The organism is Anaerohalosphaeraceae bacterium, from assembly GCA_035378985.1.
Taxonomy (GTDB): Bacteria; Planctomycetota; Phycisphaerae; order Sedimentisphaerales; family Anaerohalosphaeraceae; genus JAHDQI01.
Map to the genome: position 1 here is coordinate 1 of DAOSUR010000013.1, position 57,671 is coordinate 57,671.

Here is a 57,671-nt window from a genome sequence, read left to right on the forward strand (position 1 = left end):
CGGCTTATGTTATTCCTGAGCCGGCATCGATGCTGCTTTTGGGACTGGGCGGCCTATTCCTTCGCCGCAAATAAGGAAGGTTCCCGAGAACCGGAAGACGTGAACGAACTCACGCGTGTCTGATAAAAAGCCCTCCCCGCACAGGAGGGCTTTTTTATTGATTTAGAAATAATAAAATGATATTATTTTATTAATGACCTTAAACCTGCCTGATAGTGCGAGGGAACGTATGAATGTTTTGATTTTTTTGTGTATAGCGTTTTTTTCCATTCTTGCCGGCTGCCAGAAAGGGCATCAGAAGCAGCAGCCTATTTCGTTTGACCCCAATGCCACCCAGGTTGTTTTGATAGATGCAGACCGTTTTCCTGAGAGTATGAAAGGTATTTGGCAGAATGAGGAATTAGGGTGGATATTCAAAATTGATGAAAGAGGGTACCTGACTCGGCTGCAGCACCATATTGGAAGAGCAAAGTTAGTAGCCGGCAAAACCACAACAATTCCTCTAATTAATAATGGACAGGCGATTCTGGAACCGGGTCCTTGGCTTGTTCAATATGACGGAAAGACTCAAACTGTAAGCATTGAAATTACATTAAAAAATTTCCTCTATGATGTAGGCGGCGATCAAGTCAAAGGTTCGAGTCGAGATGTTTTTATCGGGAAAGTGCCCCAAGAAGGTCAGACAACATGGACAGCACAATGGATCACCTTTCCTAAATACGTAGCATCGACGGCAGATAAATCCTACGTAAACTATGAACTGCCTTTCGAAGAGGGTTCAGAAGATCAAGGCGATATAGTTTTTGAAAAGGTTGACATTGAAAAGTTAAAGGGGATGTATTGAAGAAATTCGACAAGCCCATTATTCAGACTAATAATCAAAATATTGCTGCCCCTGACTATCTTTGCCGGTATAATTGATTTTAATTGTTTTTGTTGACGGCTGATAAACCCACCCATGAGGCAATGTAATCGCCATGCCATCTGTTATGGTTCCATTGTTGACGATATAAAAAGAAGAATATCCGTTAAAAGGATTCTTTGGAATTCGCCGGAGATATTTGTTAACGATTGTAAGCTGGCTAAAAACAAAGAGGGAACTTGGTGTTTTTGTAGGGTCATTGCCGGGATATCCTGGTGGTACGCCGTTGTGGTCGAGGGCATAGCGTTCGATGGCGTCGCGGAGGATACGCAGGTTTTCTTTGGCGGCGGCTTCCTTGGCCCGCTGAGAATAGCCCTGGACCTCCGGAAGGATTAGGGCCGCTAAAATGCCTAAGATTGCCACGACAATCATCAGCTCCACCAGCGTAAAGGCCGAATGCTTTTGAACCGCAGATTTCATTTTGAACCACAGATTACACTTGCCGCGGCGGGCTTGCCCGACGGGCGGATTACTCAGATTATAAGAAACCATTTAACCACGGATTTCATTTATTATCCACAGATTACACTTGCCGCGGCGGGCTTGCCCGACGGGCGGATTACTCAGATTATAAAAAACCAATTAACCACGGATTTTCAAGGAGCCAAATCATTGTCTCTAAACAGAGCATCATTGATGGATTTTATCGGCCAAAAAAAGGGGGGAATTAACCGCAGATTACACGGATTACAAAAGAGAACCAATTAACCACAGATTACGCAGATTTCACAGATTTGAAAAAAAATGAAGGCAGAGGGCAAACGAAATTGCAGGATAACAGTTCTCTGATAACTGATGACTGATAACTGATGACTGATAACTGATGACTGGCGTCTGGCCACTGAAGGATTTCGTTTAACCACAGATTACACTTGCCGCGGCGGGCTTGCCCGACGGGCAGATTTCACAGATTCTGTATTTATTTATAATCCCGAAAGAATTAAATCCGTGTAAATCCGAGAAAATCCGTGGTTAATGATTATTTTCTTTTTGATTTCTGTGTAATCCGTGAAATCTGTGGTTAATTATGGGAAATGCAGCTCGATGATTTCTTTATCGGACAAAACGTGGTCCCGCGGGACGTTCTGGCCGTCGTGGATGCCGGGGGCGCCCCAGGCGCGGGCGAATTTGAGCTGCTCGGCCAGGTCGCGGTGGATTTTATAGGCCAGGTCGATAACGGTGGAGCCCCGCGGCAGCGTAAATGGGTCCTTAAAGTCCGGCTCGTGCCCGGGCTTTTTGGCGTAAATCCTCACTACATCGAGCATTTCAAAGATTCGCCGCATCAGCAGGTCCAGATTCTGTCCTGTTTTTGTCGAGATTTCGATAAACTCAAACGGCCGCTCGGTTAATTCTTTCAGGGTCTGCAATGTGCCGGCGGGGGCGATGTCGGCTTTGGTTGCGATGACGAAGGTTTTGCGGCCGAGCGGGCTGCCGGATTCGGTAAAAGCCGGAGTATTCTCGTCCAGAATCAGCCGGTGCGAGTCGAGATACCGAGTGCAGATGTCCATTTGTTCGAGGACGTCGCCGGACAGGTCGATTACGATAGCTATCAGGTCGGCCCCGCGATAGACATTGACCTGCCCCGGGGCGGCGTAGTCGGCGGTAATCGGGGGGGTATCGACCAGCTGGATTTGGATGTCCTCAAACGGGGCCATCCCGGGAACGGGCTTGTCAGTGGAGAAGGGGTAGTCGGCGACAATGACCGGGGCATTGGTGAGGGCGGCTAAAATGGAGCTTTTGCCGCTGTTGGGGGTGCCGATGAGGGCGACCTGGCCGGCGCCGGATTTTGGGATATGGAACAGGTCGGTATGTTTGCCGCCGCCTTTTTTGGCACGGCTTTCGAGCGTTTCGCGCAGTTTGCTGATGCGGCGCTTGATGTCGGCCTGCATGTGTTCGGTGCCCTTGTGCTTGGGGATGGTGCGGAGCATCTCCTCGAGGGCCAGCAGGCGTTCTTCATCGGTGGTTGCGGCCCGGTATTGCTCGTCGGCTTTTTTGTATTCGGGTGTCAGGTTGGCCGGCATTGTGCTTCCCTCATCGTATGGATTCGGAACCGACAGGATAAAGAAAAACGCCGGGGTTGTAAAGATGCCCCGGCGTTTTGCAAAGCGGTTTTTCGGCAAAATCCGTCAGCGGACAGGGATTTTGTAAAGCGTGATGCTGATGGGCTTTAGGGTCAGACTGCCCGTCCAGTCCGCCGCGGGGAGGGTCTGGATGTCGATGACCGGGGGTTGCCCGGGGTCGTTGTAGGCCAGCGGGTCTTCGTGAGCAATCATCCAGCCCTGGGCTTTGCCGGCGGGCTTGAGGGCCTGAAGTTCGACCTTGACCTGATAAGTATCGAAGGTTGCATTGACAAAGCCAATCGTCAGGAAGCGGGTATCCTCCGTCAGGGCGGCGGCGACGTCGAGTTTTTCATTCCAGCCGGACACCTGCACGGGAATGGTGCCGAATTCCTGCCGGTAGAGCATCAGAGGATAGGCGGTCGCATCGAAACCGGCTGCCGTCTTGGTGGTTTTGATGCAGCCGATGACGTTGACGGTCTGGGCGTAATTGGCCATAAAGCAGATATCGGTGTTGCGGAAGTATTCGTGCAGGCCGGCGGCGATGCCCAGCGCGTCTTTCATAAAATATCGGGTGCCCAGCTCGCCGAAGACGTGCGGGCCGTACCAGTAGTTCCATTCATCCATTGCAATCCGGATATCCTTGCCCTGCAGGGAAGGCAATTCCCGGCGATAGCGGCGATGGGCATCGCATTTGTTTCGAATGGCATCGGGGATTTGCCGGACGTGGGCGGTCAGGTCCGGCCGATTCTGGCAGTAAAAATGCTCGCTGATAAGATTCATATGGTCTGCACAGTGCCGGAGCATCTGTTCGGACCAGTCTCCGGCCTCGCCGACGCCGATGGTTTTGATAGTCGGGTCAACCTGACGCATCTTTTCTTCAACCCAGTTGTGCTTAAGCACATAGTGATTGATGGACATATAGCCCAGCTGCCAGCGACCGAACATTTCGTTGCCGACACACCACCACTTGACGCCGAAGGGTTCAGGATGGCCGTTTTCCGCCCGCCATTTGCCGTTGGGAGTATTGACCGAACCGTTGCAGTATTCGACTTCGGCGGCGGCGGAGTAGGCATCTCCGAATCCTGTGTTGACGGCAATCATCGGTTCGGCGTTAATGAGCCGGCACAATTCAACAAATTCGTGGATGCCGACGTCGTTGGTTTCAATACCGGTCCAGGCGGGGTTGGTTCGGGTGGGCCGGCGGTCCCGGTCGCCCAAACCGTCGCGCCAATCGTATCCGCTGACAAAATTGCCGCCGGGCCAGCGATAAACGGGGCTGTTCAGTTTCTTAAGCAGTTCGAGGGTGTCTTTGCGGAAGCCCTTGACGTTGTCGGCGGGCATCAGCGAAACGGCTCCGATGTCAAAGGTGCCTTTGCCGGTGCCTACAATTTCAAGCCGTGCGTTTTCACTGTCCGCCCCCGCCTCGAAGGCAAACGGATAGGGCTGGAAGGAGTCGGTAATCGAGGAAATTGTGACAGTTTGGCCCTCCCCAGAATTGCTGCCCCAGACCAAGCGGACCTGGATTGGAGCGGCAGAGGGACTTCCCCGGAGAACAACCCGTCCGGTATATTCTTTGCCTTTCAGAACTGCCAGTTCCTCCTGGAAAATACCGGCTTGTCCATTGGCCAAAGAGATACGCGGACAGTGTTTGCCGGACAGCGGTGCTTCGCTGGTCATTGAAACGGCATTCGATGGGCCGATGACCTTCCAGGGGGAGTCAGCCAGGACGCGGGCCTGCTCGCGGGTAGTCCGCCAGACTGGACCGGACGCCGGTACGGCAAAGTAAAACTTTCGGTCTTCGAGCATTTCCGCCCAGATACCGCCGTAGATGCAGCGTCCGAGATGTTCAATAAACTGGCCGTAGATGTATTTCGAGATGGGTTCAGACGGCTTGGACGGGTCAATTTGAATGGACATTGTAATGGTTTCTGAAGAGGGTTTTTTCTCCTGGAGCAATTCGAGAGAGATGTCGTCAAACCAGGCCCTTCCGGCGGCTTGTCCCCATCCTCCGAAAAGGCAGTTAATCATAATTTGATTGATGCCGGCAATGTCAAATTCACACTGAAGGCGTGTCCAATCGTTGGTTCCCGTCAGGGCTCGGGTTTGCGCGCCGTCCATTCCGTGGACATTCAGCAGGACTCCCTGTCCGCCTTTGGGGACAATGTTTTCGGTTTTGACCCAGCCGCTGAGCCGATACCGTCCCCACTTCTGAATGGACACGGTTTGCGACCAGGCGGCATCGGCCCCTTCGGAGGTGATTTTGGCACAGCGGGAATTGCGGCGGCCTTCCTGAACAATGACTGCATCAGCCTGTCCGGCCCAGGCGGAACGAATCCAAGAGTCAGGATTTTCCAGAGAACCGTTTTCGAATGAGGGATTTTGAAGCAGATTTTGCGTCGGGGCTCCGGCCCGGACGGTTGTACAAATCAAGCCGATCCAAGCGGCGGCAAGGAAAAAGGAAAGATGTTTGCCCATATTAAACTCCTTTCTTGAATGGATTGAATGACAGAGGGCATTTCCCGCAGGAGTGCCCTCTGTCGTTTTTTCTATTCAGCCACTTTTTCGGCTACAAGGTCGCCGACCTGAGATGTCGAATAGCCCATTTTGCCTGCCGCCAGAGATTTGAGTTTGTTGGCGGTAACATATTTGACAGCGTCTTCCACCTTTTGAGCGGCTTTTTCTTCGCCGAGCGTCTGGAGCATCATCTGCATGGCACAGATGGCGGCCAGCGGATTGATGACACCCTGTCCGGTGTATTTCGGGGCCGAGCCGCCGATGGGCTCGAACATGGAAACGCCTTCCGGATTGATGTTGCCGCCGGCGGCGATGCCCATTCCGCCCTGCGTGATGGCGCCCAGGTCCGTGATGATGTCGCCGAACATATTGCCGGTTACCAGCACGTCAAACCATTCCGGATTTTTCACCATCCACATGCAGCAGGCATCCACGTGGTAATAGTCCCGGCGGATATCGGGATAATCCTTTTTGCCGATTTCGTGGAAGGCGCGTTCCCAGAGGTCGTAAATGTAGGTGAGCACGTTGGTTTTTCCGACCAGACCAACGGTGTTTTCCGGTCCGACGCCGCGTGCTTTTTTGCCGTACTTGCGGGCGTATTCAAACGCATAGCGCAGGCAGCGTTCCACCTGAAAGCGCGTGTATACGGCGGTTTGAACAGCGACCTCGTGGGGGGTTCCTTTCATCGTGATGCCGCCGGTGCCGGTATAGGCATCGCCGGTATTTTCCCGAACCACCACGTAGTCGATTTCCTTCGGACCTTTGCCTTTGATGGGGGTTTCGACGCCCGGGAAGAGCCGGACGGGCCGCAGGTTGATGTACTGGTCGAGGGCGAAGCGGAGCTTGAGCAGAATGCCCTTTTCGAGAATGCCCGGAGCGACATCCGGATGCCCGATGGCCCCCAGCAAAATAGCGTCAAACTTTTTGAGCTCTTCAACGGCACTGTCCGGCAGGGTTTCGCCGGTGCGTTTGTATCGCTCGCCGCCGAAATCAAAATAGGTTTTGTCCGTTTTAAAGCCGAACTTGGCGGCGGCCGCATCCATAACCTTGACTGCTTCCGCAATGACTTCCGGGCCGGTGCCGTCTCCGCCGATGACGGCAATCTTGTACGTCTTCATCCAACCGCATCCTTTCCATTTCTTCAGATTTTTTGTTGCTTTTTTATGTGGGTCTTGCGTTTCGTTCCCAAAAGACGCCGTCTGCGTAGCCCTGTATGGTTTTATCCGTATCCGCCAGCAGGAGACGTTTTTCCGCCAGACAGGCAAACAAAGGGTCAATTTCGATGCCAATATAGCGTCGGTTCAGTTTTTTTGCAACCACGGAAGTAGTGCCGGAGCCGAGGAAGGGGTCCAGGATGACATCGCCGGGGTTGGAGGAAGCCAGGATGATTTTGGCCAGCAGTTTCTCCGGTTTCTGGGTAGGATGATCCGTGTTTTCGGGCATCGACCAAAAGGGGACCGTCAGGTCGGTCCAGAGGTTGGAGGGGGCGGTCAGGCGAAAAGGGCCCTCTTTTTCCGGCTGCCAGTCTTTGGGGCGTCCGTCCGGATGGGTATAGGGGGCCAGGACACGGCGTTTGAGTTTGACGGCGTCCACGTTGAAGGTGTACCGGTCGGAAACAGTGCAGAACCAGATATCCTCCGAGCAGTTTTTCCAGTTGGTTTTGGCCCCGCGGCCTTTTTCCCGCTCCCAGGTGATGCGGTTGCGGATGATGAAATACTTTTCTGCGACGGTCTGGACGGCGGAAGAGCCGCGCCAGTCCGAACAGATATAAATTGAAGCGGTCGGCTTCAGCAGCCGCAGGAGCGGTGCCAGCCAAGCGTCCAGCCGGGCGGCATACTGCTCCGAAGAGGTTTTTTTGAAGGTTCGTCCATTGAAGGCCTTGTTCAGGTTGTACGGCGGGTCCAGAAAGAGCAGGTCTGCAATGCCGTCCGGCAGGAACCGACAGGCCTCCTGCATATCCTGACAGATGGTGGTATCCAGAATCTCCTTACCCCGGACCGGGCGATCCAGCCGGATAAGCCGTTTGGCATACGCCTGCCTTTCCGTTTCCGTCAGGCCGATCGTCCGATTTCGTTCAGCCCGCTGCTTCATAAGTAAAAAGGCAAAAGAGAAAAGGAAAAAGGACAAGGCAAAGGGAAAAACTATCGTTTCCCTTTACACGTTCATACACTGGAGGCAAGAATTTTTGAAATAGAACCGCTTTTCGGGTTCCTTGACAAATGTTTCTTTTTCAGCGGACATTTTCCGTTTTCCCCTTTTCCTTTTTCTTTATGTGTTCCAGGAGACCGCCGTCGCGGATGATGGCCAGGGCGAAGTCCGGCAGGGGAGTAAACCGGATGGTTGTGTTCTGCGTCTTGTTGCGGATGGTGCCGGCTTCGTAATCGATTTGGAGTTCATCGCCGTCGCGGATTTTTTCGAGGGCTTCGGGCAGTTCGATGGGGTAAAAGCCGCCGTTGATGCAGTTGCGGTAGAAGATGCGGGCGAAGGAATGGGCGATGACGGCGCCGACTTTGGCCCCCTGAATGGCCCAGACGGCGTGCTCCCGCGACGAGCCGCAGCCGAAATCATCGCCGGCGACAATCACATCGCCGGGGGCGCATTTCTTTACAAAGCCCGGGTCCAGGTCTTCCAGACAGTGTTTGGCCAGTTCGGCGACATTGTCGGTATTCAGATACCGGGCCGGAATGATTTCATCGGTATTGATGTGGTCGCGTTTGTACACATGAGCTTTGGGCATATATAACTCCAAACACTAAAGGTAATTTCTAAATCCTAAACACTAAATCCTAAACACTAAATCCTAAACACTAAATCCTGAACAGTTTGAAAATTGACAGACGAAACTGCTCAGAAGATTATTTGCTTTTTGTAACAATAGCACCGAAGATATGTGTCAGTTCGATTGCTTCATTCTCCAAATACCGCCTTTCTGTCTCGAGGTCTTTATTTTGTCCGATGTCGATTAGTCCAAGCCAGTAACGGCTTTCTTTAGATTCTTTTCGGCATATTTTTACTCTCATTATGAAGTCTTTTTTGCTCAATGCTTCGTTTGCTTCTCTGTAATTAGCTCCTACTGAACCCGATGCTTTAACCAGCTGCCGAGAATCTTCGATGTTGGATATCGTTTTCGGGAGCTTCTTGATAAAATCTCTGACCCTTCTGGCAAATTGATAGGTTCGCTCTTCCAAATCATAATGTTTAGAACTTTCTTTCTGATTCATTTCGTTCTTGCAGTTTCGAGTTTAGGATTTAGGGTTTAGGATTTAGGATTTTCCCAAGTATTTCCTCGGATCGGTCAGTTTTCCTTCCACGGCGCTGGCGGCGGCGGCGGCGGGGCCGGCCAGATAGACCTCGCTCTTGGGATGTCCCATCCGCCCGACGAAGTTTCGGTTGGTGGTGCTGATGCACCGTTCGCCTTCGGCCAGAATGCCCATAAATCCGCCCAGGCACGCGCCGCAGGTCGGGGCGCTGATGACGCAGCCGGCATCGTAGAAAATCTGCGCCAGCCCTTCGTCAATCATCTGTTTCCAGATGTGGGGCGTGGCGGGCACAACGACGGTGCGGATTTTGACCGTGCGGCCTTTCATTACCGCGGCGGCCTGCCGCATGTCTTCGATGCGTCCGTTCGTGCAGCTGCCGATATAGGCCTGGTCCATCGGCAGCCCGGCACACTCCGAAATGGGCCGACCGTTGCTGGGCAGATGCGGAAAGGCAACCATCGGCTCCAGTTTCGAGCAGTCGATTGTCTCTGTGGAGATATACTGGGCGTCCGGGTCGGATTCAAAGACGGTGTAGTCGGTTTTGCCTTTCAGACGGCCTTCCAGGTAGGCCCGCGTGGTTTCGTCAAAGCCGATGATGCCGCTTTTGCCGCCCGCTTCGATGGCCATATTGGTGATGGTCATTCGGGCCTCCATGCTCATCTGTTTGAGGGCCGGGCCGACGAACTCCATCGCCCGATACAGAGCGCCGTCGGTGCCGATGCGGCGGATGACCTCTAAAATGACGTCTTTGCTGCAGACGCCGGGGCCGAGGGTGCCGTTCAGAACGAACTTCATCGAGGCGGGCACTTTGAACCAGAGCATTCCTGTGGCGATGGCGGCGGCCAGGTCCGTCGAGCCGATGCCGGTCGAAAAAGCCGCAAAGGCGCCGTAGGTGCAGGTGTGCGAGTCGCCGCCGACAATCACCTCGCCCGGACGGATATGGCCCTGTTCCGGCAGCAGGGCATGACAGACGCCGGCCCGCCCGAGCAGGTAGTAATAGCGGATGTTCTTTTCACGGGCCCAACGGTCCAGCCGCTTGTGCAGTTCCGCACTGGGGATGTCTTTGGCGGGTTGGAAGTGGTCGGGCGTGACGACGATTTTCTCCGGGTCAAAGACGCGGTCGATGCCGTGCTTCTTAAGCATCGAAATAGCCGGCGGCGTCGTTACGTCGTGGCACATAATCAGATTGATTTTGGCGTTAATCAAATCGCCGGCCTTGACCGACGCTTTGCCGGCGGCCCGGGCAAGAATCTTTTCCGTAATCGTCATTCCCATACTTTGCTCCGCAAAGAAATTCTAAGGGTTAAATCCTAAATCCTAAGTTCTAAACCCTAAATTCTAAAGTTGAAATTCATAAAGGCGAAAGCTTTTTTACAGGACCGCTTTGGGCTGGTCTGTGGAGCCGTTGTGTTCGGCGGCCACCATCCGGTTTATGGCGTCCACGTAGGCCTTGGCGCTGGCTTCAATAATGTCGGTGGACACACCGCGCCCGATAAACCGCCGGCCGTTTTCATTCTGAATCCGCACGGTGGTTTCGCCGAGGGCTTCTTTGCCTTCCGTGATGGCCCGAATGGAGTAGGAATCCAGTTTTGGGGCCTTTCCGGTGGCCTGGCGGATGGCCTCATAGGCGGCATCGACTGGGCCGTCGCCGCAGGCAGCGGCCTGAAGGGTTTCCTGACCGGCGCGAATCCGCACACTGGCGGTCGGAATCGTTCCGGTTCCGCAGGCAACCAGCAGATACTCCAGCTGGTATGTCTGTTCCACGGCACGGACTTCGTCGCTGATAATGGCGGCGATGTCTTCGTCAAAGATTTCTTTTTTTCGGTCGGCCAGTTCGAGGAATTTCTGATAGGCGATTTCGACCTCGTTTTCTGAGAGATTGTAGCCCAGCTGCCGGCAGCGGTCCACAAAGGCGTGCCGTCCGGAATGGCGGCCGAGCACAACACGCGAGCCCTCCAGTCCAATCATCTGCGGCGTCATGATTTCATAGGTTTCGCGTTTCTTGAGGATGCCGTCCACATGAATGCCGGATTCGTGGGCAAAGGCGTTCTTGCCGACGATGGCCTTGTTGGGCTGAATGACAAAGCCGGTCAGCTGAGAAACCAGCTGGCTGGTGCGGTAAATCTGGCGGGTGTCGATGCCGGTGGTCAGATTGGCGAAGAAATCCTGACGCGTATGGATGGCCATCACGATTTCCTCCATCGCCGCATTGCCGGCCCGCTCGCCGATGCCGTTGATGGTGCACTCGACCTGTCGGGCGCCGTTGCGCACCCCCGCCAGCGAGTTGGCGGTGGCCATCCCGAGGTCGTTATGGCAATGCGTACTGATGACCGCCCGTTCAATGCCTTTGACGTTCTGTTTGAGTTTGGCGATGATTTGGCCGTATTCGTACGGAAGGACGTATCCGACTGTATCGGGAATATTCAGTGTGGTTGCACCGGCCTCAATAACGGCAGAGAGAATTTCATAGAGAAACTCCAGTTCGCTCCGGCAGGCATCCTCCGGAGAAAACTCGACATCGTCCGTAAATTGACGGGCCATTTTCACCGCCTCGACGGCCATCTTGAGTACCTGGTCGGGTTTTTTGCGGAGTTTGTACTCCATATGAATGGGGCTGGTGGCGATGAACGTATGAATTCGCCGTCTGGAGGCGGCCTGGAGGGCCTTGCCGGCGGCGGAAATATCTTTTTCATTCGCCCGGGCCAGGGCGCAGATGACCGGCCCCTGAACCTGTTCCGCGCAAAGACGGGTGGCCTCAAACTGCGCCGGCGAGGATATCGGAAAGCCCGCTTCAATGATATCCACACCCAGTTTGGCCAGCTGATGAGCAATCTCCAGTTTTTCACTGATGGAAAGGGCGGCCCCCGGGGATTGTTCCCCATCACGGAGTGTGGTATCAAAAATCAAGACTTTTTCTATCGGTTCTTTTTTCATCTTTCTATCTCCGGAACGAGACAAATTTAAGGGATTCATTATGCCAAGAAGGACATAAAAAATCCATCTCGAAAGTGGAAAACGGAAAATCAGGATTATGTGTGTGGAGTTTCTTGCGCCGCTACGGGCGCAGCAGGAGCAGGCCCAGAAGGACCGGGTGGTTGACCAAATTGGTTTTGCTTTTGTGCATCACTGCATCCATTTGAACAATCTATCGAATAAAAAGCAAGGAAGTTTGAAGAAATTTTCCGATTTTTGAAGTCTAATTGGCCGGAGTCAGGAAAAGCCGCGCTCTGCCGGATTCGATAGTAAGTTTGGTAATTCGAGCGGATTTATCGAAAATACGCAAAACAGGGTCAAACGGCTGGTTCGAAATCATCGCATAATTGACGGATTCGATGGGGTCTTGCGGGTCAAAATGTTCACGGACATATTTTTCGGCAACCCTCCGGGCCAAAGGTGTAATAGGAAGCAGCCCCAGATAGACGGATTGAATATTCAGATTCATTTTTCCATCTGAATCAAGATAGGGTTTAGCGTATATAGATAAAATGGACGACAAGCCTCTGTAATCGACCTTTGCCATCAAAACCGTAGTTTCCGGAGAGAAGGTGAGCATAGGGGTGTAAATGGTAAACCCTTCGAGTTGAATTGGCCAGGGATAACGAGAAAGTATATCGTTAATCCCTTCTTGTTCCACAAGCAGTTCAAAGGGTTGGTCCATCTGGACCTTGTCGTAAAAATCAGGCCCAAGTTTATGGGTCAGATAGGGGCTGACCTCTCTTGGGTTTTCGGGCCGGACGGGTTTGTATGAGTCCGGATTGACGGTAAGCAGCAGAATGGCTCCGAGGACCGCCGCAGCCAAAAGGCCGACAGAGGCAATCCAGTGTCTGTGTTTAATAAAAACCTTTTTTGTCTTTTGGGAGGCAGTCATAGGGGTTTCACAAAAACATTCTTGCGAATCGATTGGGGAGGGATTATAGTAAACCCTCTTTATGAATGGAAGATGTTTTTTACGGGAACAGAACGTTCGGTAAGGAGTATTTTGTGGCCAGTCATTTTGGTGATCGTCTTTGCGAGGCAGTACAGAAGAAAAGCACGCCCCTGATTGTGGGGCTGGACCCGGTGTACAGCCGGCTTCCGGAGGCCATCCGGAAGCATAAGGATATGAATGATGCGCAGGATTTGGGTGCTTCGGTGGATGCGTTGTTTGAGTTCTGCAGCCGCGTGATGCGCATTGTTGCCCCGATTGTCCCGGCGGTAAAGATTAATTCGGCCTATTTTGAAAAGTACCTTTGGGAAGGGATGGAGACGTATTACGCGCTGGTCAGCGAGGCCGATGCCCTGGGGCTGGAGGTGATTGGGGATGTCAAGCGGGGCGACATCGGTCATACCGCCCAAATGTATGCGGAAGGACATCTGAAGAATCCGGATTTTGAAGGAATGGAGGATGTGATTGTGCCGGATGCCGTCACGATCAGCGGTTTTGCCGGTGCGGAAGGGATTGTGCCGTTCGCGGATATGGCCGAAGAGCAGGGCAAGGGCGTTTTTATCTGGGTGCGTTCGAGCAATCCGACGGCCGGAGCGCTTCAGGATTTTGAAAATGCCGCCGGGCAGAAATGGTATGAGAAGCTGGCGGAAATCGTCGGGGAGATTGCCAACCAGAACAGGCGAATCGGTGCATCCGGCTACAGCAATGTAGGGATGGTCATCGGCGGGACAAGCCCGCAGGCTGCCGCGGTTCTTCGCCAGCGGTATCCGAAGTGCTGGTTTTTGGTGCCCGGATACGGCTCGCAGGGGGCCGGTGCCGCCGAATGCATGCGGTTCTGCAATAAAGACCGGCTGGGGGCTCTGATTAATGCTTCTCGTTCCATTATCTATGCTTATGAAGACCCCAGATATCAATCGCAGTTCGGCGACAACTGGGAAAAATGTGTGGAGCAGGCCGCACTGGATGCCAAGATGGAACTGGCTAAAGTGCAGATTTGAAGGACTTTCAGAAGAAGTTTGGAAGGACGGAAGGCCGGTGCAGATGTGCGGGGAGGGCTGTTTTTTACTTTGACAGAGGGGGTGGGTGCTTTATAATAAAGCCCCAATAAAACCGAAGGGGGCAATGATTTATAAGTGGTTGTTTAGAAAGAGGTTGATTTTGGGAAACACGGCCTCTCGTTTTTTATAGACGACGGGTTTTCAGGATGGCAGAGCGAAATTCGCCAAGGGAATCGGCAGGCAGTGGGTTTTGGATGTCAGTAGGAGACCATCAATGCGGTTGAGCAAGTGGATGATGCGGGTGTGGGTTTGGGGAATGCTGGCGGTTTGGGCGGGGGCCCAGGACCCCAACACGCCGCAGGAAGCACCATCAGCCAAGGCCGTCGAAAGCAACTGGAATGATTTTCTTCATTATACCCTCATCGGACGGTTTGACTTGGCGCAAGGATATGGACAGCGTCTTTTAGAGGCCAAGCCGGACCCCCTTCTGCTGCTGGAGCTGAGCGAGCAGAATCCCCGCGGTTATGAACTGCTGCTGAAGATGCAGGCCGACAGCGAGCAGCTGCGTGAGATTGCCTCCGGGGTTCTGAAGATTATTGAGGAAGGCCGTTATCAGCGTCGAACAGACCCGAAGATTATTCTGGCGGAAATCGCTCGTCTGAATACGACGATTCGGGGCCGCATTGCTGCACAGGAACGGCTGAAAAACGCCGGAGAATATGCCGTGCCGTTTTTGCTGAATGTGCTGGAAGACACCAGCCGTCGGGAAGAGTTTGCCAACGTAGTGCAGACGCTTCCGATGCTCGGTCGGGCGGCGATTCGTCCGCTGACGGCGGCCCTGCAGATGCCGAATACGGCGGTGAAGGCCGAGATTATCGATGCCCTCGGGAAAATCGGTTATTTTGAACCGCTGCCGTATCTGAAATATATTGCGGAAAAGGATGAATCCGCTCAGCTGAAACAGGCGGCGCTGACAGCCATTGACCGGATTGACTCCTCCGCCCGGCAGATTCCGGCGGCGGAGCTGTTCTTCCAGCTGGCGGAGAAGTACTACAATCGGGATGATTCGGTTGCGGCGTCTTCGGAGTTTTCGTTTGCGAATCTGTGGTTTTGGGATGCCGAGCGGCAGATGCTCAGCCGGCTGGAGGTTTCACACGAGTATTTCAATGAGCTGATGGCGATGCGCTGCTGTGAGTGGGCCCTGAAGGCCGATGCCGGACTGGGCAAGGCGATTGGATTGTGGCTGGCGGCGTTCTTCCGGGCGGAGTCGCATGGAATCCCAATGCCGTCGTATTTCGGCCAAGGGCATGCCCCGGCGATGACCTATGCGGTGACGGCCGGACCGGAATATCTGATGCAGGCACTCTCGCGGGCCCTGAAGGACAAGGACAACTATGTGGCGCTGCAGGTGGTCGAGGCGCTGGCGGTCAACGCCGGTTCCCAGGCTCTCCTAACACGGATTGGGCTGCAGATGCCGCTGGCGGATGCTCTGCAATATGAAGACCGCAAAATCCGCTACAGTGCGGCGATTGCTTTGGGGCAGGCCGGTCCCGTGTCCGGCTTTGCAGGCAATGAACTGATTGTGCCGCTTCTGGCGGAGGCCCTGCTGAAGAAGGGCGCGGAGGAGATGGATGCCCAGGCCGCCGAGGCCTATTCGGTTCGGGCGATGGAGACCCTCGAGCAGCTGGCGGTCAGCGGGAATACGGCGGTGGATTTATCCGCGGCGATGGAAGCGCTGATAGAAATGAACCGCTCGGGGACGGACACAATGCGGGTATCGGCGGGACGAGTGTTGGTCTACCTGTCCAGCCCGGAGGCCCAGCGGGCCGTTGCCCAAACGGCAATGGATGAAAACAGCCCCAAAGAGGTTCGGATTGCGGCGTTTGCCTCGCTGGCCCGCTCGGCCAAGCGGAACGGCAATCTGCTGCTCAGCGAGCAGATTGAGGCGCTCTATCAGCTGGTTCAGTCTCGACAGGCGGACCCTGCGCTGCGGGAGGCGGCCGCCGGTGCCTTCGGGGCGCTGAATCTGCCCAGTCAGCGTGTGAAAGATTTGATTTTGGAGCAGGCCCGCTCCTGAAAAAAGAGGTTTGGTGTCTTGCTCCGTGGGTTCGGCAAAGCGGAACAATACAGGACATCTGCATGTCTGAAAAGAAAAAACGGTTTGCCGCCGACAGCCGGTTTTATCGCGGAGCAATGCGATGGATGGGTGTCGGATTCGAGTTTTTGATTGTTGTAGGTCTGTGTGTATGGGGGGGCTGGTGGCTGGATGAGTGGGAGGGGACTCGGCCGGGATGGATGATTCTCGGTTTTTTTGTCGGGTTTGGAATTATGCTGTACATTATGATTCAGCGAGCCCGCAAAGAACAGGCGCAGGAGGACGCCGAGAAAAAATCCGAATGGGAAGCGGAACTGAAAGACAAAGGACCGTCAGCGTGAGTCAGAAAGGTCCCGTATCGGATTTCTTTTATTTTCACCCTCCGTGGGGACTTTTAACGGGGGTGGTTTTTTTTCTGCTGTTTGGGCTCTGCTTTCTGCAGCGTTGCAGTGAATTGGGCGGTCCGGAAGTAATTCGGGCCTGTCGGGCAGGCCGTTGGGCGGCAGCGGCAGCGGCGGCAGCAGGGCTGCTGCCGATGCTCAAGGGCTGGAGCCGGGACGGCTTTCGTTTCTTGAGGGGCTTTTTTGTCGGAGCGGCAATCCGCCTCGTATTGGCGTTCGGCGGGATTTGCCTGCTGCTGTGGAGAACATCAATCCAGCCGTTGTGGCTGGTTGTTTTTTTTGGATTTTCGTATGGACTGTTTATGGCGGCGGAAACCGCTGTTGTTCTATGGCTTCTAAAAGCGGTTGTGTGGACTGAGGAAGATGCCGATTGATTCGTTTTTGGGATTGGTGAATGCTTCCGGCCAGCCGATGGAAGAGGTGGCCAGCAAGACCCTGTTTGTTCTGAAGGCAGGGTCGTATGAGATTCCATTCACCAATCATATGTTTATGATTATGCTTTCGGCGCTGGTGCTGATGATTCTGCTGCCGCTGGGGGCCAGACGTCCGGGGCTGGTGCCGCATGGATTTCGAAACGTGATTGAGACCATCTGTGTCTTTCTTCGGGAGGATGTGGCTCGGCCGTTTTTGAAAGAACGGACAGACCGGTATATCCCCTTTTTGTGGACGATTTTTTTCTTCATCCTGACGCTGAATCTGCTGGGAATTGTTCCGCTGGACCGAATTTTCTGGCTGATTACGGGCAGGCCGAACTGGGGTGGAGCGGCGACGGCCAATCTGTATGTGACCGGAACGCTGGCGGTTTTTTCCTTTCTGCTGTTTCATATTGCCGGGATTCTGGAAAAGGGGCTTTGGAAATATCTGGCAACGCTGGCGCCGAAGGTCCCCTGGCCGATTCTTCCGTTTATGTTTGTGATGGAGCTGCTCAGCTCCTTTGTGCGGATGTTTTCGCTGGCCATACGACTGTTTGCCAATATACTGGCAGGCCATATTTTGCTGGCGGTTTTGCTCGGGTTTATTTTAATCTATAAAAACTTTATGGTGGCGTCGGCCTCCATTATCGTGACGACGCTGATGAGTCTGCTGGAATTGTTTGTGGCTTTCCTGCAGGCGTATATCTTTACCTTTTTAACGACGATATTTATCGGTTTTTCGATTAGTGAGGAACACTGAATGGTCGGTCCGCTTGCCGGACAAGACAGCCGACTCGAATAGAAATACGGAAATCCGGATGTATGATGGAGGTACTTTCGAATGACGGAAATGATGTCGATGATTCCGCTGATGCTTAGCGAGATAACGCTGGACGACAAGGCATTCGGCCTTCTGGGCGGTCTGCTGGGGGCCGGTTTGATTGTGATCGGTGCCGGACGAGGCATCGGTCAGCTGGCCGGCAGCGCTGTGGAGGCGATTGCCCGTCAGCCCGAAGCCGGCAACCGCATTTTTACAACGATGATTATTGCCGCGGCTCTGATTGAAGGTATTTCGCTGTTTGCTTTGATTATCTGTCTGCTGGCAGTGATGCGGTAACCGTCCGTTTCAGGCGTGAGGAAGCTTATGAAGATTCACCCGGCCAAGGTGATGCTGCGGCTGCTTGTGGTGTGGAGCGGCTGGGCGCCGGTGTTGGCAAACACGGCCCAGACTGCAGCCGAAGAAGCAGAAAAAGAAGGGGTGTTCACAGGCTACTGGGGCGAGTCGTTCTGGACGCTCATCTGGTTTACGGTCCTGCTGATTGTGCTCTGGAAGTTTGCCTGGAAGCCGATTTTGGCGGGGCTGCGGAGCCGGGAAGAGCATATTGAGCGTCAGATTGCCGAAGCGGAGAAGCGCCGCCAGGAAGCCGAGCAGGTGCTTCAGGATTACCGGGCGCAGCTGATGGATGCCGAGCGGCAGGGACACGAAATCATCACCCGCCGAATTCAGGAAGCGGAGGAGAAGGCCCGCGAGATTCAGACGCAGACCCAGAAAGAGATGGAACGGATTCGTCTGCGGATGGAGGCGGACCTGGAGCGGGAACGCGCGGAGGCGGAACGGCAGCTGTGGGAGCAGGCGGCGGTGATTGTCCGGAAACTGGGCCGGGAGGTTTTTGGAAAAGTCCTTGATGAGGGCGACAATCAGAAACTGATACAGGAAGCGATTGAACGGCTCCGGGAAGTGGAGCAGGGACAGTCGTAAGACCGTCGGCAGCGGCGGGCCGGAGAGCCCAACATGGCGGAAACAGCCCGACATATTGTCCATGAAATCTACAGCGATGTGATTTTTGAACTGGCCGAGGAGACCGGCCGGCTGGATGAGGTGCTCTCCGACCTGCAGGCAGTCGGCAAGGTTCTGCGGGCTGAGCCGGAGTTTTTTTCCCTGCTGGTGTCGGCCAATCTGAGCGAGACCGAAAAGGTCGCCATGATTCGCCGGGTTTTTGCAGGCCGGGTGTGCCCGCTGGTGCTGGATTTTCTATGTGTGCTGGTGCGGCGAAACCGGCTGACGTTTTTGAACGGCATTGCTGGGCGGTACGAAGACCGCTATGACAGCGTGCGAAACCGAAAGCGCGTGGTGGTCACGCTGGCCAAAGAGCCCAGCGAGGCGGAAGTGGAGAAGCTGAAAGAGGAAATCCGCCGGGCCGTCCAGGCCGAGGTGAAACTGACGGTGAAGGTGGACCCGGAGATTCTCGGCGGGATTATCATTCAGAAAGGCGACCAGCGGATTGATCATTCGGTCAGGAATATTCTGGACCGTACGGTGAATGCGATTCTGGAGTACGGAAAGAATCGGCCGAGACCGTCGGCTCCGGAATCGCCAAAATGAGTTGGAGATTGTGAGCAGCCAATATGAAGTTTGATATGACGGAAATCAGCGGACTGATTAAGGAAGAAATCCGCCGCTATCAGTCCAAGATTGAGGTCTCTCAGGTCGGGACCGTGCTGGAAGTCGGCGACGGAATCGCTCGGATTTACGGGCTGGATTCCGTGATGGCCAATGAGATGCTCGAGTTCGAAGGCGGCGTCATCGGCGAGGCGTTTAACCTGGAAGAGGATACGGTCGGGGCGGTGATTTACGGCGACCCGACGAAGGTGCAGGAGGGTTCGACCGTCCGTTCTACCGGGCGGGTGCTCTCGGTGCCGGTCGGGGAGGCCCTGCTGGGCCGTGTGGTGAACGCCCTTTGCGAGCCGGTGGATGGACTGGGGCCGATCGAGGCCGCCGGCAGGCGGTTTCTGGAGTTTCCGGCGCCGGGCATCGCTCAGCGGCAGCCGGTTAAGGAGCCGCTGGCCACGGGTCTGAAAAGCGTAGATTCGATGATTCCCATCGGGCGGGGCCAGCGCGAACTGATTATCGGCGACCGGAAAACCGGCAAAACCGCCATTGCCCTCGACACGATTATCAATCAGAAGGGCAAGGGAGTCATCTGTGTGTATGTGGCCATCGGCCAGAAGGAATCGACCGTAGCGGAGGTGGTGGCCACGCTCAAGGAGCACGGCGCGATGGCCTACACGGTCGTCGTGACAGCCTCAGCGTCTGAGAGTGCGGCGATGCAGTATGCCGCCCCCTATACCGGCACGGCGATTGCCGAATATTTTATGTATGAGAAAAAAGGCCATACCCTGTGTGTGTATGATGACCTCAGCAAGCATGCGGTGGCCTATCGGGAATTGAGTCTGCTCCTGCGGCGGCCGCCCGGACGCGAGGCGTATCCGGGGGATATTTTTTATCTGCACAGCCGGCTTCTGGAACGCAGCGCCAAGCTCTCGGCGGAGCTGGGCGGCGGCTCGCTGACGGCCCTGCCGATTGTGGAGACCCAGGAAGGGCAGGTGTCCGCCTATATTCCCACGAATATCATTTCGATTACGGACGGGCAGATTTACCTTCAGCGGGACCTGTTTTTGGCGGGGATTCGTCCGGCGATTGATGTGGGCATCAGCGTCAGCCGCGTCGGCGGTGATGCTCAGCCGCAGGCGATGAAAAAGGTCGCTCCGAAACTGCGTCTGGATCTGGCGGCGTTTCGCGAACTGCAGGATTTCGCCCGGCTGGGAACGGAGCTGGATGAAGCGGCCCAGCGGCAGCTGGACCGCGGATACCGGATGGTGGAGATTCTCAAGCAGAAGCAGTTTGCCCCGCTGACGGTCGGTCAGGAGGTGGTGAGCATTCTGGCCGGAACCAGCGGAGCCGTGGATGAGATTGAAGTCTCCCGCGTGGGCCATTTCATTGAAGAACTGCTGACGTGGATGAAGCTGGAGGCGCCGGAGTATATTGACAACATCGACCGCACCGGGCAGCTGACCGATGCACAGGTCGAGGAGCTCAAAGAAGCCATTCAGACGTTTAAGATGATTTATAAATTTTCATACGGCGGATAAAGACGACGGAAACGCAGTCGGCCTATGGCACATGCCCGTCAAATTTTAGCGCGGCGGAGAGCCGCCCAGAATATTTCGAAGGTGACCGGCACGATGGAAACCATCAGTGCGGTGCGCTATCGGCAGTACTATCACCAGTGGGCGGAGGGACTGGCGTTTTATGATGCCCTGGCTCAGATGGCGTATCTGATGTTCACGGCGGAAAAGCCGATGGACCATCCGCTGATGAGGCCGCCGACATCCAAAACGCAGGCGCTGCTGGTTATCGGTTCCGACCGGGGTCTGTGCGGGGCCTACAACAATGATTTGTTTCGCTTGCTGGACACGCATCTGAAAATGGCCAAAAAATTCGGGCGAACCCTGCAGATTTACGTCAAAGGCCGCAAGGTGCTCGGCTTTCTGGACCATTTGAAAATCAGGCCCGCAAAAGTGTATACCGAATTTGCCGAGGTGCCCACTGCCGCTCAGGCCAATGAAATCGGTGATTTCTTTTTGAAAGAGTATCTGGAGGGGCGTATCGGACGGCTGGGGATTGTTTATAACCGGTTTTATTCCCCCGCCAGCCAGAAGGCCCAGACGCTTACGGTGCTGCCGGTGGCGGATTTGATTGACGACCTGACTACACGCTCTACGATTATCTGGCCGTGGGAGCAGAACTTTGAGGATTTTCTGCTGAGCCCCTCCGGCGAGGAGATTTTTCAGACACTTTCCGAAATGATTGTTCGCACCTCGATTCTGGGCTGTTTCATCGAGGCGGCCGCCAGTGAGCATCTGTCGCGGGTGGTCACGATGCGCAATGCCAGCGACAACGCCGATGAAATGATTGCCGAATTGACGAAAGAATACAACCGGGCCCGACAGGGCCAGATTACAACGGAACTGCTGGATATTGTCAGCGGAATGAATGCAATGAAGTCCTAAAGCAGAGACAAAACCGATGGAAAATATTGGACGAATCATCCAAATCATCGGAAGCACGTTTGAAGCGGAGTTTCCGGTGGAGCGGATTCCGGGGATATATTCGGCCCTGGAGGTTCGCGGGACATTTGAAGGCAGGCCGCTTCGTCTGGTGGGCGAGGTGCAGCAGCATCTGGGCGGGGGCCGTGTGCGGGCGGTGGCACTGGGCTCGACGATGGGGCTACGACGCGGGATGGAAGTGCTGGATACCGGCGGGCCGCTTCAGGTGCCGGTCGGCAAGGAAACCCTGGGCCGGGTGTTTAATCTGCTCGGGGAGCCCATTGACGGCAAGGGACCGATTGAGGTTAAACAGAAGCGTCCGATTCACCGCAAGCCCCCCAAATTCACGGAACTGTCCGCCAAGTCGGAGATGTTCGAAACGGGCATCAAGGTGATTGATTTGCTCTGTCCGTTTGTTCGCGGCGGCAAGACAGGTCTGTTCGGCGGGGCGGGAGTCGGCAAGACCGTGATTATTCAGGAACTGATTGCCCGCATTGCGACTCAGCACGGCGGCTTTTCGGTGTTCGCCGGGGTCGGCGAGCGGACTCGTGAAGGCAATGACCTGTGGCTGGAGATGCAGCGGACCCGCATCGGCAGTACGGACTCGACGGTGCTGGACAACACCTGTCTGGTTTTCGGCCAGATGAATGAGCCGCCGGGGGCGCGTCTGCGGGTGGCTTTGACGGGCCTGACGATGGCGGAGGCCCTCTGCGAGATGGGCGGCGAGACGCTGCTGTTTATTGACAACATTTTCCGGTTTTCGCAGGCCGGCTCGGAGGTGTCGGCGCTGCTGGGGCGAATTCCGAGTGCGGTGGGCTATCAGCCGACGCTGGCCAGCGAGATGGGCCAGCTGCAGGAGCGGATTGCTTCGACGGCTTACGGGGCGATTACCTCCGTGCAGGCGGTGTATGTGCCGGCCGATGACCTGACCGACCCGGCGCCGGCGACGACATTTACCCATTTGGACTCCTCGGTAGTTTTGTCCCGTCGCATTACGGAAAAGGGCATCTATCCGGCGATTGATCCGCTGGAAAGCACCAGCCGAATCCTCGACCCGAACATCGTCGGGCAGGAACATTACGATACGGCCCAGCGGGTGCTCGAATACCTCCAGCGCTATCACAGTCTGCAGGATATTATTGCGATTCTGGGGATTGATGAACTCAGCCGTGAAGACCGTCAGATTGTCAGCCGGGCGCGGCGTCTGGAGCGGTTCTTCTCTCAGCCGTTTATCGTGACCCGTCAGTTTACCGGCCTGGAGGGCAAGTATGTGAGCACCGCCGATACCGTCCGCAGCTGCCGGGAAATCTGTGAAGGCCGCTGGGACCACCTGCCCGAGCAGGCCTTTTTGTACATCGGAGCGGTGGAAGAGGCCCAGGAAAAGGCCGCGAAAGCGTAAAATGAAGGCCGCAGTATGGTGGAACTGACGCACGGATTATTTCGGGTGATTCTGCTGACGCCCAGGGCCAAACTGCTGGACTGCCGCGCCGGCTCGCTGGTTGTGCCGGCTCATGACGGCCAGCGCGGGATTCTGCGCAATCACTGCCCGATGCTGGCCAAACTGACGCTGGGGATTCTGGAGGTTCGACAGATATTGGATCGGCCCGATGCCTTTTATATTATCGAGGGCGGGTTTGTCCGCGTGACGGAAAACCATGTGACCGTGCTGGCGTATGATGCGATGACCTTTGAGGGGATGGAGCCCTCCCAGGTTCAGCAGCTCATTTCCGATGCCCAATCCGTACTGGTAGGAAAGGAGTATATCCGCACCCAGCGGGGGCAGGTTGATGTTCGCCGTTCCCGGCTGATTGTGCGGATGGCTCAATTAGCCGGCATCGAAACAACCCTGGCCGAATCTCCCTCGTAAACACGGGGGTTTTCGATTGCTTTTCGGGGGGGCAAACGGTACGATGTTTCTCTCGGAAAACCGGGAGTGCCTATGTCGGGAAAGCAGCGGAAAAAACCGGACAAAGCGAGCTCTTTATCGGTGGAAGAGTTCGTCCGGCATTTGAGCCAGGAGCACCGGATGCTGGTGATTCTGAAAGCCCAGTTGTACGGTGGCGATTGGGAGCCGATGCTGGAGGATTTGCAGAACCGGCTGGAGGGAAAACCCTATATTTTCAAGCTGGTTAACCGGATTCAGGATGACATCGAACGAATCCGGCAGCTGCGCCAGTTTGAGCAGGAGCACGGCATTGACCTGGCGGATTATGTGCAGTTGGATGAAACGCGAGAGGAGTAATCGATGACTATTTTCGGAGTATGGAAGTCCCGTCGACTTTTGCTGACAGGGACCTTTGTATTGTTTTGGATGACGGCGGCCGGGGTGCGGGCGGAGTCGGCGGAACCGCTGATTTCACCGCGTCTGCTCTCGGAGACCGGGCTGAAATCGAGCTGGCAGATTCAGCTGCCGGTAAAAACCGGGGTGTCCGAAAAAGTGGAGCGGGTATTTGTTTTGGATTCGTATCTGATTGTTCTGACCAATCGCAATTATCTGTTCTGTCGAAATCGTCAGGACGGTACGGAGTGTTTTCAGATGCAGGTGGCGGAGGAGCGCCTGCCGATGGTGGAGCCGCTGTTTCTGGATAACCGTCTGTATTTTCTGTTCGGCAGCCGGCTGGTGGTGCTGGACCCTGCCGGCGGGACGGTTGTTCGAAAACAGGACCTCGGAGAGGCGGCGGCCGGCCGGGGCGTCTGTTTGGCCAAGAATGACCGGTTTATGTATGTGGCCGGCGTGGATCGGCGCGTTCATGCCTACCAGCTGCAGAAAGACGGCGATTATGTCAAACTGTTCAGTGCAACGGCGGAGGATGATTCGATTATTACATCTGTTCTGGCAACAAACGAGCAGGTGTTTTTTGCAGCGGCCGGCGGGGCGGTCACGGCGATGAAGACGGATGAGCCGGTTAAGCTGTGGCAGTATAATTGTTCCGGAGCGATTACTGCCGCCCTTGTGCTGGATTCAGGGGCGATTTATGCAGGCGGGGAGGATACCAAGCTGTATAAAATCAATGCGGCAACGGGCCGTCTGATGTGGTCAATGCCGTTTTTTGCGGGCGAAAAGATTCGACAGCCCCCCATCGTCGGGCAGCGTCTGGTGTATCTGAATGCCGGGCGGAATGGACTGTACGGTGTGTCGAAGGACAGCGGGCGGGAAGTTTGGAACGTGCCGAACGGTCAGCTGCTGCTTTGCGAATCGCAGGAGCGGGCATACGTCTTTGCTCAGCCGGGCCTGATTGTGGTGATGAACAACACAACGGGCCGGCCGCTGTTTTCTCTCAATGCCGCGGCGGTTCGGCTGGGGGCGGTCAATCTGAAAGACAATCAAATCTATCTGGCGGATGAAGAGGGGCGCGTGGTCTGTTTGTCTGCGCCGTAATTTTTTGAGGAAATGATTTCGATGAATGTACGGATTCGGCGTGCTCTGCTCAGTGTTTCGGATAAAAGCGGCCTGACGGATTTTGCGCGTGCGCTGGCGGCAATGGGGGTTGAGATTATCAGCACCGGCGGAACGGCGCGGACGCTTCAGGATGCGGGGATTCGGGTGATTCCGATTGATGCCGTCACGGGCTTTCCGGAGATGATGGACGGGCGCGTCAAGACGCTGCATCCGAAGATTCACGGGGCACTGCTGGGGCTTCGGGACAAAGCCGATCATGCGGCGGCGATGAAGCAGCACGGCATTGAGCCGATTGATTTGGTCTGCGTGAATCTGTATCCGTTCGAAAAGACAACCGCCCGTCCGGACTGCACGCTCGAGGAGGCGATTGAGAATATTGACATCGGCGGGCCGAGTATGGTGCGTTCCGCCGCCAAGAATTATCGCTTTGTGACGATTGTGACCTCTCCGTCTCAATACAGCCGCGTGCTGGAGGCCATGCGGGACAATCAGGGAGCAGTGCCCCTGTCGCTGCGGGAGGAACTGGCGCGGGCGGCCTTTGCCCTGACGGCTTCGTATGATGCGGCGATAGCCCGGTATCTGTCGGGGCGGGCGGAGGAGTTGTTCCCGGAACGCATCTCCATAGCCGCCGTGCGGGCTCAGGAGCTGCGCTACGGCGAAAATCCCCACCAGCGCGGCGCGTTTTACCGTTTCACGGACAGTCGGGAGGTGAGCATCGGCTCGGCTCGGCTGATGGAGGGCGATACGCCTATCAGCTTCAACAATCTGATGGATGCGAATGCGGCGTTTGAACTGGTTAAGGAGTTTGACGAGCCCGCCGCCGTGGTGGTCAAGCATATGAACCCCTGCGGCTGTGCGGTCGATGAGGATATCTGCCGGGCCTATGAAAAGGCCTATCTGGGCGATGTGGTCAGTGCCTTCGGCGGGATTATCGCCCTGAACCGTCCGGTGGAGAAGGAGCTGGCGACGGTGATTATGGAATCATATGACCGATTCGGGAAGGCCCGCGGGGCCGCCGGATTTTTTGCCGAGGTGATTGCAGCCCCCGCTTATTCCCCGGAAGCACTGGAAATCATTCGAGGCCGCAAGGCCTGGGGCCAGCGTGTGCGGCTCCTCGAGACCGGACCGATTGACCGGACGAAACGGGATGTGCGGGAATATGATATCCGCTGTGTCGTCGGGGGGCTTTTGCTTCAGGAGCGGGATTTGGCCGGATGGGAACCGGACAGTCTGACCTTTCCGACCAAAGCCAAGCCGACCAAAGAACAGATGGAGGATTTGCGGATTGCCTGGCTGTGTACCAAACACGTCAAGAGCAATACGATTACGCTGGTCAAAGACCGGCGGCTGGTGGGGGTAGGTGCCGGACAGATGAACCGGGTTGAATCCGGCTTTATTGCCATCAAGCACGCCGGCGAGAATGCCCGGGGTGCGGCCATGGGTTCGGATGCCTTTTTCCCGTTCCCGGATAATGTAGAAAATGCAGCTGCAGCGGGAATTGCCTGTATCATTCAGCCCGGCGGTTCCAAGAAAGATGATGAAGTGATTGCGGCCGCCGACAAAGCCGGAATCGCTATGGTGTTTGCAGGGAAACGCCATTTTAAGCATTAAACTTTTCCTTCAAGACATTTCTTATAACGCGAAAACATTATCAAGAGAGTAACATTTTGGGAGAATATACGCCTTCTGAAAGGTAGGCCTTTTTGGTTTCTTTTCTTCTGTGATTCCTGTATAATGGTCTCTTCGTGGAAACGGAGAACCTGAATATTGGAAAATGTGAATAAGAAAAATCCTGAACAAACGATTTCAGATGCGGAACTTCTCCAACGGTATCGACAGGGAGATGAAAAGGCGTTTGAAGAAATCGTAAATCGTTATAAAAACCCACTTTATGCGTTTCTTCGACGCTTTGTAAACCGGCAGGATATCGTCGAAGACATCTTCCAGGAAACCTTTTTGCAACTGTATTCGAGCCGGGACAGTTTCGATGCCGAACGTCCGCTGCGTCCGTGGCTGTTTACTATTGCGGCCAACAAGGCCAAGGATGCCCTGCGCAAAATCCAGCGTCAGTCCTCGATGAGTATGGGGACCCTTGCTGATGCGGGGGACTTATCCCTGGATGAGGTAGTTAATATCCTCACATCTTATGAGACCACGCCGGAGGCCGAGATTTCAGAGGAAGAAACGGCCCGGCGAGTTCGACAGATTATATCGGAAATGCCGGAAAATCTGAGGGGAATTCTCATTTTGGCATATTTTGAGCAATTTTCCTACAAACACATGGCCGAGATTTTGAGTATACCTATAGGGACGGTGAAAAGCCGGCTTCACACTGCGGTAGTCTATTTTATGAAAAAGTGGAAATCCGCCGAACGGAGCATGAAGCATTTATGAGTCATTTAACTCCTGAGCAGTTGCAGCTGGTAATGGATTTCTTTTTTCAATGCGGCGATGGAGATGAATTGGAAAGAGGCCGTATTTTAATCGAAACCGATCCTGAAGCAGCGCGGCTGTACGCGTTTCTGGATGAATCGCTGAGCGGTCTGGACTTGCTGGATGGCGAGGAATGTCCCGATGACTTGGCCGCCCTCACAATCGCACGGCTGAAGCTGGCGGCCCGTGTGCAGCAGAGTTCACCCGCCGAGCGACTGGACGAACTGCTCGAGCACGAAAGCCGCAAAACCCCCACCTTTGATTTTTCTCCTTCATTCCAACCTCAAATTTCTTCCGAATCGAAACCGCATATCCTGAAATTAGCGTTTGAAATTGCCGCCATGGCCGCCGCCGTGGTTTTAATATCCGGTCTTTTGCTGCCGGCCCTTTCGGCGGTCCGCAATCACAGCCGACAGGTGGCCTGTTCGGTGAATTTAGGACGGATAGGCCGGGCGCTGTCGGCCTATGCGGATGACAATGACGGACGGTTTGCCTCGGCCCAGCTGCAGCCGGGCCAGCCCTGGTGGATGGTCGGCGACCAGAGCGAACAGCCGCGTTCCAGCACACGATATATCTGGCAGCTGGTGCGGCTGGGCTATGTAGGCGGCGAAAATTTTGTCTGTCCCGGTCATCAGGAAGGATGCCCGGTCCAATACAATGCTTCGGCGATGGCCAACCTGCGGGATTTCCCCTCGCCGCAGAATATCAGCTACAGCGTAATGCTTCGCTGCGGACCGAACAAGAAAGCTCAGGACGGCCAGAGACGCATCATTTTAAGCGATATGAACCCGGTCTTTGTTTCGTTCCGTAAGCGAATCAATTGTACGACGCAGCGGGAGGAGTATGAAAAAGTGCTCCTCAATGAAGACTTAAAGAAGCTGCTCAGTCCCAATCACAATCAAAGAGGCCAGAATGTTCTTTTCTGCGACGGCAGTGTGGAATTTCTGGCCTCTCGGTTTTATCAGGAGGATGATATTTTCACCGTGCGCGGCGTAGAGGCCTATACAGGCCGCGAAGCGCCCGCTGATGAAAAAGATATCTTTTTGGTTCCGTAATCCAAAGGGCTTTATCGTGTGTTTCCGGTCGGCTTGTCTGAGGATTTCAGGCAAGCCGCTGCATTTTGCTGAAGTTTTTTCAGGCCGATTCGTTCCACGCAGGAGTTCTTGAAAAACCGCTCAAAGTCGCTTGAATTCCATTGAAGAATGTCCTCCGGCCGCAGGGCGGCGCGTTGCGGCGTAAAGCCCGGCGGAGGGGTTCGGCAGGGCGGGGCTTTCTGTTCATACGGACAGACCAGCAGACACTCGTCGCAGCCGAAAATCCATCGACCCGTCCGGAGATGGGCCGCATCGCCTGCGTATTGAGTCAGAAAGCTGATGCATCGATTGGTCTGAAAGAAGCCGTCGGGCCGGAGGGCACCGGCGGGACAGGCCTGCAGACAGCGGGTGCAGCCGCCGCAGCCGTCCGACAGGGCGGGCCCGTCCGGCGGCAGCGGCAGGGTGGTTACCAATTCTCCCAGCAGGATTTGACAGCCCAGGACCGGATGGATGAGCATGTGATTTTTCCCGATAAACCCCAGGCCGGCACGGGCCGCCAGGGCGCGTTCGGCCAGCGGGACACTGTCAGTGCAGATTTTGTATGTCCAGCGGGTGCCCTTCGGCAGACAACTTTCGATAAAACAAGCCAGCTGCTGAAGCTGTTCCCTGATAAACAGATGATAATCATCATATAAGGCAAAGCGGGCGATTTGTGCACAGCCCAGAGCAAAGGAAATGTCAGCAGGTTTGTAGTGGACGGCGGCACAGATGACGGACTGAGCCCCTTCGAGAAGCTGGGCCGGAGCGAAACGCGTTTGGATATGCCGTTTCATATACTCCAGACCGTCCGCACCGCCCTCCGCCAGCCAGCGGCGGAAATATTCCGGAAGCATCGAGTCAAGCGGCTCAGCGGTGGTAATGCCGACCGCATCAAAGCCGAGCTGAAGCGTGTGTGTTTTAATTGCTTCCGCCAGTTCCATATTCGGAAAGTATAGCCGAACCGCAAGATCAGAACAACCGGCAGACACACACAAATCCGCGGAAGATTCCTTGCCAAGAACTGCAAAATCGGATATAATGAAGGTCCTGATTTTCCGGGATTTTGAGTGATTCAGATGGGGTTAACCCCGAAAGGGTTTTATGGAAAAAGCAGAAATTAAGTCGGCGTTGGAGGCCCTGGAGGCCCGAATTCAGCAGATTCGGGACTGTCTTTGACATTCCCAACAAAATGACCCTTCGCAAAGAACTGGAAAGCCGGATGTCTCAGGTAGGATTTTGGGACAATCCGGAAACCGCACGACAGGTTGTCTCCGAATTAAGCGCCGTCAAGTCGGTTGTCGAACCCGTTCAGGAGGCCCAGCAGACCTTAACCGACCTGCAGGAACTCTTTGAGCTGGCCTGTGCGGAAAACGATGCACAAACCCTGGCTTCGATTGAACAGGACCTGGCTCGCTTGTCCCGTCAATGCGACAAAATCGAGATTGCGGGGATGCTGAATGGTCCGGATGACGCCAAGAACTGCTTTTTCAGCATTCACGCCGGTGCCGGCGGCACGGAAAGCTGCGACTGGGCCAGTATGCTGCTGCGAATGTACACACGGTATTTTGAACGGGCCGGATACACCTATAAGGAGATGGATATCACGCCGGGTGAAGAAGCGGGCATTCGTTCCATTACGCTGCTGGTGAGCGGGCCGTTTGCCTTCGGAAAACTGTCCTGCGAGACGGGCGTTCACCGCCTGGTGCGCATCAGCCCGTTTGACGCCAACAGCCGGCGGCATACGAGTTTTGCCGCCGTGGATGTCATTCCGGAGCAGGATGAGGATTTTGAAATCGAAATCCGCGATGAGGACATTCGCGTGGATACTTATCGGGCGGGCGGAGCCGGCGGCCAGCACGTCAACAAGACCAGTTCCGCCGTCCGGATTACACACCTGCCGACCGGCATTGTTGTGCAGTGCCAAAACGACCGAAGCCAGCACAAAAACCGTGCCGAAGCGATGCGCATGCTCAAGAGCCGGCTGTATATGCTCGAACAGCAGAAGCGCGATGCGGAACTGGCCAAACTGTACAGCAGCAAGGGCCAAATCGCCTGGGGCAATCAGATTCGCAGCTATGTCCTCCAGCCCTATCAGCTGGTCAAAGACCATCGGACGGATTGCCAGACCGGCAATGTGCAGGCCGTTCTGGACGGTGAGATTGACGAGTTTATCGACAGCATGCTGCGGTATCGGATGCAGAGCAAGCAGCAGACCGCCAAGGCTGCATCCCGATAAGCAGAACAGGAATGGTGGAGAAAAAAGCAGCGATGAAAAAGGCCATAGACACGGCGGTGATATGCCGAAAAGCGGATCCGCTTCAGATTCGCACGGATGTATTGGCGGTGGGGGTTTTCGAAAAAGAACCGCTGGGCGGATGGGTCCAGCGGGTTGATCGGCGGCTCAAGGGACAAATCAGCCGGCTGCTGGAGCTGAAGGATTTCAAAGGCAAGCCGCAGATGACGGCCCTTTTATATACTCGGGGACAGCTCGGCGCCGAGCGTGTGCTTCTGGTCGGGCTGGGAGAGAAGAAAAAGGCCGATGCGGATACGCTTCGAAAGGCGGCGTCAGCAGCAGCTTCGGCGGCGGTCGATTTGAGGGTCTCTTCGCTGGCGGCGGCGGTGGACTGGGGCGATTGGGCAAACCATACGCCGCAGGAACTGGCTCAAGCGTTTGCCGAAGGGATTTATTTCGGTGCCTATCGCTATATCGAATACCGCAGTCCGGAACCTTCGGAGCCGCCGGTTTCTTCTCTGCAGGCGGTCCTGGCCGAACCGGATGAGCGGCGTCTTCGTCCGCTGCAGCAGGGCATTCGAATCGGCGGCATATTAGGAAAGGCCCAGAACTTTGCCCGCACTATTGCGAATCGTCCGGCGAATGTAATGACGCCGGCGGCTTTGGCAGCCGAGGCGCAAAAATTGGCTCGCAGAACCGCCGGGCTGCGATGCACTGTGCTGGATGAAAAGAAACTGGCCGCCGAAAAGATGGGCGGCATTCTGGCGGTTGGAAAGGGCTCGGCCAATCCGCCGCGGCTGATTGTCCTGCGGTACAGCCCGTCGGCAGCGTCTTCCAAGGCCGCCCCGCTGGCCCTTATCGGCAAGGCGATTACCTTTGACAGCGGCGGGGTCAGCTTAAAACCCAGCGAGGGGCTGCACGATATGAAGTTTGACAAGTCCGGCGGGGCGGCTGTGCTGGCGGCGATGGCCGCTGTGGCTGCTCTCAAACCGCGGCGCGTCATTTACGGCATCATTCCGGCTGCTGAAAATCTGCCCAGCGGAACCAGCTACCGGCCCGGCGACATCGTCACCACCTACAGCGGCAAGACCGTCGAGATTCAGAATACCGATGCGGAAGGGCGGATGCTCTTGTGCGATGCCATTGCGTATGCGGTGAAGCTGGGCTGCAATCCGATTGTGGACACGGCGACGCTGACCGGTGCCTGCGTAGTGGCCCTCGGAACCAAACGCGCCGGCCTGATGGGCAATGACCCCGGCCTGCTGGAGGCGATTGAGAAGGCCTCCAGGAAGACCGGCGAGCGTGTCTGGCGGCTTCCGTGCGACGATGAATACGTCGAAGCGATGAAGAGCCAGATTGCGGATTTGAAAAATGTCGGCGGCAAGTGGGCCGGCGCCTGCACGGCGGCAGCGTTTTTGAGCCAATTCGTCGGCAAGGCCCGCTGGGCGCATCTGGATATTGCCGGCGTGGGCGTCTGGGGAGCCGGTGAAAAAGATGCACCCGGCTCCATCGGATTCGGTGTGCGGCTGCTGACGACGTTTGCAATGAATTCGGTTTTCTGAAAGAGGCGGCTATGAAAGCAATTCTGTTGTTGTGTGCGGCGGGTATGCTTTTCCTGGCAGCAGGTTGTCAATGCGGCTGTGCCGTTCAGCAGCGGCAAATGCCGATTGCTCAGACGCAGGCGGATGCCCCCGTTCAAACTCAGCTGACGGTGGAGGTGCAGGGCGCATATGGGCGAAGCTTCTGAGAGGATTCCGAACCTGGACGTGGATACGGAACGGATTGAAAAGGCTGTGCGGGAGATTCTTCTGGCGGTGGGAGAGGACCCGGAGCGGGAAGGGCTGAAGGCCACGCCGCAGCGGGTCGCCCGGATGTATGCGGAACTGCTGGCGGGGATGCGGCAGAATGCCGCGGATCATCTGAAAAGCATCTTTCACGAACAGTACGATGAAATTGTTCTGCTGCGGGAGATTCCTTTTTACAGCATCTGTGAACACCATCTGATGCCGTTTATCGGCAAGGCCCATGTGGCCTATCTGCCTGCCGGTCGGGTGTTAGGCGTCAGCAAGCTGGCACGGATTGTGGATACCTTCGCACGGCGGCTTCAGGTCCAGGAGCGTCTGACGGACCAGATTGCGGATTTCCTGATGAAAAATCTTGAACCCATCGGCGTGGCGGTAGTCCTGGAGGCCAGCCACAGCTGCATGACCATCCGCGGCATCCAGAAGCCCGGCGCGGTCATGGTAACCAGCTCCCTTCGCGGCATCTTCAAACGCGACCCGCGCAGTCGTGCGGAAGTGCTTACGTTGATGCATACCAACCGAACCTGACCCTATGCATACACTCTGTCGGCAAGTGCGATTTTCTGTCAATCCGTTTGGACCGGCCTCCGAAGCAGGGTTTAATTCCTATGCGTCCAGGCCCTGCGGTGACGGTTTGGCTGTCTATCTGTGTTTAACGGCCGCCCTGAAAGGTCCTGTGGATGACCGGACCGGCTTTGTGGTCAATGTATCGGAGATTGACAGCGCCGTGCGCCGGGCGGCGGTGCCGATTTTTGAGCGGAATATCCGGAGCCGTTTTCAGCAGGGACAGGGGGTAAGTCTGCGAGATTTGTTCAGCTGGCTCTGGGACAGCGCCGAGCGTCTGCAGCCCTTTTTTGAAACAGCTCAGATATCTCGACTGGAGCTTGCGCTGAATCCATTTCGTACCATTTCCATCCGGAGGGAGAAAAGCCCGATGCGGACGTACAGTGAACGATTTGAATTTGCGGCGATGCATCGTTTATGGAACGATGCGTTCAGTCCTGAAGAAAACTTTCATCGCTTCGGCAAGTGTGCCAATCCGGCCGGACACGGACACAACTATATTCTGGAGGTGACGGTGCAGGTTTCTGAGGAGCCGGAACCGCACGGCTGGATTGCCGGTTTTGAAAAAGTCATTCAAGAGCATTTTCTATCCATTGTGGACCATAAAAATCTGAATGCAGATGTGCCTCATTTTTCTCGTATAAATCCGACGGTCGAAAATATTGCTTCTTATGCCTGGAAGTGTTTAAAGGGGAAATTTGGGGAAAATAGATTGTTTCAGATTACAGTCTGGGAAAACGACCGGACCTATTGTACTTTCCGGGAGGAATAGAAAAAACATACGGATTTTTAGGACGTTTTTAACTCGATGTTCAGGATAGACCGATATTTATATTGTCTTTCGATTGCGAAGAAATCCGTTTTTTCTCGGCTGAAGACATAAGCGGGAAAACGGATTTGCCGTTACGTAAGCACTTTATTTAGAATGTTTTAAGTCCTATCGGCTTTTGGTTTGCAGCCGACAGGGACGGAGTGTAGATTCAAGGGGCTTTCCAGGCGAAAATAATTCTTAATTATCTTTATAAAAAGGACTTAGGGTTATGAAGGTTTCTGTTGTCGGCGTAGGGTATGTAGGTCTTGTGGCGGCGGCTTGTCTGGCGGACGGCGGAAACCATGTCATTTGTATCGACAAAGACAAAAAGAAGATAGATAATCTCAAGAAAGGAATTATTCCGATTTATGAACCTGGGTTGGAAGAGATTGTTCGACGAAATGAAAAGGGCGGCCGACTGACCTTTACGACAGACTTAAAGGAAGGGGTTGAGCAATCCCTCATTCTTATCCTCGGCGTCGGCACTCCCAGTGCGCCGGACGGCTCGGCGGATATTTCCGCGGTGCTCGCTGTGGCCGAAGAGATTGCCAAGTGGATGAAGGAATATCGGATTATTGTGGTCAAGAGCACCGTGCCGGTCGGCACCCATAAGGTTGTCAGTGAACTGATTGCCTCCAAAACGCAGGTGCCTTTTGATTATGTGAGCAACCCAGAGTTCCTCAAGGAAGGTTCGGCGGTCGAAGATTTTCTCAAACCCGACCGTGTCATTATCGGCACAACCAACCCGGCTGTGATGGAATGGATGAAGCATTTGTATGCCCCCTTTATGCGCAAAAGCAGCCGGATTTTCTTTATGGACCCGGCCAGCGCGGAGATGACCAAGTATGCCGCGAATGTAATGCTGGCCTCTCGAATCTCCTTTATGAATGAACTGAGCGCCTTGTGTGAAGAATATGGAGCCGATATTGAGCAGGTGCGGGCGGGCATCGGCAGCGACAGCCGAATCGGTCCGGCCTTTCTGTTTCCGGGAGTTGGATTCGGCGGCAGCTGTTTTCCCAAAGATGTTCGGGCACTGATTTATATGGGCCGCCAAAAAGGGGTGCCGATGACGATTGCCGAGGCCGTTCAGCAGGTTAATCTCCGTCAGCAGCAGCGGTTTGCCGACAAAGTGCTCCGGTATTATCAGGGGCGGAGGGATGTTCGACTGGGGGTCTGGGGATTGTCGTTCAAGGCGCGTACGGATGATACGCGGGAATCCCCGGCGGTTTTCTGCATTCAGCGGTTTTTGGAAGCGGGCATGCAGATTGCCGCGTACGACCCGGAGGCGGTTTGTCCGGATCTGGACGGTCGAATTCAGCGTCTGGGGAATGCCTACGAAGTACTGGATGGAGCGGATGGACTGGTGATTTTCACGGACTGGCAGGAGTTTCGAACGCCGGATTTTGACCAGATCGCCCGTCGGCTGAAAAAACCGGTGATTTTCGACGGGCGCAATCTTTACAGCCCTTCGTTTGTTCAGAAACAGGGAATTGAATATTACAGCATCGGCCGTTCAGTCGTGCGGCAGATGCCGGAGGGAAGATGAGGGTTCTCGTAACAGGGGCGGCCGGATTTATCGGGTCGCATTTGTGTCAGCGGCTGATTGCGGAAGGGTATTCCGTAGTTGGCGTGGATAACTTTGATCCGTTTTATGAACCGGCGGTCAAACGAAGAAATCTGGCTGACCTTTTGAAATCGAAACGGTTTGAGCTGAAAGAAGGCGATATTCGAGATGCGGCCTTTCTGGAAGCAGCGGCGGACGGTTCGGATGCCGTAGTTCATCTGGCGGCCAAGGCAGGCGTGCGGCCCTCCATCGAAGACCCCCTGGGCTATGCCGATGTGAATGTGCGGGGCACGGCGGCCGTACTCGAGACGGCCCGGAAAAACAAGATTCGCATGGTGCTGTTCGCATCCAGTTCGAGTGTGTACGGCAACAGCAGCCGGATTCCTTTTTCCGAAGATGACCCGGTTAATGAACCGGTTTCTCCTTATGCCGCCACCAAAAAGGCGGGGGAAATGCTGTGTCGGACGTATCATCATTTATACGGAATGCATATCTTCTGTCTTCGGTTCTTCACCGTGTACGGCCCTCGACAGCGCCCGGACCTGGCGATTCATAAGTTTGCCCGGCTGATTGAGGCCGGCAGGCCGGTTCCGATTTATGGAGATGGTTCCGCCGAGAGGGATTTTACGTATATTGATGATATTATTGACGGGACGGTTTCGGCCCTGAAGGCCTGCCGCGGCTTTGCCGTTTACAATCTTGGGGATTCCTGCCCGGTTCGGCTGGATGATTTGGTTTCCGCTCTGGAGGAGGCACTGAACAAACGGGCTGAGCGTCGCTTTCTGCCGCCTCAGCCGGGCGATGTGATTCGCACCTGTGCGGATATTCGGAAAGCTGCGGAGGACCTCGGATATTGTCCCAAAACGTCTCTTAAAGAGGGATTAGCCCGTTTTGTTCAGTGGATGCGCAGGGAGGCCGTATGAGAAAGAAAAAAGCGCTCATTACCGGAATTACCGGACAGGATGGGTCTTATCTGACGGAACTGCTGCTGGAAAAGGGCTATGAGGTGTACGGTATTGTGCGGCGCAGTTCCTCCTTCAGCACGGAACGCATCGACCATTTGTACCAGGACCCGCACCATCAGCCGCCGCTGAAACTGATTTACGGCGACCTGACCGATGGGGGCAATCTGTCTACCATCCTCAACGAGATTCAGCCCGATGAGGTGTACAATCTGGGGGCCCAAAGTCATGTTCGGGTCAGTTTTGACCAGCCGATTTACACGGTTAATGTCGATGCGCTGGGGACTCTTCGGCTTTTGGAGGCGCTGCGGATGATGAAGAAGCCGCCGCGGTTTTATCAGGCCTCCAGCAGCGAAATGTACGGCAAGGTTGCGGAGATCCCCCAGACGGAAAAGACGCCGTTTTATCCCCGAAGTCCCTATGCCTGTGCCAAGGTGTATGCTTTCTGGCAGACGGTCAATTATCGGGAGGCCTATGGGCTTTTTACCTGCAACGGGATTCTGTTTAACCATGAATCTCCGCGTCGGGGTGAAACGTTTGTGACCCGCAAAATCACGCGGGCGGCCGGACGAATCAAAATGGGCCTGCAGGACAAACTGTATCTGGGGAATCTGGATGCCAGACGAGACTGGGGATTTGCCGGCGATTATGTCGAGGCGATGTGGCGAATGCTTCAGCAGGACCAGCCGGACGATTACGTGGTGGCGACGGGGGAATCGCACTCCGTTCGCGAATTTCTGGATGAAGTCTTCGGCTATCTCGATTTGGACTGGCATCAGTATGTTGAAATTGATCCGCGGTATTTCCGCCCGACGGAGGTGGATGTCCTGCAGGGCGACGCCTCCAAGGCCCGTGCCCAACTCGGCTGGAAGCCGAAAGTGACCTTCAAACAGCTGGCTCGAATGATGACGGAGGCGGACTTAAAACTGGCGGAAGAAGAAAAGATGCTCAAAGACCACAAAAACAATCGGCGATGAGCGGATTCTTTGAAACCAAGCGGGTAGTTGTCACCGGCGGAGCGGGCTTTCTGGGCCGCTATGTCGTGCAGGGCCTTCAGCAGCGGGGCTGCCGGCAGATTCTGGTGCCCCGAAGCGCCCAGTACAATCTGGTGCGGATGGACGATGTGGTGCGGATGCTTGAGCAGATGAAGCCGGATGTGGTGATTCATCTGGCGGCGGTGGTCGGCGGCATCGGCGCCAACCGCAGGCACCCGGGGCGTTTCTTTTATGAAAATCTGATGATGGGTGTCCAGCTGATGGAGCAGGCCCGGCTGCACGGGGTCGAAAAGTTCGTCGCTGTCGGCACGATTTGCGCTTATCCGAAGTTTACGCCTGTGCCGTTTAAGGAAGATGATTTGTGGAACGGCTATCCGGAGGAGACCAACGCCCCCTACGGTCTGGCCAAAAAGATGCTTCTGGTCCAGTCGCAGGCCTATCGGCAGGAATACGGCTTTCATTCGATTTATCTGCTGCCGGTGAATCTCTACGGCCCCGGCGATAATTTTGACCCGCAAACCAGCCATGTGATTCCGGCCCTGATTAAAAAGTGTGTGGATGCCGTCGAGGAAGGCCGGGATTGGATTGAGTGCTGGGGAACCGGACAGGTCTCGCGGGAGTTTCTCTATGCGGCCGATGCCGCCGAGGGCATCCTGCTGGCGACAGAGTTCTATGACAAGCCCGACCCCGTCAATCTGGGCACGGGCCGGGAAATCACCATTCGGGCCCTGGCGGAAACGATAGCTGAGCTGACGGGGTTTGACGGAGAAATCCGATGGGATTTCTCTCAGCCCGACGGTCAGCCCCGCCGCTGTCTGGATACAAGTCGGGCGGAAAAGGAATTCGGCTTTCGCGCCCGCACAGACCTCCGGACCGGTCTGAAGGCGGCGATTGACTGGTATCGAACCCACCGGAATCAATTGCAGTTTGCACGAGGATAACCAACCGATGACAGCCAAATCTTTTGCTCTGATCGGCGCCTGCGGATATATCGCACCGCGGCATTTGCAGGCCATTCGGGATACCGGCAACACGCTGGTGGCGGCTCTGGACCGCAGCGATTCAGCAGGGGTGCTCGATTCCTACTTCCCCGATGCCCGTTTCTTTACGGAGTTCGAACGGTTTGACCGCCATCTGGAAAAACTGCGCCGCAAAGGGGAAGGGGTCCACTATGTTTCCATCTGCTCACCGAATTATCTGCACGACGCCCATGTGCGGTTTGCCCTGCGGATTGGGGCGGATGCGATTTGCGAAAAGCCGCTGGTGATTAATCCGTGGAACGCTGTTGCCCTGGGGGAACTGGAAAAAGAGTCAGGCCGCCGCATTCATACCATTATGCAGCTGCGGCTTCATCCGGCCATCCGCCGGCTCAAAGAACAGGTCGAACAGGGCCCGCCCGGCAAAATCTATGATGTGGAGGTGACCTACATTACCGCCCGCGGGCAATGGTATCTGGTCTCCTGGAAAGGCGATGAAAGCAAGTCCGGCGGCATCGCCGCCAACATCGGCATTCATTTTTTTGACATGCTCGCCTGGATTTTCGGGACGGTCAAGACCAATACGGTGCATTTGTATGAGCCGCAGCGGGCTGCCGGCTATCTGGAGCTGGAGCGGGCCCGGGTACGGTGGTTTTTGTCCGTGAATCGAAACGACCTGCCTTTTGAATGGGTGCCGGGCAAAGCGGCGACCTTTCGGTCCATTCGTGTGGACGGCGGAGAAGTGGAGTTCTCCGGCGGCTTTACCGACCTGCATACGGAAAGCTACCGAAAAATCCTGGCCGGCGAAGGATTCGGCTGGCAGGAGGTGATGCCCTCGCTGGAGATGGTTTATACCATTCGCCACAGTCAGCCCACCGGCTGCAAAGGCGATTATCACCCGATGCTGATCCGGCTGAAGGCCGATTGATTCAATCTATGAACGAACCGGCAAAACCTTATTTTGTGCATCCGACGGCCGTGGTGGATGAGCCCTGCACTATCGGAGCAGGCACAAAAATCTGGCATTTTTGCCATATCTGCCGAGGGGCTGTGATCGGGTCAGAATGTATCCTCGGCCAGAATGTCTTTGTGGCCTCCGGCGCCGTCATCGGCAATCGCGTCAAAATTCAGAACAATGTCTCCGTGTACGAAGGAGTGACGCTGGAGGACGACGTCTTTTTGGGTCCCAGCTGCGTGCTGACCAATGTTTCCAATCCGCGTTCTCAGGTGCTTCGGCACGGACTGTATGAGAAGACGCTGATTCGCCGCGGGGCAACCGTCGGCGCCAATGCAACCATTGTCTGCGGCGTCACGCTCGGACGATACGCTTTTATTGCGGCCGGTGCAGTCGTCACGAAAGATGTTCCCGATTACGGCTTCGTGGCAGGTGTTCCCGCCCGCCTGAAAGGGTGGATGAGCCGCCACGGTCATCTCTTGCGAAAGCCCAATGCGGAGGGTATTCTGGTCTGTCCGGAAAGCGGCTATCGGTATCGGGAAGTGGAACCCGGCCGGCTGCGGTGTCTGGATTTGGATGAGAATTCGCCGCTGCCGCCGGAACTGTCCGTCGGGCGAAGGCCGTATCGGGATTTCAAACTGTAAAATGAAGAAATTGAGGTGAACATGCAGGTTCCTTTGCTGGATTTAAAAGCCCAGTACCAAATGATTCGCCGGCAGGTGCTGGCTCAGATTAACGAAGTGCTCGATTCGCAGGTCTGCATCGGCGGACCGAAGGTCGAGCAGCTCGAAAAAGAAATTGCGCAGCTGTGCGGCTGCCGCTATGCCGTGGGGGTTTCCAGCGGCACGGATGCCATCTTAAACAGTCTGATGAGTCTGGAAATCGGTCCGGGGGATGAGGTCATCACCACTCCCTTTACCTTTTTTGCAACGGCCGGCTGCATCGCCCGGGTCGGCGCCAGACCCGTTTTTGTTGATATCGACCCGGTTACCTTCAACATCAACCCGGCCCTGATTGAGCGGGCGATTACCTCCCGCACCAAGGCCGTTATGCCGGTGCATCTGTTTGGACAGATGGCGGATATGGACCCGATTCTGCGGATTGCCGGCCGGGCTTCGCTGGCGGTGATTGAAGATGCCGCTCAGGCAATTTCCGCAACCTATAAGGGACGGCGGGCGGGCAGTCTCGGTACCTGCGGCTGTTTTTCCTTCTTCCCGAGCAAGAATCTGGGCGGCATCGGCGACGGCGGAATGGTTGTCACCAATGACCAGGCCCTGTATCAGCGGCTGATGATTCTGCGCAATCACGGCAGCCAGCCCAAATATTACCACAAATACATCGGCGGCAATTTTCGGCTGGACCCGATTCAGGCGGCGGCCCTGCTGGTCAAGCTGCCGTATCTGGACCAGTGGTCGCAGGCCCGGCGGATGAATGCGGCTTATTACACCAGGCGATTTGAAGGGAGCCCCGTCCGCACGCCGGTCATTTCAAAGGATTGTGTTTCCATTTTCAATCAGTATGTCATCCGCGTGCCGCGGCGGGATGAGCTGGTTGCTTATCTGAAGGAAAAGCAGATCGGCTGCGAGATTTATTATCCGGTTCCGCTGCATCTGCAGGAATGCTTTGCCTATCTGGGCGGCAAAGAAGGGGACTGCCCGGAGGCCGAAAAGGCCGCCAAAGAGGTTCTGGCTTTGCCGATTTATCCGGAACTGACGGATGAGATGAAAGAGTATGTTGTCCAGACCATTCTTGCGTTTTACAGCTGAAGGTTTCTCCAGCAGGGTGTGTAATGCCCCGGTGATTTGTTAAAGATGTTGTTTGGCTGATCACGAAGGGCTTTTAGGAAGGATTTAATCAAGAAAGGAGGTCGTGATGAAGCGGTTTTGGACGGCGGTGATGGGGATTGGAATGTTGGCAGGATCGGCAGCGGCGGACTTGACAAGATTTCCTTTGTGTACAGCCGGGGGAATTCAGGATTATCCGGCTTTTGACGGAGCTGCGGCGGTCTGGCAGGATTTTAGAGACGGCAGTGTGAATGCCAATCTTTACGGCTACAGTTTTTCTGAGCCCAATGAACTGGTGATTTGCACGGCTCCTCAGGAACAGGCATCGCCCTCCGTCAGCGGCCCTATCGTCGTCTGGCAGGATATGCGCAGCGGCAATTATGACATTTATGGTTTTGATTTGCGAACTCGTCAGGAGTTTGCGATTTGCACCAGCAGCGCTGCTCAGATGAATCCCCGTGTGAGCGGTTCCATTGTGGTCTGGCAGGACTATCGGGCCGGAAATTGGGATGTATATGGATACAATCTGGAGACCGGCGTGGAATTTGTGATTTCCAACGGTCCGGCCTTTGAAGGATACCCCGTGATTGACGGGATGTGGGTGGCCTGGGTGGACTTGCGGAACGAAGGCAACTGGGATATTTACGCCAAACATCTTCAGTCCGGCCAGGAAACGGCCGTCTGTACGCATTCCGCCGTGCAGTTTCGTCCGTCTGTCAGCGGCGGACTTGTTGTCTGGCAGAAGGAGCGGAACAAAAATACAACCGGTGTGGATGTGTATGCCCGCCGCCTTCCGGATGGACCGGAATTTGCAGTTTGCCAGGCGGCCGGCGACCAGATTCTGCCGGTTATTCAGGGTTCTATGGTGGTCTGGGAGGATTATCGAAACGGCACCTCTAACGCGGATATCTATGCGTGCAATCTGGCGACAGGGGCTTTTCTGGAGGTGGATACGCGATCGGGTCTTCAACTGCGTCCGGTGGTCTGGGGCAGTCGAATAATTTGGCGAAGCGGAGATGACCTTTTTTATGCCGATGTGCCCGTGCCGACTGTTCTGACCATTCTTTCTCCAAACGGCGGAGAAATGTTTTTGGCGGGCACAGAGGCCCCGATACGCTGGCAGACCGAAGGGCCTTCGCCTGCGTACATCCGGATTGTCTATTCAGCGGATAACGGCAGCACCTGGAACCTGATTACTCCCGGTGTTCTTAATACGGGTGAATATCTGTGGCAGCCCCTGCCGCATTTGGATTCAACGGCATGTTTGATTCGCATCGGTGATTCGGCTGATTCGTTGATAACGGACACAAGCGATGCAGCTTTTACGATTTTTCAATGCGAAAGCTCTCTGACGGCGGATTTGGATGGGGACTGTTTTGTGGGTCTGTCCGATTTTTCTGTGTTGGCAAACCAATGGCTCCGCTGCGGCAATCCGTATGACCCGCAGTGGCGTCTGGAAAAATAAATGATAAGGAAAGATGACTATGGACAGTCTGGAGAAAAAGATTGCGAGTAAAAAGGTTGTGGTGGGAGTTCTCGGCTTGGGCTATGTGGGGCTGCCGCTGGCCCGGGAATTTGCTTTGTCGGGCGTGAAGGTGCTCGGTTTTGATATTGATGAAAAAAAAGTCAAGATTCTCAATTCCGGCCGAAGCATCATCAAGAATGTACCCCATGAAGTCGTCCGCAAGATGGTCAAAAGCGGAAAGTTCACTGCCACATCCGATATGTCCCAGATTCGCAAGGCCGATGCGGTCCTGATTTGCGTGCCGACGCCGCTGACGCCCAATCGTGAACCGGATATGCAGTATGTCGAAGGCAGCTGCCGCACCATTGCCAAATATCTGCGAAAAGGCCATCTGATTTCTCTGGAAAGCACGACCTATCCGGGCACCACACGGGAACTGATGAAGCCGATTCTGGAGGCAACGGGTCTGAAAGCCGGCAAGGATTTTTATCTGGCCTTTTCGCCGGAACGCGAGGACCCGGGCAATAAACAGTATACCACTCGCACGATTCCCAAAGTAGTCGGCGGTTTGACCCCCAAATGCCGGCAGCTGGCGCATCAATTGTACTCGCTGGCTATCCAGAAAATGGTGCCGGTTTCCTCGGTGGAGGCGGCGGAGGCAACCAAGATTCTCGAAAATGTCTATCGGTGCATCAATATTGCGATGGTCAACGAACTGAAGATGGTTTTCGACCGGATGGGCATTGACGTCTGGGAGGTCATACGGGCGGCCAGCACCAAACCCTTCGGCTATCATCCGTTTTATCCCGGGCCCGGGCTGGGCGGCCACTGCATCCCGATTGACCCGTTCTATCTGACCTGGAAGGCCCGGCAATACGGAATGGCCACGCGGTTTATCGAGCTGGCCGGCGAGATTAACACGAGTATGCCCCATTATGTGGTTCACAAGGTAATGGAGGCACTCAATGAGCGGAAGAAGAGCTTGAAGGGCTCCAAAGTCCTCGTGCTCGGGCTGGCTTACAAGCCGGATATCGATGATGTGCGGGAATCGCCGTCGCTGGAGCTGATTGAGCTGCTTCAGGAGCGGGGGGCGAAAGTGGACTATAACGACCCGTATGTGCCGAAAACCCACAAGATGCGGGAATATGATTTGAAGATGACCAGCCGGCCGCTGTCGGCGGCGATGCTTCGTTCCTACGACTGCGTGCTGATTTCCACCAACCACAGCTGCTATGATTACGCCTGGATTGTCAAACATGCCAAGCTGGTAGTGGATACCCGCAACGCTACCGCCGCCGTCAAATCCGGCCGCAGCAAAATCGTCAAGGCGTGAGAAGAAGGACGGATAAGCCGCGAGAGATATTATCGGACTCGGTATTTCTACGGATTTATGATTTGGCCAGTGTGCCGCGAGGGGGGAATATTACGTATCATTTAAAGTGTGGAAACATTTGCGGCACAATGTTTGAAACGAGGCCGATATGAAGACTTATAAAATGATTGATATGGCTGCCATTTTGGCGGCAGCGATTTTTGTAGGCTATGCCGGGGTGGTTTTGTTTTATCCGGAAACTGCGATGTCTGAGCCGGCGGTAGCGGCTGAACGGCCGACTTTTTCTGCAGCTCCGACTGCCTTGCCGCTTTCAATGGATTCTGCAGAGGAATTCACTCCCGAAACTCCTGTTTTTGCGGCAGATGTTTCGGATACGGTTGAGCCCCTTTTGGGCCGGAGCGAAAGTGAATCGGATGTTTTTTATATCCGTTCGCCGGAGGGCACTCAGGTTCTCGAGGGTTCGGCTTATGCCCTTGCGGCATCCGCCGCCGATGATGATGATTTACACAGCTCAGGCGGTTCGAGTTCTTCCGTCTCATCATCATCATCATCTTCTTCTTCTTCTTCTTCTTCATCTTCTTCTGGTTCTTCCTCTTCGGCCGGCGGTGCCGGTAAGAAAAATGACACTTCTGCAGCAGCCGCTTCTAATACCAGTTCTTCCCAACAGACATCTTCCGTCGGAAACGGTGCAGGAACTCTTTTGTTGGAGGAAGAAAAGGAGCCAACGGATTGGATTCTCAAGGAGGGTATCCGCGGGGGTTTTATGTCGTCAACCCAAGGAAATCTTTCAAAGATACCCCGTTATGTAAATCTGGCCAAGACTCTCGGTCTGAATACTGTGATTGTTTACGGCTGCTCTTTTGCGGAAACCCCCAAACACTTGAATTATTATCGTGAATGGTTTCGGCTTTGCAATCAGTCCGGTCTTCACATCTTTGCTTTTTATCCATGGCAGCCGCCGGCGGATAACGCTTGCCGCAAAGTTGTTTTTGCAGATGGGACAGAGGGGATTTTCCCTTGTCCGCTGGATTCGAAGTTATGGAGACAGTATCTGACTGCGGATATGGCAAATCGGCTTGCCAAGGTTTCCGTTGAATCGCCCTCTTTGGCTTTTGATGGATTTTTCATTGATATGGAGCAGTACCGGACAGAGGAGGAGGAAGCGGACCGCAAGCAGTATTCCTACGACACCTGTTTTTGTGATTCCTGTTTTTCTTCTTTTCTTTTTACGCAGGGATACACCGGTTCGACACTTCCCCCCGTTGAAAAGAAAGCACGGAAGCAATGGCTTTCTCAAAGAGGTTTGCTTGAAGCTTATTTTGCCTATCTAAGTTCAGAGGTTCAGGCGAAGGCCTCTGAGCTGAGGAAGAATATCCACGCGGTGAATCCGAAACTGCTCTTTGGCGTATATCCAGCCCTTACGGAGACAAATTGGGTTCTGCAGGCGCTGATGAGGGGGCTTTGTGAGGATTCCTATCCCGTTATTTCTTTTACGACGGATACATACGGTTATTTTACCGTTCCCTGGGGTGCTGACCGGATTCCGAATGATCTGGACGCATATTTTCAGAAATATAATATTCGAGGGCTCTATGCGGCGGGGTATTTGCTGCGGGCTTATAAAAGTTCTGAATTGACGGGTCATCTGATCAAGTCGGCACAGCGGGCCCATGGGTATTGGATTTATCGGATTCCTCAGCTGGTGGATGAGGATATTCCCTCTTCCGAAAAACTTCTGGAGGGGAGCCGGGCGGACTATCAACAAGCCATTCGGGCAGCCAATGCGGCAATTCAAAAACCTTAGCACCGGAGTTTATGCATCGTCCGTCCCTGAAAATTAATTTTTTATGGGCTTTTGCAGGAAACTCCTTTTATGCATTGTGCGGCTATCTGCTTCTGACCATATTGGCGAAGACGTCTCCGGTCGAAACGGTAGGACTTTGGGGAATCGGTCAGGCCGTTACGCTTCCGGTAGCCACGTTTTTCAGTCTGAAGCTGTGCACGGTCAATATTACGGATGTACGAAATGCCTATCAAACCGGCCATTACATAGCGGTACGGCTTTTGGCCTCGCTGGCATCCGTTGTGATTTCAGCCGTCATCGGATTTGTTTTTTATCCCGGCCAGACGGCTTTGGTTATCAGCTTTATGGGAATCAGTCAGGCCGTAGCGGAAATCCGGGCCTATTTTCTGTCCAATTTTCAAAAATATGAGCGGCTGAATCTGGCGACTGGTTCTCAGGTTGCAGAAGGTATTCTCGCCCTGCTTTTGTTCCTGCTGCTGTTTTGGCCGACCCGCAATCTTCTGCTGGCAATCGGCGGGATTATTCTCGCCCGCCTGAGTGTGCTGTGTTTTTATGATATGCCGGTCTCCGCACGGGTTCTTTCGGCGCATCATCCGGAAGGATTTGTTGGATATCGGCCTTGCTGGCAGTGGCCTCAGATTTGGAGTCTTTTCAAATATGCCGCTCCTCTGGCAGTGGTAGCGGCTGTCATGAATATATCACAGAATATTCCTCGTTTGGTGATGGATAAAACACTCGGTCGGGAGGCCGTCGGGTATTTTACCGCTCTGTCGATGCTGCTGGTGGTTTATACGATGATTCATTCGGCTCTCGGGAATGCGGCCCTGCCGCGCCTGTCGAGATATTTTACAGAAAGCATCCGTTTGTTTGTCCGTCTGTTTGTGCAGCTGATTGTTCTGATGCTGGCGGTGGGTCTGGTCTTTGTGGCGGGGGTCTATTTCTTCGGGAAACCCCTGCTGACATTTCTGTTAAAAGCGGAGTATGCCCGCTACAATGATGTTCTGATGATGCTGGCGGCTGCCAGTACTGTGCTGGCGGTCTTCAGCGTCTCCAACTGGGGACTGAATGCTACACGTCAGTTTGTTGTGCAGATGCCCATTTATATCGGCACGGCTGTTGTCAGCGGTGTCTGTTCGGTCCTGCTTATCCCTCGTTTCGGGATTATGGGCGGAGCTTATGCATTTATGGGCAGTTATCTGTTTGGTGCGTTAACTTGTATTGTATTTGTTGGGAAGGCGATTCGCAACAATCGTATTCAATGAGGAAAAATGACAATACTATTTGCCATCTTTATTGCCGTAATTTTAGCTGTAATCTTTTTCAACCCCAAGTTAGGTACTTTTCTAATCTGGCCGATATTGTTTACTTATCCGCACGGCTGGTGGTATCACCAGGGTTTCCTGCCTCTTAATATCGGATATGATGACCTGTTTTGTCTTATTTTGTTAGGGCAATGATTGCCAAGAAATGGTGAAAATGTGTTCGACCTGATTATAGATGAAAAGAGTGGTTAAGGACAACGAAATTATGGAGTTTCAAGGCTACTCCTCCACAATATCGGAGCAGGATAACTGGAATGCTGCCCCGTCTTATTGTCCTGTAAATGTTCTGAGAAAATATACACCGCTGGATTATGTTTTTTCTGCGCTGCTGTCGGCAGGTATTCTCTTGCTGTTTGTTCTTCAGCAGCCGGAGAAGCTTGTTCACTGGATGCTTGTGCCTCTTTGGCTCTGCGGGTCGGTGGTTTTGGCGGATGCGCTGCGATGGTTAAAAGGAAATTATGCGCTTTATGATCCCAAAGGGGTTGTCGGAGCTGCAGGCATCAATTTCTTTCTTACCGCACCTCTCTTAATTATTTTTTATGACCGTCCGGGGGTAGAAACTTATGTTGTATCGGATTGGCGGCCGCTTCTGGGGCTTATGGCAGTCTTCAACTTTTTTGGATTGATTTTATACAAGATTTTTGAAAAGATTGCCTTCCGCCGCCCCAGTAAGGTTCAGTGGACTTATTGGACGCTGAATCCCGGTCGAGCAAGTTTTTATATTCCCCTTTTTATTGTTGGGTCATTTTTGGCGCTATGTATTTATATTATTCGCGGAGGCGGTTTAGCTGGAGTGATTTTGCAGGAAAGGCAAGGGGAACTGAGTGCGGAGGGATTGGCTGGATTTGGAGCTGTAATGGTTTTGCGAGATGCCTTTCCTATGTCTGTTTTGATTGGGTTGACTGCTGTTCGAATTATCAGGGGGGCGGGAAAAAGCTCCTGGTGGTTCTTCCTTGGTTTTGGACTACTCGTACTTTTTTTCATCACATCCGGTCTTCGCGGCAGCCGTGCTGCTATTATGTATGGCTTGATATGTGCAGGTGCTGCGATTCATTATTTTTGGCATAGGATATCAATTAGAATGATTCTAATTTCTCTGATTCCTTTGCTTATCTTTTTCTATTTTTATGGTTTTTACAAGAGTGCAGGGATTACAGGCATACGAGAGTTGATTAGAGGACAAACAACCTTGGAATCTCTTCAGGAACAAACGGGCAGAACTATCTCCGGATATTTGGTCGGAGATTTAAGTCGTGCTCATGTACAGGCAGTAGAGCTGGATATTCTGTTGAATAAACCTTGGTCTTATCGATACAGATATGGTAAGACATATCCTCTTGCTCTTGCTTCTATGATTCCTCGACAAATCTGGCGTACAAAACCTCTCGATATGGGAAGAATTGTTGCGGGCACAGAAATGCTCTATGGTCCCGGCAGCTACGGCGAATATGCAAAGATTGGAGGGGGAGGGAGCCGTTCTACCCAATTGTATGGACTTGCAGGTGAGGCGATGCTGAACTTTGGTGTCTATGGGATTCTTCCGGCCTTTGCTGTTTGGGGTTATATTGTGGGAAGGATTCGAAAACGCCTTTACAGTTTCCGGCAGGGGGACTTGCGTTTGATTATGACCGGTTTTTGGATGATATTCAGTTTTGTGATGCTGCTTGCGGATGCGGACCAGTTGGTGTGGTTTACTATATCTCTTTATGTTGTTCCCGCCATTTTAGTTTATCTGATTTCGGATAAGAATATTTTGATTCCCGCGGATGGAAGTTTATATGGTATCTGACGTCTTCTGTTTATGTAAGCGCTTTTTTAAAGCTGTTCTTTTCGAAGTCCAAGAAATAATTGAAGGAATTCTTCGTTCGTGGCCGGGTCGGCTTGGGGTTTTTCTCCGCTGGTGCTATTACCGGTGCCGCCTGAAATATGTCGGAAAAGGAGTGGTGATAAAGACGGGTGTGCGGTTTGTGGGCCATCGCTATATTACCCTTCAGGATGGATGTATTGTGGATTTCAATTGTTTGATTTTCGCTGGTCCTTTTTCTTCTTCGCCTTATGAGAAGAAATATGTACCCAATTCTGATTTTCACCTCGGTGAAGGAGAGGTCCGAATCGGCCGAAAAGTTCATTTATCAGTTGGCTGCTATATCCTGGGAAATGGAGGGGTGGATATCGGAGACTACAGCTGTCTGGCGGCCGGTACGCGGGTACTGTCGCTGACCAATCATTACCGCAGTTTCTCGGAACCTCACCGTCGTAATGTGTATTTTACCATCAATGTTCCCAAAGAAAACGCCTGTTTTTTATATGGTCCGATTGTTCTTCAGGAAAACGCCGGCGTGGCGTCTCACTGTATTTTGCTGCCGGGGCTGACGATGGAAAAGGACAGTTTTTTGGCGATTGGTTCTGTGGCCCGAGGGCGAATTGAGTCCAATTCCATAGCGGCCGGCAATCCGGCTGTTCGGATTAAAGAGCGGTTTACGGATTCATCCGGAAAAAAAGAATGAAGATTGTTTTTTTTGATTTTATTTATCGATACGGGGGCGGTCCTCAGCTGGCGGCGGATACGATGATTCGTCTCTCGCGGCATCATCAGGTAGAAGTGATCGACCCGTATGGACAAAGTCAGCCCTATATCCAAAAACTGACAAAGCACGGGGTGAAAGTTCATATTCTGATGCCGGGAGCGAAGTTTATTTTTCTCGGTTCTCCGCGGAAGCCCTGGCAGCGGCTGTGGCGGTTTCTGTGTGCCGTTCCGCATTATGTTCGTCTTCGCCGCCGACTGATTCAGACAATACGCCGGATTCAGCCGGACTTGCTTTGGACGAACGGAAAAGTGGCCTTCCGCTTTTTAAATGTCGGCAGGGCTCTTCGAAAAATTCCTATGGTGATGGAGGTTATCGGCTGTCTGCCGGCGTCTTATTACCGGGATTCCGTCGGCAGGCAGATGCAGAAACGGCTGTCTTTGGTTATGGCGATTTCCACAGAGACAGCCAGACAGTTGACGGCAGCCGGCTTTGCTCCGGAGAAGGTGCACGTGGTGTATGACACGATTGATTTTGATGAGACTGTTCAGAAGTCTATGCAGCCGCCGGAAGCGCCGCTGCCGGGACTGGGCAGGCATCCGGCCGTACTTGTACCGGCTACCCTGATTCCCAAAAAAGGACAGGACACAGCCATTCGGGCTGCGGCGATCCTTAAACAACAAGGGCTCAATCCTGTTTTGTGGCTGGCCGGAGATGTTGTGGGGGATGATGATTCCTATGCACAATATCTCCGGAAATTAGCGAAAGAGCTGAATGTAACCGAGGATGTTTTCTTTCTCGGCTGGCGGAATGATGTGCCGGCGATTCTTACCCGGGCGGATATGATGGTGCTTCCGACCCATGAAGAGGGGTTTGGACATGTCGTTTTGGAAGCTATGCTGCTGAAGTGTCCGGTGGCTGTCACTCCTGTTGGAGGAATTCGGGATTCCGTGCAGGATGAGGTGAACGGCCTTGTTTTCCCTGTTGGAGATGAAAAACGGCTGGCGGAACAGATCCAGCGTCTTCATCAGGATTCCGCCCTTCGGGAGCGGCTCATCCAGCACGGCTATCAAACCGTAACAGAACGGTTTACACCCGAGAATCATACGGTTCGGGTGCTGGAAGGGCTTGAGCGCCTATTGAAAACAGGAGAGGTGAAATGAATGCTCCGTTGGTGACGGTCTCCAGCGCTTTTTACAACACGGGGCCGATGCTGCTGGATATGGTTCGGTCGGTCTTTTCGCAGACCTTTACGGACTGGGAATTGGTTTTGGTGGATGACGGTTCGACGGATGACAGTCTTCAGATTGCCCGCTCGGTGCAGGACCCGCGCGTACGGGTGTACAGCAACGGCCGCAATCTGGGACGGGCGGCCAGTTTGAATCGGATTACGGAGCTGGCCCGCGGCAAATACATTGCCCGGCTGGATTCCGATGATTTGTGCTCGCCGCATCGGATTCAAAAACAGGTGGAACTGATTGAAAGCGACCCGAAAATCGATGTGGTCGGCACCGGAATGTGTTTTCTGGGTGAACAGGACCAGCTTCTCGGCTTTCGCAGGGCGATTCAGGGACATTCGAATATCTGTGCTCATCCGACCCAAACTTTTCACATTGCCCACGGAACCATTCTCGGCAAAAAAACCTGGTTCCAAAAGTTTCGCTACGATGAACGTCTTCCGATGGCTGTTGATTTTAATCTTTTTTTGCGAGCCCATCGCGAAAGCATTTATGAAAATGTTCCCGATCCGCTTTACTATTACCGATTTCATATGAATTTTAATCTCCGAAAGCAGTATATCGCTCGGCGAGTCAGTGCTGCTTTTTTACGGGATTATTATTGGAAACAAGGGCAATACAGCCAAGCGGTTTCGGCTGCCCTGGCGCAGTATGTAAAGTTGGGAATAACAGCCGGAATGTTTTCTTTAGGACTGCGACGGGTTTTGATGAAACGGCGGTTTGGACAGATGAGTGAACAGGAACGGGAGTATTTTCTGGACGAAATATGTCGCATTAAAAATTATTCACTGCCTGGTTTTTAGTGGGGGAATCTTATGTTTAAAAGAATTGTTTTTCATCTTTTTTATCAGTTTCGCCGTTCACTTCCGATTTGGCTGGTGCAACTCCTGACGGACTGGCTGCCGGACATCCGCATTACCCTCCGTCTTCGCGGGGCGATGCTGCGTCCGTTTCTGGGCCGATGCGGCCGGGGGCTTCTTGTAGCCCGCCGTGTGACATTTCTGAATGCGCACGGCATCCGCATCGGGCGGGATGTTTATCTGGCGACCGGCTGCTGGATTGACGGCATCGGCGGCTTAACCATCGAAGACGAGGTCAAACTCAGCCCATATGTGGTCCTGACAACCAGCTCTCACTGCTTCCGGAACAACTCTGTCTGCGGCGGCGGCTCCCGAACCGCCCCGGTTCGAATCGGCCGTGGCTCCTGGCTGGCCTCTCACGCAGTTGTGGTCAGCGGCGTCTCCATCGGCTCCGGGGTGATTGTCGGGGCCAACGCCGTAGTAACCAGGGATATTCCGGACAATGTGTTTGCGGCCGGCGTGCCGGCTCGTGTCATTAGCCCTCGGGCTGATCAGACCCCCAACGTGTTTTCGCGAGACGATATTCTAAAGGAACAACAAGCGTGAACCAGACATCCAAGCCGGCTCTCTGCATTCTGACCACGGTTTCGGAGTCAATTCGTTTTTTTTACAAAGGGCAGATTGATGCCCTGCTGAAAGCCGGCTTTGATGTCACGGTTATCTGCTCCTATGACGAAACCCTTCCAACCGAATTGCCGTCGAACGTTCGGTATCTTCCGGCCGAGTTTTCACGATTGATTACGCCCTGGAAGGACCTTCGGGCCTTATGGCGGCTGGTCAGGATTTTTCGAACCCATCGGTTTGCCATTGTCCAATACAGCACTCCCAAGGCCTCACTGCTCGGGTCCATTGCATCCTTCCTGACGGGTGTGCCTTGCCGACTTTATCTGCTCTGGGGGCTTTATTATATGGGCCAGACCGGCACCTGCCGACTTCTGTTGAAAACCTTTGAAAAATTAATCTGTGCCCTCAGTCATCAGGTCCTCCCGATTTCTCACGAAATGGTTGGTTTTCTGGAGCAGGAGCGGATTACCCGCCGTCAGAAGTGCGCTGTTATTCTAAACGGCAGCGCCTGCGGCGTTGATTTAGAGCGTTTTTGTCCGGATTCGGTCAAAACGTACCGTAAGCAGATTCGAGAACGCTACCAAATACCCGAGGAGGCTGTCGTCATTGGGACGGTTGCTCGGTTAACCGGAGATAAAGGGATTCACGAACTGCTGGCGGCTTTTGAGCAGCTCCAACGCGAAAACCCTTCTGTTTATCTGCTTCTGGTCGGCCAACAGGAGGAAAAAGACAGATTGCATCCGGAAGCTGAAGAACTCATTCGTTCTCATCCGTCAATTCGCTGCACCGGTTGGCAGCAGGACCCCGTCCCCTTTTATGCAGCGATGGACATTTTCTGTTTGCCGACCTATCGGGAAGGATTCGGGGAGGTCAATCTCGAAGCCCAGGCCATGGCCCTGCCGGTGGTTTCCACGGATGTCATCGGCCCGCGTGAGTCCGTTCAGAGCGGCACGACGGGGTTTTTGGTTCCGCCCAAGGAGGTTCCCGCTTTGAAAGAAGCCCTGGCAAGACTGGTTCAGGATGCCTCCCTTCGCAGCCGGATGGGACAGGCCGGACGCCGACGGGTCGAGCAGATGTTCGACCGCAAACAGTGGATTGAGGAAATGGTCCGTCATCGCCTGGCTTGTCTGAACCAGATAAACCTTCCTCGCTAAAATGTTGGAAAAGACAAAAATTGCTTTTGTTTCCACAATCCCGAATACCCTTTTCTTCTATATTGAGCTGCTCAAAGCGCTTCAAAACGCAGGGGCTCGGCTGACACTGATCACGTCGGAAAATCCGTTTTTGGAAAAATTGACTGCGCAGCTGGATTGTCAGGCCGAGCGTGTGCCGTTCTCGCGTTTCCTTTCCCCGATTCGAGATTGGCAGACTTTGTGCAGACTTACAGAGCTCTTTCGGACAAATCGTTTTGATTTGGTTCATGCCCATACGCCCAAGGCCGGTTTTCTGTCAATGAAAGCTTCTGCAGCGGCGTCCGTGCCGGTGCGCCTTTATACCATTCACGGTCTGGTGGGTGATACGGCCTCTTTCTGGAAAAGGCAGATTTTTTCTTTTTGTGAAAAACAGGCCTGTCGGTGTGCACATCAGGTCCTGGCCGTCAGCCCCAGTCTCCGGCGGCAGCTTGTAGAAGAAGGCCTTTGTCCGGCGGGGAAGGTATCGGTCCTTCGGGACGGCAGCGCATGCGGAATCGATGTGGACGGCCTTTACGTCCCGACGGAAGCGGTTCGGCAGGAAGCCCGGCGGATTCGAGAGCATTTTCAAATCCCGGCCGAGGCGGTTGTTCTCGGTTTTGTCGGACGGCTCACCCCTGAAAAAGGCATTCCAATGCTGCTGGATGTCTTTGGAAGATTGGCCCGGAACAATCCGCTGCTTCATCTGCTGATGGTGGGCAGAATGGATGAAGTCCGTGAAAAACTGGATGTCCGCTCCTTGTCGCTGATTCGCGAACACCCGCGGATTCACTGGGCGGGTCATATTCCTTTTCCCGCGGCGTATTATGCAGCAATGGACATTTTTGTGATGCCCTCCCGGCGTGAAGGGTTCGGAATGTGCAACATCGAGGCAGCGGCGATGGGAGTGCCGGTTGCTGCTTCCCGCATTACAGGATGTGTGGATTCCGTTCGTGAGAATATGACGGGTCTGCTTTTTCAAAGAGATGACCCCCAGGATTTGGCCCGATGTCTGATGCGGCTGATTGATGACCCTCAGCTGCGGAGAAAGATGGGTGAGGAAGGCACCCGCTGGGTGCGGGAACGTTTTTCCTCCCGCCTGCTTGTGCAGGAGCATCTTCATTTGTACGAACGTCTGCTTGCTCAAAGAGGGAGTTAGAGAATGGCTTTTCTGAAAAACAAGATTTTTCATGTGCTGGCCGTTATTGTGCTGGTTCAAGTTCTGATTCTGTATCTGAATTATCGCCGGCAGGATCGGATTGTCCTGAAGATTCCCAACAACCAGGGCATTGAGGAGCTGTGGACGCGGGACAGCCGTCTGATTGCCGCAGAAATGGGCCGCGGATTTCACATTTTCGACTGGTCCAATCTTCCGGCGGCCCGCCGGGAATTGTCGGCGGCTTTTTATCCATCTGTTCTTCTGCCGGATGAACGGATTCTTTCCGTCAAAGATAAGCGAGGTCTGGTGCTGGAGAACTCGCCGGGCCGAACGCTCTGGATTCCTTTGTCCGGACAGCCCGCCGAAGTGCTTTTGGTTTCGGATTCCGCCTGTTCGACCATCATTCTGGCCTGTCAATATCTCAATGACCAGAGCAGCGAATATCGCTTCCAAAAAGTCGATTTGCAGCAGGAAATCCTCCTGAATCTGGCAGAGCTTCAGGGCGGGCGTGATTTTCTGATTCGGCGGCTTTGTGTATCCGACGCCCAGGACAAACTGATCATGGCCGGCACCAAAGACAACAAGGCCTATTTGGCCCTGATAGAAATCCCCGGCGAACGAGTGGTTTGGGAAAAAATCTATCCGGAGGAGATGGAATTTTATTCCGTCTGTTTTCTGGACAATCCGCCGCTGATTTTTGCGGGCTCGCGGGATGGAGCGGTCAGCCGGATTGACGCTGCCGACGGCCGTCTCATCAAGACCCTTCCGCTGGTTCCTCTTCATCCGGGGCAAACCAAACTGCGGACGATTCAGCGGGTCGTGCTCAGCCCCGATCGCAAGATTTTAGCGGCCTCGTGCGACCCGTCGTTTTATTTGATTGATGTCGAAACGTGGCAGCTGCGGCGGAAGATGGATGTATCGCACAAAATTATCAGCGGGGTGGTTTTTTCGCCGGACGGCCGGTATATCGCCACGTCGGATATCCGCGGCAGCGGCATTATTGAGATATTTGATTTGTCGAAATAACAGCCAAGACTTTTTTAGGGAACAAACGTGGAACGAACGATTCAGACAGTCGCAGTGCTCGGAGCCAGCGGTACCGTCGGGTCGCTGACGGGCGGACTTCTGGCCCAAAACGGTTTGCGGGTGTACTTTCTGAGCCGCACGCGCGAAGGCTCCCAAAAAGGGCTCGAAAAGGCGATTGCTCAGGCCCGCTCGGAGGTTATCGCAGACAATATCATCTGCGGGGACTATGATTCGATGCTTTCGGAAGCTGTCTCCAAAGCGGACTGGATTCTGGAGAGTGTGGCAGAGGACTTGTCCGTCAAGCAGGCGATGTATGAGCGGCTGGAGCCGCTGCGCCGCCCGGGCACCATTGTCAGTTCCGTCACCAGCAGTCTGGTGCTCGAGGACCTGCCGAAAGGCCGTTCAGAGGATTTTCAAAAGCATTTTCTCTCGACTCATTTTTACAACCCGCCGAGCAAAATGTCCGCTTGTGAAATCTGCGGCCAATCGAAAACCGACCCGGCTTTGGTGAAGTTTATGGCGGACTTTCTGCATCGCCGGCTGCGGCGTGCGGTGATTCCCGTCCTTCCGACTGCCGGGTTTGCCGGCAACCGCATCGCCTTTCTGCTGTTTGCCCGGATTACGGAACTGGCCGCCGAATACGGGGTGGAGATGATGGATTATCTGATCGGTCCCTACACCGGCCGAGTGATGGCCCCGCTGGCGACGATTGACCTGGTCGGCCTGGATATTCATAAGGCCATTATCCAGAGTCTCCAGACCCATACCCGCGATGCCCTGCATGCCAAACTGGTGCTTCCGGACTATCTGGAGAAAATGATTGAGCAGGGGCATTTGGGCCGAAAGACGCGGGATAAGGGCGGTTTTTACAAGCGTCTCGAGAGCGGCCAATACGAGTATATCGACCCGAAAAGTCTGACCTATATCCCGTCTTTTCAGCCGCACGTCCGGTTTGTTGAAGAGGCCAAGCAGCTGATTCATATCGGACGCTATCGGGATGCCTTTGAGCATATTCGGAAGGCCAAAGGGACCGAAGCGGGGCTCGTTCAGGAGATTCTGGCGACCTATATTGCCTATTCTTATATGCTCGTCGGGGAGGTCACGGAACAAAAGTACGGCATCGAGGGCATCGACCGTGTGATGATGACCGGTTTTAACTGGGCCTCTCCGAGTCTGCTGGTTTATATGCTCGGCGGCAAAGAGAAAACCGCCGAGCTGCTGGCTTCCAAAGGTCTGCCGATGCCTGATTCGCTGCTGGAGGATACTGTTTGGGAACGTTATCCGTTTAATGCAGGGCGGTATTTTCCTGCCAAGTAATCAACAATGAAGAATGGAGAATGAAGAATTACGAAAAATGCTGAGAATATTCGAGACCGCAGCTTCGATTTTTCCTGTCGGATTGTGCGTTTGTGCCGGTATTTGATGAAACAGGACCGAATGAACGGTCTTTTGTCGGGACAGCTCGTTCGAGCCGGAACTTCGATCGGAGCCAATCTGGAAGAGACTCAGGCAGCCCAAAGCCGAGCAGATTTTATTGCGAAATGTCAGATAGCACTCAAAGAGGCGAGAGAAACAAATTATTGGCTCCGACTGTTTCAATCAACCGGGCTGGTTTCTGAGAAGACAAGATAGGAATCTGCTGAAGGAATCTCATGAAATCATTTCTATTTTGACTGCGATTGTGAAAAATTCAAAACGTGCGAAAGGTTGATTTCTTCATTCTTCATTCGTAATTCTTACTTAAGGATTGGATCACATGAGCCGACAAAACGTTTACATTTTAGGCGGTTATCAGACCGATTTTGCCCGCAACTGGGCACGGGAAAACAAGCATATCAGCGCGATGATGCGGGAGGCCTTTGAGGGCTCACTGGCCGTGACCCGCATAGAGCCGCGGGACATTCAGGCGGCCTTTATCGGCAACTTCGCCGCCGAATTGTACTGTATGCAGGGGCATTTAGGGGCCTTTTTTGTCGATTTTGACCCGTCCTTTCGGGGGCTGCCGACCTGCCGGTTTGAAGGGGCCTGTGCCTCCAGTGCTCTGGCGGCTCTGTCGGCGATGGCTCACATCCAGGCGGGCCTGTATGACTGTATCGCCGTCGTCGGGGTCGAGCAGATGAAGACCGTCTCGCCGGCCAAGGGGGGCGACTATCTGGGGACGGCGGCCTGGTACGAGCG

56 protein-coding genes (1 of these 56 running past the window's edge) are annotated in these 57,671 nt (G+C 54.2%); 45 read left to right on the forward strand and 11 right to left on the reverse strand.

Annotation, left to right across the window (positions count from 1 at the left end; all coding sequences use genetic code 11):
- Positions 1–229: 229 nt before the first annotated feature.
- Positions 230–844 (forward strand): hypothetical protein, encoded by a 615-nt coding sequence (locus tag PKY88_09770; GenBank protein HOQ05486.1) that lies wholly within the window; start codon positions 230–232, stop codon positions 842–844.
- A gap of 27 nt (positions 845–871) precedes the next feature.
- Here the strand turns inward: PKY88_09770 and PKY88_09775 are convergent, their stop codons facing one another.
- From PKY88_09775 to PKY88_09815, 9 genes are all read right to left on the reverse strand, one after another.
- A complete protein-coding gene (locus PKY88_09775) occupies positions 872–1,414 on the reverse strand; it encodes a type II secretion system protein (GenBank protein ID HOQ05487.1) in 543 nt (180 codons plus the stop codon).
- Between the two features lie 533 nt (positions 1,415–1,947).
- Entirely contained in the window at positions 1,948–2,943 is a 996-nt protein-coding gene (locus tag PKY88_09780; GenBank protein ID HOQ05488.1) for a TGS domain-containing protein, read from the reverse strand.
- A gap of 105 nt (positions 2,944–3,048) precedes the next feature.
- Positions 3,049–5,457 carry an alpha-L-arabinofuranosidase C-terminal domain-containing protein gene (locus tag PKY88_09785; GenBank protein ID HOQ05489.1) on the reverse strand — a complete coding sequence of 803 codons (2,409 nt, stop codon included), beginning with the start codon at positions 5,455–5,457 and terminating at the stop codon, positions 3,049–3,051.
- A 71-nt stretch (positions 5,458–5,528) separates the two neighbouring features.
- On the reverse strand, positions 5,529–6,614 hold the full coding sequence (locus PKY88_09790) for a 3-isopropylmalate dehydrogenase (GenBank protein ID HOQ05490.1): 1,086 nt from the start codon (positions 6,612–6,614) through the stop codon (positions 5,529–5,531).
- Positions 6,615–6,657: 43 nt separating this feature from the next.
- Positions 6,658–7,587: a site-specific DNA-methyltransferase gene (locus tag PKY88_09795; protein HOQ05491.1), complete on the reverse strand. Its 930-nt coding sequence runs from the start codon at positions 7,585–7,587 to the stop codon at positions 6,658–6,660.
- Between the two features lie 139 nt (positions 7,588–7,726).
- A complete protein-coding gene (locus PKY88_09800; GenBank protein HOQ05492.1) occupies positions 7,727–8,233 on the reverse strand; it encodes a 3-isopropylmalate dehydratase small subunit in 507 nt (168 codons plus the stop codon).
- A 118-nt stretch (positions 8,234–8,351) separates the two neighbouring features.
- A complete protein-coding gene (locus PKY88_09805) occupies positions 8,352–8,717 on the reverse strand; it encodes a four helix bundle protein (GenBank protein HOQ05493.1) in 366 nt (121 codons plus the stop codon).
- A gap of 42 nt (positions 8,718–8,759) precedes the next feature.
- Positions 8,760–10,031 (reverse strand): 3-isopropylmalate dehydratase large subunit, encoded by a 1,272-nt coding sequence (locus PKY88_09810; GenBank protein ID HOQ05494.1) that lies wholly within the window; start codon positions 10,029–10,031, stop codon positions 8,760–8,762.
- A gap of 96 nt (positions 10,032–10,127) precedes the next feature.
- Positions 10,128–11,690: a 2-isopropylmalate synthase gene (locus PKY88_09815; GenBank protein HOQ05495.1), complete on the reverse strand. Its 1,563-nt coding sequence runs from the start codon at positions 11,688–11,690 to the stop codon at positions 10,128–10,130.
- A gap of 103 nt (positions 11,691–11,793) precedes the next feature.
- Between PKY88_09815 and PKY88_09820 the strand changes: the two genes are divergently transcribed.
- Positions 11,794–11,949, forward strand: a complete 156-nt coding sequence (locus tag PKY88_09820; protein HOQ05496.1) for a hypothetical protein — start codon at positions 11,794–11,796, stop codon at positions 11,947–11,949.
- Positions 11,950–11,952: 3 nt separating this feature from the next.
- Here the strand turns inward: PKY88_09820 and PKY88_09825 are convergent, their stop codons facing one another.
- Positions 11,953–12,624 carry a hypothetical protein gene (locus PKY88_09825; protein HOQ05497.1) on the reverse strand — a complete coding sequence of 224 codons (672 nt, stop codon included), beginning with the start codon at positions 12,622–12,624 and terminating at the stop codon, positions 11,953–11,955.
- Positions 12,625–12,737: 113 nt separating this feature from the next.
- Here PKY88_09825 and pyrF point away from each other — a divergent pair, with 113 nt between their 5' ends.
- The 17 genes from pyrF to PKY88_09910 all read left to right on the forward strand — a co-directional run bounded on the left by pyrF (position 12,738) and on the right by PKY88_09910 (position 28,363).
- Positions 12,738–13,679 (forward strand): orotidine-5'-phosphate decarboxylase, encoded by a 942-nt coding sequence (gene pyrF / locus PKY88_09830; protein ID HOQ05498.1) that lies wholly within the window; start codon positions 12,738–12,740, stop codon positions 13,677–13,679.
- 274 nt (positions 13,680–13,953) lie between these two features.
- Positions 13,954–15,756, forward strand: a complete 1,803-nt coding sequence (locus tag PKY88_09835; GenBank protein HOQ05499.1) for a HEAT repeat domain-containing protein — start codon at positions 13,954–13,956, stop codon at positions 15,754–15,756.
- Between the two features lie 62 nt (positions 15,757–15,818).
- Complete coding sequence (locus PKY88_09840) at positions 15,819–16,115, forward strand: AtpZ/AtpI family protein (protein HOQ05500.1); 297 nt, start codon at positions 15,819–15,821, stop codon at positions 16,113–16,115.
- On the forward strand, positions 16,112–16,549 hold the full coding sequence (locus tag PKY88_09845; protein ID HOQ05501.1) for a hypothetical protein: 438 nt from the start codon (positions 16,112–16,114) through the stop codon (positions 16,547–16,549). The genes PKY88_09840 and PKY88_09845 overlap by 4 nt, the downstream gene beginning before the upstream one ends.
- Entirely contained in the window at positions 16,539–17,348 is an 810-nt protein-coding gene (gene atpB, locus PKY88_09850) for a F0F1 ATP synthase subunit A (GenBank protein HOQ05502.1), read from the forward strand. The genes PKY88_09845 and atpB overlap by 11 nt, the downstream gene beginning before the upstream one ends.
- An 81-nt stretch (positions 17,349–17,429) precedes the next feature.
- Positions 17,430–17,705 (forward strand): ATP synthase F0 subunit C, encoded by a 276-nt coding sequence (atpE, locus tag PKY88_09855; GenBank protein HOQ05503.1) that lies wholly within the window; start codon positions 17,430–17,432, stop codon positions 17,703–17,705.
- Between the two features lie 27 nt (positions 17,706–17,732).
- Positions 17,733–18,347, forward strand: a complete 615-nt coding sequence (gene atpF / locus PKY88_09860) for a F0F1 ATP synthase subunit B (protein ID HOQ05504.1) — start codon at positions 17,733–17,735, stop codon at positions 18,345–18,347.
- Between the two features lie 33 nt (positions 18,348–18,380).
- On the forward strand, positions 18,381–18,971 hold the full coding sequence (gene atpH / locus PKY88_09865) for an ATP synthase F1 subunit delta (protein HOQ05505.1): 591 nt from the start codon (positions 18,381–18,383) through the stop codon (positions 18,969–18,971).
- 23 nt (positions 18,972–18,994) lie between these two features.
- A complete protein-coding gene (gene atpA, locus PKY88_09870; protein ID HOQ05506.1) occupies positions 18,995–20,518 on the forward strand; it encodes a F0F1 ATP synthase subunit alpha in 1,524 nt (507 codons plus the stop codon).
- Between the two features lie 24 nt (positions 20,519–20,542).
- Positions 20,543–21,439: an ATP synthase F1 subunit gamma gene (atpG, locus tag PKY88_09875; protein HOQ05507.1), complete on the forward strand. Its 897-nt coding sequence runs from the start codon at positions 20,543–20,545 to the stop codon at positions 21,437–21,439.
- Positions 21,440–21,455: 16 nt separating this feature from the next.
- Positions 21,456–22,874 (forward strand): F0F1 ATP synthase subunit beta, encoded by a 1,419-nt coding sequence (gene atpD, locus PKY88_09880; GenBank protein ID HOQ05508.1) that lies wholly within the window; start codon positions 21,456–21,458, stop codon positions 22,872–22,874.
- Positions 22,875–22,889: 15 nt separating this feature from the next.
- Entirely contained in the window at positions 22,890–23,342 is a 453-nt protein-coding gene (gene atpC / locus PKY88_09885; GenBank protein HOQ05509.1) for an ATP synthase F1 subunit epsilon, read from the forward strand.
- Between the two features lie 72 nt (positions 23,343–23,414).
- On the forward strand, positions 23,415–23,717 hold the full coding sequence (locus PKY88_09890; GenBank protein ID HOQ05510.1) for a hypothetical protein: 303 nt from the start codon (positions 23,415–23,417) through the stop codon (positions 23,715–23,717).
- A gap of 3 nt (positions 23,718–23,720) precedes the next feature.
- Entirely contained in the window at positions 23,721–24,854 is a 1,134-nt protein-coding gene (locus PKY88_09895) for a PQQ-binding-like beta-propeller repeat protein (protein HOQ05511.1), read from the forward strand.
- A gap of 21 nt (positions 24,855–24,875) precedes the next feature.
- A complete protein-coding gene (gene purH, locus PKY88_09900) occupies positions 24,876–26,486 on the forward strand; it encodes a bifunctional phosphoribosylaminoimidazolecarboxamide formyltransferase/IMP cyclohydrolase (protein ID HOQ05512.1) in 1,611 nt (536 codons plus the stop codon).
- Positions 26,487–26,651: 165 nt separating this feature from the next.
- Entirely contained in the window at positions 26,652–27,269 is a 618-nt protein-coding gene (locus PKY88_09905; GenBank protein ID HOQ05513.1) for a sigma-70 family RNA polymerase sigma factor, read from the forward strand.
- Positions 27,266–28,363, forward strand: a complete 1,098-nt coding sequence (locus tag PKY88_09910) for a hypothetical protein (GenBank protein ID HOQ05514.1) — start codon at positions 27,266–27,268, stop codon at positions 28,361–28,363. Before PKY88_09905 ends, PKY88_09910 begins: the two co-directional genes overlap by 4 nt.
- Before the next feature lie 11 nt (positions 28,364–28,374).
- Here PKY88_09910 and queG read toward each other — a convergent pair whose 3' ends face one another.
- Positions 28,375–29,370 (reverse strand): tRNA epoxyqueuosine(34) reductase QueG, encoded by a 996-nt coding sequence (gene queG, locus PKY88_09915; GenBank protein ID HOQ05515.1) that lies wholly within the window; start codon positions 29,368–29,370, stop codon positions 28,375–28,377.
- Positions 29,371–29,482: 112 nt separating this feature from the next.
- Between queG and prfB the strand changes: the two genes are divergently transcribed.
- From prfB to PKY88_10045, 26 genes are all read left to right on the forward strand, one after another.
- A protein-coding gene (gene prfB / locus PKY88_09920) for a peptide chain release factor 2 (GenBank protein HOQ05516.1) occupies positions 29,483–30,617 on the forward strand; the annotation gives its coding sequence in 2 pieces (ribosomal slippage) (positions 29,483–29,542 and positions 29,544–30,617; 1,134 coding nt in all).
- An 11-nt stretch (positions 30,618–30,628) separates the two neighbouring features.
- Positions 30,629–32,176 (forward strand): leucyl aminopeptidase, encoded by a 1,548-nt coding sequence (locus tag PKY88_09925; GenBank protein ID HOQ05517.1) that lies wholly within the window; start codon positions 30,629–30,631, stop codon positions 32,174–32,176.
- A gap of 11 nt (positions 32,177–32,187) precedes the next feature.
- The gene (locus tag PKY88_09930) at positions 32,188–32,361 is read left to right on the forward strand and encodes a hypothetical protein (GenBank protein ID HOQ05518.1); all 174 of its coding nucleotides are present in this window, start codon (positions 32,188–32,190) and stop codon (positions 32,359–32,361) included.
- On the forward strand, positions 32,345–32,944 hold the full coding sequence (folE, locus tag PKY88_09935) for a GTP cyclohydrolase I FolE (GenBank protein HOQ05519.1): 600 nt from the start codon (positions 32,345–32,347) through the stop codon (positions 32,942–32,944). The genes PKY88_09930 and folE overlap by 17 nt, the downstream gene beginning before the upstream one ends.
- A 4-nt stretch (positions 32,945–32,948) precedes the next feature.
- Positions 32,949–33,752, forward strand: a complete 804-nt coding sequence (locus PKY88_09940) for a 6-carboxytetrahydropterin synthase (GenBank protein HOQ05520.1) — start codon at positions 32,949–32,951, stop codon at positions 33,750–33,752.
- Between the two features lie 268 nt (positions 33,753–34,020).
- Positions 34,021–35,337: a UDP-glucose/GDP-mannose dehydrogenase family protein gene (locus PKY88_09945; GenBank protein ID HOQ05521.1), complete on the forward strand. Its 1,317-nt coding sequence runs from the start codon at positions 34,021–34,023 to the stop codon at positions 35,335–35,337.
- On the forward strand, positions 35,334–36,278 hold the full coding sequence (locus PKY88_09950; protein HOQ05522.1) for a GDP-mannose 4,6-dehydratase: 945 nt from the start codon (positions 35,334–35,336) through the stop codon (positions 36,276–36,278). Before PKY88_09945 ends, PKY88_09950 begins: the two co-directional genes overlap by 4 nt.
- A complete protein-coding gene (gene gmd / locus PKY88_09955; protein ID HOQ05523.1) occupies positions 36,275–37,294 on the forward strand; it encodes a GDP-mannose 4,6-dehydratase in 1,020 nt (339 codons plus the stop codon). The genes PKY88_09950 and gmd overlap by 4 nt, the downstream gene beginning before the upstream one ends.
- Complete coding sequence (locus tag PKY88_09960; protein HOQ05524.1) at positions 37,291–38,253, forward strand: GDP-L-fucose synthase; 963 nt, start codon at positions 37,291–37,293, stop codon at positions 38,251–38,253. Before gmd ends, PKY88_09960 begins: the two co-directional genes overlap by 4 nt.
- A gap of 7 nt (positions 38,254–38,260) precedes the next feature.
- Entirely contained in the window at positions 38,261–39,217 is a 957-nt protein-coding gene (locus tag PKY88_09965) for a Gfo/Idh/MocA family oxidoreductase (protein HOQ05525.1), read from the forward strand.
- An 8-nt stretch (positions 39,218–39,225) separates the two neighbouring features.
- The gene (locus PKY88_09970; protein ID HOQ05526.1) at positions 39,226–39,888 is read left to right on the forward strand and encodes an acyltransferase; all 663 of its coding nucleotides are present in this window, start codon (positions 39,226–39,228) and stop codon (positions 39,886–39,888) included.
- A 21-nt stretch (positions 39,889–39,909) separates the two neighbouring features.
- Entirely contained in the window at positions 39,910–41,010 is a 1,101-nt protein-coding gene (locus PKY88_09975) for a DegT/DnrJ/EryC1/StrS family aminotransferase (GenBank protein HOQ05527.1), read from the forward strand.
- Positions 41,011–41,116: 106 nt separating this feature from the next.
- A complete protein-coding gene (locus PKY88_09980; protein ID HOQ05528.1) occupies positions 41,117–42,493 on the forward strand; it encodes a hypothetical protein in 1,377 nt (458 codons plus the stop codon).
- A 19-nt stretch (positions 42,494–42,512) separates the two neighbouring features.
- Positions 42,513–43,826 carry a nucleotide sugar dehydrogenase gene (locus PKY88_09985; protein HOQ05529.1) on the forward strand — a complete coding sequence of 438 codons (1,314 nt, stop codon included), beginning with the start codon at positions 42,513–42,515 and terminating at the stop codon, positions 43,824–43,826.
- 148 nt (positions 43,827–43,974) lie between these two features.
- Complete coding sequence (locus tag PKY88_09990) at positions 43,975–45,630, forward strand: hypothetical protein (GenBank protein ID HOQ05530.1); 1,656 nt, start codon at positions 43,975–43,977, stop codon at positions 45,628–45,630.
- 11 nt (positions 45,631–45,641) lie between these two features.
- Positions 45,642–46,892 carry a polysaccharide biosynthesis C-terminal domain-containing protein gene (locus PKY88_09995; GenBank protein ID HOQ05531.1) on the forward strand — a complete coding sequence of 417 codons (1,251 nt, stop codon included), beginning with the start codon at positions 45,642–45,644 and terminating at the stop codon, positions 46,890–46,892.
- A gap of 265 nt (positions 46,893–47,157) precedes the next feature.
- Positions 47,158–48,741: a hypothetical protein gene (locus PKY88_10000; GenBank protein ID HOQ05532.1), complete on the forward strand. Its 1,584-nt coding sequence runs from the start codon at positions 47,158–47,160 to the stop codon at positions 48,739–48,741.
- Positions 48,742–48,892: 151 nt separating this feature from the next.
- Entirely contained in the window at positions 48,893–49,459 is a 567-nt protein-coding gene (locus PKY88_10005) for a hypothetical protein (GenBank protein HOQ05533.1), read from the forward strand.
- Positions 49,456–50,640, forward strand: a complete 1,185-nt coding sequence (locus tag PKY88_10010) for a glycosyltransferase (protein ID HOQ05534.1) — start codon at positions 49,456–49,458, stop codon at positions 50,638–50,640. Before PKY88_10005 ends, PKY88_10010 begins: the two co-directional genes overlap by 4 nt.
- The gene (locus PKY88_10015) at positions 50,637–51,518 is read left to right on the forward strand and encodes a glycosyltransferase family 2 protein (protein ID HOQ05535.1); all 882 of its coding nucleotides are present in this window, start codon (positions 50,637–50,639) and stop codon (positions 51,516–51,518) included. The genes PKY88_10010 and PKY88_10015 overlap by 4 nt, the downstream gene beginning before the upstream one ends.
- Before the next feature lie 12 nt (positions 51,519–51,530).
- The gene (locus PKY88_10020) at positions 51,531–52,121 is read left to right on the forward strand and encodes an acyltransferase (protein HOQ05536.1); all 591 of its coding nucleotides are present in this window, start codon (positions 51,531–51,533) and stop codon (positions 52,119–52,121) included.
- Positions 52,118–53,293, forward strand: a complete 1,176-nt coding sequence (locus PKY88_10025) for a glycosyltransferase family 4 protein (protein HOQ05537.1) — start codon at positions 52,118–52,120, stop codon at positions 53,291–53,293. The genes PKY88_10020 and PKY88_10025 overlap by 4 nt, the downstream gene beginning before the upstream one ends.
- A 1-nt stretch (position 53,294) precedes the next feature.
- On the forward strand, positions 53,295–54,467 hold the full coding sequence (locus PKY88_10030) for a glycosyltransferase family 4 protein (protein ID HOQ05538.1): 1,173 nt from the start codon (positions 53,295–53,297) through the stop codon (positions 54,465–54,467).
- Between the two features lie 3 nt (positions 54,468–54,470).
- Complete coding sequence (locus PKY88_10035) at positions 54,471–55,493, forward strand: WD40 repeat domain-containing protein (GenBank protein HOQ05539.1); 1,023 nt, start codon at positions 54,471–54,473, stop codon at positions 55,491–55,493.
- Between the two features lie 27 nt (positions 55,494–55,520).
- Positions 55,521–56,810: a 3-hydroxyacyl-CoA dehydrogenase family protein gene (locus PKY88_10040; protein ID HOQ05540.1), complete on the forward strand. Its 1,290-nt coding sequence runs from the start codon at positions 55,521–55,523 to the stop codon at positions 56,808–56,810.
- Positions 56,811–57,249: 439 nt separating this feature from the next.
- Positions 57,250–57,671: the 5' end (the start) of an acetyl-CoA acetyltransferase gene (locus PKY88_10045; protein HOQ05541.1), read on the forward strand. Its footprint extends 811 nt past the window's final position; only the first 422 of its 1,233 coding nucleotides appear in the window; the start codon lies at positions 57,250–57,252; its stop codon lies off the right edge, out of view.

Bases quoted from the DNA above. Each gene is read 5' to 3' on its own strand.
- PKY88_09770 (HOQ05486.1), top strand. From the start codon at position 230: ATGAATGTTTTGATTTTTTTGTGTATAGCGTTTTTTTCCATTCTTGCC.
- PKY88_09775 (HOQ05487.1), bottom strand. From the start codon at position 1,414: ATGGTTTCTTATAATCTGAGTAATCCGCCCGTCGGGCAAGCCCGCCGC.
- PKY88_09780 (HOQ05488.1), bottom strand. From the start codon at position 2,943: ATGCCGGCCAACCTGACACCCGAATACAAAAAAGCCGACGAGCAATAC.
- PKY88_09785 (HOQ05489.1), bottom strand. From the start codon at position 5,457: ATGGGCAAACATCTTTCCTTTTTCCTTGCCGCCGCTTGGATCGGCTTG.
- PKY88_09790 (HOQ05490.1), bottom strand. From the start codon at position 6,614: ATGAAGACGTACAAGATTGCCGTCATCGGCGGAGACGGCACCGGCCCG.
- PKY88_09795 (HOQ05491.1), bottom strand. From the start codon at position 7,587: ATGAAGCAGCGGGCTGAACGAAATCGGACGATCGGCCTGACGGAAACG.
- PKY88_09800 (HOQ05492.1), bottom strand. From the start codon at position 8,233: ATGCCCAAAGCTCATGTGTACAAACGCGACCACATCAATACCGATGAA.
- PKY88_09805 (HOQ05493.1), bottom strand. From the start codon at position 8,717: ATGAATCAGAAAGAAAGTTCTAAACATTATGATTTGGAAGAGCGAACC.
- PKY88_09810 (HOQ05494.1), bottom strand. From the start codon at position 10,031: ATGGGAATGACGATTACGGAAAAGATTCTTGCCCGGGCCGCCGGCAAA.
- PKY88_09815 (HOQ05495.1), bottom strand. From the start codon at position 11,690: ATGAAAAAAGAACCGATAGAAAAAGTCTTGATTTTTGATACCACACTC.
- PKY88_09825 (HOQ05497.1), bottom strand. From the start codon at position 12,624: ATGACTGCCTCCCAAAAGACAAAAAAGGTTTTTATTAAACACAGACAC.
- PKY88_09835 (HOQ05499.1), top strand. From the start codon at position 13,954: ATGCGGTTGAGCAAGTGGATGATGCGGGTGTGGGTTTGGGGAATGCTG.
- PKY88_09840 (HOQ05500.1), top strand. From the start codon at position 15,819: ATGTCTGAAAAGAAAAAACGGTTTGCCGCCGACAGCCGGTTTTATCGC.
- atpB (HOQ05502.1), top strand. From the start codon at position 16,539: ATGCCGATTGATTCGTTTTTGGGATTGGTGAATGCTTCCGGCCAGCCG.
- atpE (HOQ05503.1), top strand. From the start codon at position 17,430: ATGACGGAAATGATGTCGATGATTCCGCTGATGCTTAGCGAGATAACG.
- atpF (HOQ05504.1), top strand. From the start codon at position 17,733: ATGAAGATTCACCCGGCCAAGGTGATGCTGCGGCTGCTTGTGGTGTGG.
- atpH (HOQ05505.1), top strand. From the start codon at position 18,381: ATGGCGGAAACAGCCCGACATATTGTCCATGAAATCTACAGCGATGTG.
- atpA (HOQ05506.1), top strand. From the start codon at position 18,995: ATGAAGTTTGATATGACGGAAATCAGCGGACTGATTAAGGAAGAAATC.
- atpG (HOQ05507.1), top strand. From the start codon at position 20,543: ATGGCACATGCCCGTCAAATTTTAGCGCGGCGGAGAGCCGCCCAGAAT.
- atpD (HOQ05508.1), top strand. From the start codon at position 21,456: ATGGAAAATATTGGACGAATCATCCAAATCATCGGAAGCACGTTTGAA.
- atpC (HOQ05509.1), top strand. From the start codon at position 22,890: ATGGTGGAACTGACGCACGGATTATTTCGGGTGATTCTGCTGACGCCC.
- PKY88_09890 (HOQ05510.1), top strand. From the start codon at position 23,415: ATGTCGGGAAAGCAGCGGAAAAAACCGGACAAAGCGAGCTCTTTATCG.
- PKY88_09895 (HOQ05511.1), top strand. From the start codon at position 23,721: ATGACTATTTTCGGAGTATGGAAGTCCCGTCGACTTTTGCTGACAGGG.
- purH (HOQ05512.1), top strand. From the start codon at position 24,876: ATGAATGTACGGATTCGGCGTGCTCTGCTCAGTGTTTCGGATAAAAGC.
- PKY88_09910 (HOQ05514.1), top strand. From the start codon at position 27,266: ATGAGTCATTTAACTCCTGAGCAGTTGCAGCTGGTAATGGATTTCTTT.
- PKY88_09925 (HOQ05517.1), top strand. From the start codon at position 30,629: ATGGTGGAGAAAAAAGCAGCGATGAAAAAGGCCATAGACACGGCGGTG.
- PKY88_09930 (HOQ05518.1), top strand. From the start codon at position 32,188: ATGAAAGCAATTCTGTTGTTGTGTGCGGCGGGTATGCTTTTCCTGGCA.
- folE (HOQ05519.1), top strand. From the start codon at position 32,345: ATGGGCGAAGCTTCTGAGAGGATTCCGAACCTGGACGTGGATACGGAA.
- PKY88_09940 (HOQ05520.1), top strand. From the start codon at position 32,949: ATGCATACACTCTGTCGGCAAGTGCGATTTTCTGTCAATCCGTTTGGA.
- PKY88_09945 (HOQ05521.1), top strand. From the start codon at position 34,021: ATGAAGGTTTCTGTTGTCGGCGTAGGGTATGTAGGTCTTGTGGCGGCG.
- PKY88_09950 (HOQ05522.1), top strand. From the start codon at position 35,334: ATGAGGGTTCTCGTAACAGGGGCGGCCGGATTTATCGGGTCGCATTTG.
- gmd (HOQ05523.1), top strand. From the start codon at position 36,275: ATGAGAAAGAAAAAAGCGCTCATTACCGGAATTACCGGACAGGATGGG.
- PKY88_09960 (HOQ05524.1), top strand. From the start codon at position 37,291: ATGAGCGGATTCTTTGAAACCAAGCGGGTAGTTGTCACCGGCGGAGCG.
- PKY88_09965 (HOQ05525.1), top strand. From the start codon at position 38,261: ATGACAGCCAAATCTTTTGCTCTGATCGGCGCCTGCGGATATATCGCA.
- PKY88_09970 (HOQ05526.1), top strand. From the start codon at position 39,226: ATGAACGAACCGGCAAAACCTTATTTTGTGCATCCGACGGCCGTGGTG.
- PKY88_09975 (HOQ05527.1), top strand. From the start codon at position 39,910: ATGCAGGTTCCTTTGCTGGATTTAAAAGCCCAGTACCAAATGATTCGC.
- PKY88_09980 (HOQ05528.1), top strand. From the start codon at position 41,117: ATGAAGCGGTTTTGGACGGCGGTGATGGGGATTGGAATGTTGGCAGGA.
- PKY88_09985 (HOQ05529.1), top strand. From the start codon at position 42,513: ATGGACAGTCTGGAGAAAAAGATTGCGAGTAAAAAGGTTGTGGTGGGA.
- PKY88_09990 (HOQ05530.1), top strand. From the start codon at position 43,975: ATGAAGACTTATAAAATGATTGATATGGCTGCCATTTTGGCGGCAGCG.
- PKY88_09995 (HOQ05531.1), top strand. From the start codon at position 45,642: ATGCATCGTCCGTCCCTGAAAATTAATTTTTTATGGGCTTTTGCAGGA.
- PKY88_10000 (HOQ05532.1), top strand. From the start codon at position 47,158: ATGGAGTTTCAAGGCTACTCCTCCACAATATCGGAGCAGGATAACTGG.
- PKY88_10010 (HOQ05534.1), top strand. From the start codon at position 49,456: ATGAAGATTGTTTTTTTTGATTTTATTTATCGATACGGGGGCGGTCCT.
- PKY88_10015 (HOQ05535.1), top strand. From the start codon at position 50,637: ATGAATGCTCCGTTGGTGACGGTCTCCAGCGCTTTTTACAACACGGGG.
- PKY88_10020 (HOQ05536.1), top strand. From the start codon at position 51,531: ATGTTTAAAAGAATTGTTTTTCATCTTTTTTATCAGTTTCGCCGTTCA.
- PKY88_10030 (HOQ05538.1), top strand. From the start codon at position 53,295: ATGTTGGAAAAGACAAAAATTGCTTTTGTTTCCACAATCCCGAATACC.
- PKY88_10035 (HOQ05539.1), top strand. From the start codon at position 54,471: ATGGCTTTTCTGAAAAACAAGATTTTTCATGTGCTGGCCGTTATTGTG.